We start from the raw sequence: 57671 nt of genomic DNA on the forward strand, positions 1-57671 counted from the left end.
AAGGCTAGGCGCTTGACAGCTAATCTTCCAAAAGCGAGCGTTCGAGCGTCTGCGGATCGGTGAGCCGGATCATTTTGTCCCGGATTTCGATCAACCCTTTGTCTTGCAAGTCCTGCAGCACTTTGGACACCGTTTCGCGGACGGCGCCGACCATGTCGGCCAGCTGCTGATGGGTGATTTTTACGGGAATCCGGCTGCCCCCGTACTCCTCGCTCAAATACAGCAGTCGTTTGATGATCCGCGTTCTGACGTTGAGGAAAGTCAGGTCGTAGATTTGCTGGTTCGCCCTGCGAAGCCGCTCCATCGTATAGTCCAGCAGATGGAACGCCAGATTGCGGTCTTGTTCGATCAGCGTTTGGAAATCGACCCGGCGCAGCGCGTAGAGACGCGTGGCCATCAAAGTCTCGGCCGTCGCCGAGCGGACCAGACCCGGCTTGAGCAGGGCCATTTCACCAAAATACTCGCCTTCCCGAAGGAACGCGAGCGTCACTTTCTTTGCCTTATCGAACGTATAGATGCTGACGGCGCCGGAGCCGATGAAATAAATTTCGTCGCCATCGTCGCCTTCGAGAAAGATGATCTCCCCTTTTCTCAGTTTTTTCACGAACATCAGGGGGACGATCCTCTCCAGCAGCGCCGGTTCGATTTCCCGGAAAAAAGGAATGGACATGCGCAGTTTCGCCGCGTCGATCGCCATCTCCATTCCTCCTCTAAATCGCTCATGGATTTGCGGGTTGCGCGCGTTCGATCCTCAAGGTGGGATGCCGCATCAGGTCGATGCGGCCGCCGGTGGCCCGCAGTTGAACGACGGGGCGGTTCGGGTTCGCCGGATTCGTCTCGATGACGGTTCCTTCCAGGTTGCCGGTCAGCTTTACGGCCGTTCCGACGGGATAAGGCTCGAATATTCGGAGGAAGGCGCGAACCACTCCATAGTCGTACGAGGTATCTATTTTCGACATTACGTAGTCAAATCCTTCTTCGGGCAGCCGCGGGGTTAACGAACGGTTCATGAAATCGTCGAATTCGCAGGCGACGGCGCAAATTTGGGAAGCTTCCCGAAAGGCCCGGCCGCGTATGCCTTGGGGGAATCCTCGTCCGTCGATCCTCTCGTGGTGCTGCAGGACGATTTGCAGCGCATTCGTCGGGATGCCGGGCACCTTGCGCAAAATATCGAAGCCGATCAAAGGATGGTTCATAACCAGCTTGTCCTCCAGGGGGACTGCCAATCCGATGTCGTGCAGCAGGCTCCCGATCGCTACCTCCCGGAGCAGCCGCTCCCCATATCCGAGCGCTTTTGCCGTCAGCATGGATAGGAAACACACGTTCAGGCTGTGAGCGATCAGCTCCTCCTGATCCATCGTCAGGTCGCCGGGGCCTAACTTGAAGTCTGGTTTCTCCGTGACGATGCCGGACAGATGCTCGGCCCAGTCGAACAGCGGTTTGGCGGGGAAAGTACCGTTCCGGCGGATGGCCTGGAAGCAGCGGTCCAGCAGTTCTCCGGTAACGGCGCGCAGGTTCCGTTTCCAATCCCTTCCGGCAGAGCCGGACCCGTTATCCGAAATTTCCACGTATATGTAGTTTAGTCCCAGACGTTTGATGCCTTCGATCATCCGGTCGTTCAATCGGATTCCTTGTTTGAGCAACAGGCGGCCGTCCCCCGAGTACAACCCTCTGCCCAACCGGTCTCCATCCTTCAATTCGTGAACGGGGACGAGCAGCATATTCATCACTCCACGGCCCGGCATCCCGGGCATTCTCTCGTTTCTGAGAATAGGGTAGCACAACGTTCCCCGCGGTTTCTGTAACCGAGGTTACAAAACGTGTCGAATGGTGGAGGCGAATGGTAGGAATGCGGGAAACGATCATCGTCAGCCGGCCGTTTTTGAAAAATAAATCAATCCGGGGATCGCGAGGACGGCCATTAGAAATATCCCTAAAACGATGTAGATGACCCTGACAAAGATAAAAAGGATTCCCATGAACTTGTCGCCGGCGATGATCGCTTTTTCAGGAAGAAAGCCCTCGAGGGCTTTCCATAAATGCGAAAACAATTCCTTCAAACTTTTCCAACCGCCGGAAGGATGGATGCCTTCCACCATCAACGTTAAACTTAGAAGGAAGACGAAAACAACCGCCAATAAGGCCACATAGCCTTGTCGTTCGAGTTTGCCGTTTAAGCTGCTGATAAACACGGCGGCTAAGGAAATCATGGCGGCAGCAGCTAGTGGCCATCGGAGCCGGGATTTCATCACTCCCTTTTCGAGCATTTCCCACAGTTTTCGCAGCATCGCCGACCCTCCTTTTCTTCAGTAAGATTGCAGGCTGTCGGACTTTTTTGCCGACTGAACCAAGCCGCTGGCCACCTGCCGGCCGGGTTAAGTGGGTGTCACCGGCTTAAGTCACAATTATCGCTCTTATCCGTAACGTTTCATGAAATCCAGCGATGGCCGCAGGTCCCTGGAGAAGAATAGACTGTGGAACGGGCTGGCGTAGAATGATTTCGCTCGATTGCTTCTGGTCCTAGGTTGCCCAATCGCGGGAGTTCTTGTCGGATGAATGGATCCCAACAAAAATACCTCCTGCGGAAGATTTGCTTAATCTTCGCAAGAGGTATCGAATATTCGTATGTAATGGCGTCCCGGAAGGGATTCGAACCCCCGACCGACGGCTTAGAAGGCCGTTGCTCTATCCAGCTGAGCTACCGGGACGCAGCTTGATTAGTGTACCATAAGCCGCCTGTCCCGCTCAAGTGGATATTGAGGGAAATACAAAATCAACCGTAAAGCAGCTTAGGCGAAATCTCGGCATGTGAATATTTACGTTAGGTACAGTTACACGTTTGTGACAAAAGAACTGTTAAACATCATCAATTTCGTCATTATGCCGAAAAAACGTCATATTTATTTACATAATAGTAACGCGGTCGTATTCTAATTTCTAATTTACCAATAGGAAGAGGGAGAGTACGACATGAAAAAAGGGCTATGGTTGTTGATGACTCTTGCATTCATCCTGGCGACAGCTTGCTCCAAATCCGGCACGACCGGCGAAAGCACGGCGGCGACCGCTTCAGCATCCTCAGATGCGCCGGCGTCTTCTCCTTCCGCAAGCGAATCCGCGGAGGCCCAAAAGCTGCCTCGCGTCGCGTTCGTGTACATCGGCGTTCCCGGCGACGGAGGCTGGACCTACCAGCACGACCAAGGGAGAATCATGCTGGAGAAGGAGCTCGGCATCAAGGCGACCGTTGTCGAGAACGTGCCGGAAGGCGCGGACGCGGAGAGAGTTTTCACCGAACTTGCGCAAAACCACGACATCGTCATCGGAACCAGCTTCGGATATATGGACCCGATGTACAACGTCGCCCAGAAATTCCCGAAAGTCAAATTCCTGCATGCGACGGGCTACAAAACGCTGCCGAACATGGCGACTTACATGGGCAGGGAATATCAAAGCGCGTATTTGGTCGGCATGGCCGCAGGCAAGATGACGAAGAACAACCGCATCGGCTATGTTGGGGCGTACCCGATCCCGGAAGTCATTTACACGATCAACGCTTTTACGCTGGGGGCCCAAAGCGTCAATCCGAACGTCGAGGTTGGCGTCGTGTGGTCCAACACCTGGTTCGATCCGACCGTCGAGCGGCAAGCCGCCCTGAGCCTGCTGGATAAAGGAGTAGACATTCTGGCCGCGTACCAGGACTCGCCGGCCGGACTTGAAGCGGCGGCTGAGAGGGGGAAATTCGGCATCGGCAACGATTCCGACATGAGCCGGTATGCCCCGGATTATTACATTTCGAACAACGTATTCAACTGGGGGCCATATTACGTAAGCGCGGTGAAGAGCCTGATGGACGGCACCTGGCAGACGGGCAGCTACTGGGGAACGATGAAGGACGGAATCGTCGACATCGCCCCGCTCGGGAAGAACGTTCCTCAAGACGTGAAAGATCTGGTGGAAGCCAAGCGCAAACAAATCATGGACGGAAGCTTTACTGTATTCAGCGGCAGGATCCTCGACCAGGAAGGCAAGGAGAGGCTGGGAGAAGGAGCGGTCATGAAGGACGAGGACATCCTGAACATGAACTGGTTCGTCAAAGGAATTACCGGAACGATACCGAAATAACCGATAGAGGAGGTGGCGGCCGTGTCTGCACCGATACGGGATCCGGCGCTGTGGCGGGAATGGCATCCCGTTGCCTTATCATCCAAATTGGGGACCCAGCCGCAGCAAGTGAAAGTATTGGGCGAGAACGTCGTCCTGTTCCGGACTCGCGACGGCGTTCGGGCGATGCGGGATTTGTGCATCCACCGCGGGGTACCGTTGTCGCTGGGCCGGGTGGAGAACGATCGGCTCCTCTGCGCTTACCACGGGTGGCAGTACGACGGCAGCGGGGCGTGCGTCTGCATCCCTGCTTTGCCGGCCGGACAGACGATTCCGCCGAAGGCCAGAACGCCCCGTTTCGAGTGCGTGGAGAGGATAGGCTTCATCTGGGTATGTCTGGGAGAGCCGAAGGAGCCGGAGCCTCCGTACGCGAAGTATGGAGAAGAAGGCTTGATTCCCCTGCGGATGGGACCGTACCCGGTGAACGCCTCGGCTCCGCGCGTCGTCGAAAATTTCCTTGACGTGTCCCATTTGATGTTCGTCCATGAAGGGCTATTGGGCGATAGCGCCTACTCCGAAATCAATGACTACGAAATGTCGGAAACGGACGGAGTGATCCGCTCGGGCGAGATCGCCGTATATCAACCGGATCCGGACGGGCGCGGCCAGGGCGTGACCAGCATCTACGTATACGAGATTTTCGGTCCGATGGCCGTCAGGCTCGTGAAACGCGCGTTAGGAACGGACGAAAAGTTCCATTTGTTCCTGTTCGTGCTGCCGGAATCGGAGACGGCTTGCACGGCGTTTATGCTGCAATTGAGGAACTACGGCGCGGACGTGCCGGACGAAGTGTTCGTCGAATTCCAGGACCGCTTGCTGGAACAGGATAAGGTCATCGTGGAGCACCAGAAGCCGGAGCTGCTCCCGCTCGATCTGCAGGCGGAGTTGCATCTGAAATGCGACAGAGTCAGCATCGCTTACCGCCGTAAGTTGAAGGAGTTGGGCGTTACGTTCGGAACGGAATGAACCGGACATGACTTGAATGTCGAAGGAGATGGTGGCCGTGGGTGCATCAGCAGGATTCGAGAGGGAGCCGCTTCACCGAATGTTGACGGAGCTGACGGCGGTTGCCCGCGGCAACCGCCCGGCAAGCTTGGTTGTCCGGGGCGGCATTCTCGTCAACGTCTGTTCGGGAGAACTGCTGGAAGGAATGTCGGTCGCGTTCGCCGGTTCGCGTATCGCTTACGTCGGCCGGGACGTCTCGCATGCGATCGGAGAAGGGACCCGGATCGTCGAGGCGGACGGGCGATACATCGCGCCCGGGTTGCTCGATGGACATTGCCATATCGAAAGCACGCAAATGACGGCGTCCTCCTTCGCCCGGGCCGTGCTTCCCCGAGGGACGACGGGCGGCTTCTTCGACCCGCACGAGATCGCCAACGTGCTCGGGCTCGAAGGAATCCGCTTGATGCTGGAGGAAGCCCGCACGACCCCGCTGGCCGCGTACCTGCAGGCCCCATCCTGCGTTCCGTCGGCCGGAGCGGAGTTCGAGACGGCCGGGGCTTCGCTGGGGCCGGCGGAAATCGAAGAGGCGCTGTCCTGGGGGCGGGACGTCATCGGACTCGGCGAAGTGATGAACTTTCCGGGCGTCGTGTACGGGGACGAACGTATGCTGGGAGAGATCGCAGCTGCGCTTCGCGCCGGCAAAATCGTGGACGGCCATTTCACGTGGCCCGCGTCGGATTGGCGTCTGCCTGTCTACGCGGCCGCGGGCGTCAGCGGCGATCACGAATGCGTAACGCCGGATGACGTCGCGGAGCGGGTGCGGCTCGGCATGTACGCCAAAATGCGCCAAGGCTCCGCGTGGCAGGATGTCGCCCGGACGATACGCGCGCATACGGAACGGGGAATCGATCCCCGCCGCATGATGCTCGTCACCGACGACCGAAGCGCGGAATCCCTGCTCGACGAAGGCCATATGGATTTCGTCGTGCGACTGGCCATCCGCCAGGGCGTCAAACCGGTGACCGCTTTCCAGATGGCGACTCTGAATACGGCGGAGCGGTTCGGCGTGGCGAGGGACGTCGGTTCCGTCACTCCGGGGACGTTCGGCGACGTCATTCTGCTGGACGGAGCGCTGGCCGACGTGAACGTGAGCATTACGATCGCCGCGGGACGGATCGTGGCGGAGAACGGTCGGATGACGGCGGATTGGCCGGCCTTCGCCTATCCCCCTGCCGCAAGGCACACCGTGCGAGTCGGAAAGGAACTCGGCGAAGGCGATTTCCGGATCCCGGCTCCTGTCGATTCCGGGATGCTGACGGCCCGGGCGATCGAACCGATCGAAAACCAGACCGAGACCCGGGAGCGTTTCGTTCAGGTGAAGGCGGAGAAGGGGGCGGTACGCCTAGATCCGTCGTCCGGGCTATGCAAGATCGCCGTTTTCGAACGCCACTTCGCCAGCGGCGGCAAGTCGGTCGCGCTGCTGGCGGGGGTCGGTTTCGACCGTCCGGCCGCCATCGCCATGACCGTCGCGCACGACAGCCATAACCTGCTGGTTGTCGGCAACGACGACGGGCTTATGTCGGCCGCGGCCAATTCCGTCATCTCTTGTCAGGGAGGCATTTCGGTGGTGGGCGCGGGAGAGCCCGTATTGTTCGAGCTCCCGGTAGCCGGCCTTATGTCCGATGCCGATCCGGAGTCGGTCGCGGAGCGGTCCCGTGCCGTCGGGCAGGCGCTGAAGGACGTCGGCTGCCGGCTGAATTCGGCGCTGATGACCCTGTCGCTGCTCGCGCTGGTCGTGATTCCGGAGCTGAGGCTGTCGGACAAAGGCTTGGTCCGCATTTCGCCCGACGGGATCCGGAGAGTGTCGCTGTTCCCGGATTTCGAGGAATAGCGGTTCCCGAAACTTTCAAAGATTTTGATCGGCCCCTCAGGCTTCCCGGCCTTTCGGGCCTTTTTTCATGGTCGCCGCTTGGTAAGACGTAGGAGCTGCTTTCATCGTCCGCGGAGGTCTGCCGAACTGAACCATGCAGCGCAATACGCGATTCCCGTTGTCGTAATCGCATTGGTCTGCGGCGGCCGGCGGCCCGGACCCGATGCGGCAGAACGCTAGAGACCCTTGGACCGCCGGAATCTTTTTCGTTGTCGTCACGTATTACCTCGGCTTTTACTCCTGCGTACTTCGGCAAGGCCGAAGCGTCGAGGCGGAAACGCGCGGTTCGGATGCATAAAATGGAAAAAAAGAACCCTTGCGCCGCAAGGGTTCTTCGTTCATACAACAAATTCGACGAACTCCGGGGAGCGCAGCGTCCCCGCACGCGTCCAGTTCCGGAACCGAACGCGGGCTTTGATGCTCGGCTGGACATAAACGAAATTCCGGTCCTCGCCGGTGACGATGCTCTTCGAAACGCCGTAGAATGCGTTTCTGTGCGCGGAAGGGACGGCCAATTCCATAACTCCGAGCGGTATGCCTTGATGCTGCAGGAGCCAACCGAACTGGTTTTTCCGATAACCGGCGATCGTCACGTCGGCGTACTGGTAATGGATGATTTTGATCCACGCCGGATCCCGTCGGCCGAAGTACCGGCTGTCCTTCTTCTTGGCCACCATTCCCTCGAGCCGCTTTTCGCAGATAGCTTCGAACATCGACACCCCCGAGCCTTCAACATGGATCACCCGGGAAAAATGATGGTTCTCGTCGAGAACCCGGGCAAGCAGCGCCTTTCTGTCCGTCAACGGCCGCCCGCGGAGATCTTCGCCTTTGTAGCGGAGGAGATCGAACGCAAAGAAGATCGCGGGCCGCCGAACGCGGGCTTGCATGATCGCCATCGGCTTACGGGTTAAAAAACGTTTCTGGATGAGTTCGAAGTCGATCGTTCCCGTGTCGGGGTTTACGCATGCGACCTCGCCGTCCAGAACGGCGTCGGAGTTATCTTCGATCGGGACGTTGTGCAGCTCCGGATACTGAGCCGTAACGTCCAGGCAGCTTCTGGTGAATAGCTGCGTTTTGCCGTTTTCGATGGAGACGATCATTCGGTGACCGTCGATTTTCGGTTCGAATAAGTACCGGTCATCGTCGAACGGCTTCTCTTGTTTTTCCAGCAGCATCGGGGGCAAGAACATCGGACATACCACCATTCTATAAACAATGATATACCGATTGTAGCACTCGGAATTTACCTTGTGACTCGGTAAGTTTTTGCATGGAAGGAAATGCGCGGGATCCGGAATCGAATATGAAGAGGTAAACGGTTTCCGAAATCGAAAGGGTCAAAACCCGCTTTTGGCGGGTTAGGTTCGAAGTGGAACGCAGCCTCGGACAATAAGAAAAGAAGCCTTGCTTATCAAGGCTTCACGGTTATGTTCTTATGGAGCGGGTGAAGGGAATCGAACCCTCGCCTCAAGCTTGGGAAGCTGGCGTTCTACCATTGAACTACACCCGCGCGTTCGTGTGGAGCAAGAGATATAATAGCACAGACGTACGTGGGAATCAACGGTCTCGTGATCTTGCTCAAAACAGGCTCTATTTTATCCGCCTCCACCATTCGCATCCCGCCAATCGCATTCCGGCCAACCGACTAACCGAACCTCGCCGATCGCCCCCTCACGCCAACTGCCCCCACACGAGCCGGATCGCATTCCCCTGCTCCCTTTTCCTTTTGCGGAAGACTTCGTGTTATAATGCGGGGGACCGAACCTGCGGCCGTTCGCCGCCCGGAAGGGGATTCGCGATGTCCGACCGCACCAATGACAACTTGGTGTTGTTTCCGAAAACGCTGGACTACTATCAAATCAAATTAACGAAAATGCTGGAGACGGAGCGTTACGGCGACGCCAAGGAGCTGCTCGCGTTTCTGCTTCTTTGCCGCGGGGATGCGGAACGCCACCATACGGAATGGCAAGCGCTTCTCGGATGGCTGGAAGCGGCTTTCCCTTATGCGGAGGCGACCGGCAATGCCGAATCCGCCTTCGATGGCGAGCCGGATGAGGAGGAGGAATTATCGGAATCCGATTGGGTTCGCAAACGGGTGGAGGATCGCTCGCACCAGGACGCCGAATATGTTCCCCGTCTGCTCAGAACCCTTCGGGAAGAGGGGGATCCCGAGCAGCAGATGCTGGTCATCGGCCAGCTTCTCCACGTGGTCCATCCGGATGTGGAGCCTGCTTTGCGGGAATGGCTCGCGGGACGGGAACGTCATCCTTCCGTGCAGTTCAAAGCCTTGCAGGCACTCCGCAAGCAAGGCGCATCCGGTTCCGCTGCGGTGATGAGGGAGGGGGAAATCCTGTCGCTCGATATCGGGGATACGCCGCTGGCGTTCTCGGAATTCCCGCAGGCCATTCTATCGGTCATCGAGCGGGTGCGGCAGGCGGCGGAAGTTTCCGATCCCACGCTGGCGTATTTCTCGGAAGAAATGTGGAAGGAATGCGTGCAAGCTGCCTACGGCACTCCGATCTACGCAACCATGACCGCGGACGACGACGGCTCATCGGACGTTTGGGCGGCGGCTCTCCACCAGTTTCTGCTGGAAAAGCTGCACGGGCAGACCGGGGATGAGGACGTCCGGGAGCACTACGGCATTACGGACGAGCTGCGCTTCCGATACGAACAGGCGCTCCGCTGGCTCCGCCATTACGGCGCGGAGCCTCCCTCCGTCCGGTGAAGGCGAAGGAATCCTCGCCTTGCGAAGGAACGGATGTTTGTATATAATGTAATAGTTTATGTCAAGGGGAGCCGTTCCAACGGCAAGAAGCAAAAGGTGAGAGTTTGACTTGGTCAAACTCCCGACAATAGTGGAGGGGAAAGTTACCATGAAAGCGAATTGGGAAAAAATAGAGAAAAACGTCGGCGTGCTCGACGTGGAAGTCGAAGCGGAGCAAGTCGCGGCCGCGTTGGACAAGGCGTTCAAGAAAGTCGTCGCCAAGGTCAACGTACCGGGATTCCGCAAAGGCAAAGTGCCGCGCACCATTTTCGAAGCGCGTTTCGGCGCGGAGAGCCTGTACCAGGACGCCATCGACATCCTGCTTCCGCAAGCCTATTCCGAAGCGGTCGAGCAGACGGGCATCGAGCCGGTTGACCGTCCGGAAGTGGACGTCGAGCAATTCGGCAAAGGCCAAACCTTTAAGTTCAAAGCCAAAGTCACGGTTAAACCCGAAGTCAAACTCGGCGAGTATAAGGGGATCGAAACTCCGGCCGTCGATAGCGAAGTAACCGACGAAGAGATCAACATGGAACTCGAGCGTCTCCAGCAGCGACATGCGGAGCTGGTCGTCATCGACGAAGGTCCCGCCCAAATGGGCGACACGGCCGTCATCGACTTCGAAGGCTTCCTGGACGGCGTGCCGTTCGAAGGCGGCAAAGGCGAGCGCTATTCGCTCGAACTCGGCTCCGGTTCGTTCATTCCCGGATTCGAAGAGCAAGTCGCCGGCCTTAACATCGCCGAAGAGAAGGACATTAATGTCACGTTCCCGGAGAATTACCATGCCGAGAACCTGGCCGGCAAGCCGGTCGTATTCAAGGTCAAGCTTCACGAGATCAAGCGCAAGAACCTTCCGGCCCTCGACGACGAGTTCGCGAAGGACGTCAGCGAATTCGATACGCTGGAGGAATACAAACAGGATTTGGCGGCAAAGCTGAAAGAACGCAAGGCCAAAGACGCGGAAATCGCCCGTGAGACGGCTGTGGTCGACAAAGCCGCCGAAGCCGCCGAAGTCGACGTTCCGGAAGTGATGATCGAGAACGAAATCGAGCAAATGATGAAGGATTTCGAGAGCCGCCTCCGCATGCAGGGCATGAACCTCGACCTGTACTACCAGTTCAGCGGGCAGAACAAAGAAGCGCTTAAAGAACAGATGAAAGCCGATGCTGCCAAACGCGTGCGCAACAATCTGGTTCTCGAAGCGATCGCGAAAGCCGAGAACTTGGAGATCGCCGAATCGGAGGTGGACGAGGAGCTCGAAAACCTGTCTAAGGTGTACAGCCGCCCGGTGGAAGAGCTTCGCAGCATTTTCTCTTCGAACGGCTACCTGGACACGCTGACTTCCGACCTGAAGGTCCGCAAAGCGGTGAAGTTCCTCGTCGAGCAGAGCAAAACGGCCTAAGGCCGACATAGGACAGACGGGATAAGGCACGTGTCGTTCGCGTGCCTTATTTTTCACCGGGGACGCAATAAACCGCTTCCCGATGGGCGGTTCGTCAACATGACATTCCGCTTTGAACGTGTTAGAATATTACCGATGATTCGAAGTCCACAATGAAAAGAGGTTGGTCGGAATGAGTTTGGTCCCAATGGTCGTCGAACAAACCAACCGCGGCGAGCGGTCGTATGACATTTACTCCAGGCTCCTCAAGGACCGGATAATTTTTCTCGGAAGCGCCATTGACGACGACGTCGCCAATCTCGTCATCGCCCAACTGCTTTTCCTGGCGGCGGAAGATCCGGAGAAAGACATCTCCTTGTATATCAATTCGCCCGGCGGTTCCGTGACGGCCGGCATGGGCATCTACGATACGATGCAGTTCATCAAGCCGGATGTTTCGACGATCTGCTGCGGCATGGCGGCCAGCATGGGCTCGCTCCTGCTGACCGCGGGCGCCAAGGGCAAACGGTTCGCTCTCCCGAACAGCGAGATCATGATCCACCAGCCCCTCGGCGGAGTGAGAGGCCAGGCATCCGATATCAAGATTCACGCGGATTGGATCGTCAAGACGAAGGAAAAGCTCAATCGCATCTACGTGGAACGTACGGGACAGCCGTACGAAAAAATCGAGCGCGACACGGATCGCGACAACTTCATGAGTGCGGAGGAAGCCGTGGAATACGGTCTCATCGACCGCGTGATATCCGCGCCCATCCCCGTTTAAAGGAGGGTTCCCATGTTTAAATTCAACGACGAGAAAGGCCAGCTCAAGTGCTCGTTCTGCGGCAAGTCGCAGGATCAGGTCCGGAAGCTGGTGGCCGGACCCGGCGTCTATATATGCGACGAATGCATCGAGCTCTGCACGGAGATCGTGGAGGAAGAGCTGGGTCACGAGGAAGAGCTGGATCTCAAGGACATTCCGAAACCGAAGGACATCCGCAACATTTTGGACCAATATGTCATCGGCCAGGATCAAGCGAAGAAGTCGCTGTCCGTTGCCGTATACAACCACTATAAGCGGATCAATTCCCAATCGGCCAAGCTGGAGGACGTCGAGCTGCAGAAAAGCAACATCATGCTGATCGGACCGACCGGTTCCGGCAAGACGCTGCTCGCGCAGACGATGGCCAAAATCCTCAACGTGCCTTTCGCGATCGCCGACGCGACGTCCTTGACCGAAGCCGGCTATGTCGGGGAAGACGTCGAGAACATTTTGCTGAAGCTGATTCAAGCCGCCGATTACGACGTAGAGAAAGCCGAGCGCGGCATCATCTACATCGACGAGATCGACAAGGTCGCCCGGAAATCCGAGAACCCGTCGATCACGCGCGACGTTTCCGGCGAAGGCGTGCAGCAGGCGCTGCTTAAAATCCTGGAAGGGACCGTCGCATCCGTGCCTCCGCAAGGAGGACGCAAGCATCCGCACCAGGAGTTCATCCAAATCGACACGACGAACATCCTGTTCATCTGCGGCGGAGCGTTCGACGGACTGGAACAGATCATCAAACGCCGGATCGGCAAGAAAGTGATCGGCTTCAGCTCGGCCCTCGAAGGCCAGAAGGAGCTGAAACCGGGCGAATACTTGTCGCTGGCGCAACCGGAAGACCTGCTGAAATTCGGTCTGATCCCGGAATTCGTCGGCCGTCTGCCGGTCATCTCGACGCTGGAGCCGCTGGACGAATCCGCGCTGGTCCGGATCCTGTCCGAGCCGAAGAACGCTCTCGTGAAGCAGTATCAGAAGCTGCTCGAGTTGGACAACGTGAAGCTCGAGTTCGAGGGCGGCGCCCTGGAGGAGATCGCCCGCGAAGCGATCAAGCGCAATACGGGCGCGCGGGGTCTACGGGCCATCATCGAAGGCATCATGCTGGACGTGATGTACGAAGTGCCGTCGAGGGACGACGTCGTCAATTGCGTCGTGACCGAGAAGGTCGTCAAAGAGAAGATGGTTCCCGAGCTCCACACGAAGAAAGGCAAGAAAAAAGAAGAAAGCGCGTAAGCTGCAGATAGAATCCACCTCGTCGAAAGACGAGGTGGATTGATATTCGGGGAGAGAAGCGGTTATGTACAAAAGGACAGACACCGTTCCCGTCCGGGTGGGGAACCTGACGATCGGCGGGAACAACCAGGTCATCCTGCAAAGCATGTGCACGACGAAGACGGCAGACGTCGCCGCCACCGTGGCGGAGATCAAACGGCTCGAGGAAGCCGGGTGCCAGCTGGTCCGCGTCACGGTCAACAACAAGGAAGCGGCGGAAGCGATCAAAGCGATCAAACGGGAAATTTCCATTCCTCTCGTCGCAGACATCCATTTCGACTACCGGCTTGCGCTCCTGGCGATCGAGAACGGCATCGACAAGGTGCGGATCAATCCCGGCAATATCGGCCGCCGCGAGAAGGTGGAAGCGGTCGTCAAAGCATGCAAAGAACGCGGCATTCCGATCCGGATCGGCGTCAACGCCGGGTCACTCGAGAACCATCTGCTGGAGAAATACGGCTATCCGACCCCGGAAGCGATGGTGGAGAGCGCGCTGTTCCATATCGGCATTTTGGAGGAGCTGGATTTTCACGATATCATCGTGTCCTTGAAGGCATCTGACGTGCCGATGGCGATCGCGGCCTACACGCAAGCGGCCGAAATTATTCGCTACCCCCTCCACCTGGGCATTACGGAAGCCGGAACGCTGTACTCCGGCACGATCAAAAGCTCGGCCGGTCTCGGCGTGCTGCTGAACGCCGGCATCGGGAACACGATGCGGATTTCCCTAAGCGCCGATCCCGTAGAGGAGATCAAGGCGGCGCGCGAGTTGCTGAAGGTGTTCGGTCTGATCACGGACGCGCCGACGCTCATCTCCTGCCCGACCTGCGGCCGACTGGACATCGACCTGTTCTCCGTGGCGAACGAGGTGGAAGAGTACTTGTCCAAGCTCAAGGTGCCGATTAAGGTCAGCGTGCTCGGATGCGCGGTGAACGGGCCGGGGGAAGCCCGGGAGGCGGACATTGGCATCGCCGGGGCCCGCGGGGAAGGGATGCTGTTCCGCTACGGCGAAATGATCCGTAAAGTGCCGGAGGCGGAGCTGGTATCCGAGCTGAAGAAGGAAATCGACCATATCGCGGCCGTGTACGGCGAGACGGGGGTTATTCCAGGGAGGAAGCATTGATGCCGGCGGGTTGGCGGGGCAAGCTGTTCTGGCTGCTCGGCGGACTGGCTTTGCTGCTGTTCCTCGCGGCTTGCGGCTCCGGATCCGGTACCGATTCCGAGGGGGCCGATTCCGGTAAGGGCGCGTTGCACGTTCATCAGGCCCCGAACGGAGACACCCGGGAAGAAACGGCTTCCTTGGACAAGCTTCCCGCGTTTCTGGACAACCGTCCCAACAAAATGCTGCTTGCCTACCAGGCTGCGGCGAAGCTCCGCGACACGCTGCAGTGGATCCCGTGCTATTGCGGCTGCGGGGAGAGCGCCGGGCATAAGAGCAACCTCAACTGCTTCATCCATGAGGTGAGGGAGGACGGCACCGTCGTCTGGGACGATCACGGAACCCGATGCGACGTCTGCCAGACGATTGCGCTTCAGGCCGCCCAGATGAAGAGCCAAGGGAAATCGGATTTGGAAATTCGCAAGTTCATCGACGCCTCTTACAAGAACGGCTACGCGAAACCGACGGTGACGCCGATGCCGGAGGTATAACAAATAAATGGTCCGACAATCATGGGTGCCGCGTTCGCGCGGCTCTTTTTCTTTGCTTGGGTGATTCGAACCGCAACCCGGCAACCCGGCAACCCGGCAACCCGGTGCTAAGAGCAAAAATGTAATTAATCTTTGATAAACAACGGTTTTTTTATCAACTAAGAACCCAAATACACTTAGTCTGACGAATAAAACGATTTTATGGATAAAAGACTCTAAGTGTATTTTGGACGTTAGTTATCGAAATTGGGGAGTATTTTCGATAACTAACGGTACTTTTACAGTTAGCGTTGAGTGTTTAATGCGAGTGGGGACATTATGGTCGATGACAATCGACTGAGCAGTGCGAATATGTGTTGACGTGAGACGGTTGGCGGAGGTTAAGCCGGTGAGACCGGCGATAAACGGAGGGCGAGCGGGGGGCCGAGGTTAAGCCGGTGAGACCGGCGATAAACGGAGGGCGAGTGGGGGGCGGAGGTTAAGCCGGTGAGACCGGCGATAAGGCGATGTGTGCGGAGGTTGGCGGAGTTGGCGGAGTCATGGGGTCAGTCCGGCCGCGGTTCGTGGATCAGGTACATCGTCACGTGAAGATGTATGGCCCCCTCCCTTCCGGGAACGGTCTGTATTAAACTCGGGAATCACGGCTGCATGTGGTCGACCGACCGCAGTCATGCAGCGCACCGTGCGCTGGGGGCTCCGCGTGGTGCGAAAAGCCGTTGGATATGAAGGAAAAAGGTACGAATCGCCTGCGGACCAATTGTTTCGGGAATTCGTTATGGAACATTATGGCGGGAAACTTCGTCAAGCGAATTGACTATATCTTCCGGGATTCGGGCAATACTATTCAGTATACCCCGGGTTCCGGATTTTTTGGTGATTCGGAAAGTATAAATTCAACGATCCTTTTCAGAATCGCCTCGGGTAAAACGTCTATCCGTCCGAATAGGACGGGAAGCCGGTTTACTTGGTTTTCACAATTTCCGGAATGTTGAATGCGGAGAGGAAGTGGGAAAATGAGCTTAAGCATGATCCTGATGCTGATTCAGGTGTTTTTCGCCGTCATTATCGGCATATATTTCTGGAACTTGCTGCGGAACCAGAAATCGAACCGGAGCGCGGTCGACCGAGAATCCCGCAAGGAGATGGACAAGCTGAGGAAGCTGCGTTCGATATCCCTGACGAAGCCGTTGGCGGAGAAAACCCGCCCCGCTTCGATGAACGATCTCGTCGGTCAGAAGGAAGGCATTCGCGCGCTCAAGGCGGCCCTGTGCAGCAGCAATCCCCAGCACGTGCTCGTCTACGGCCCGCCGGGCGTAGGCAAAACCGCGGCAGCGCGGGTCATCCTGGAGGAGGCGAAGAAAAATCCGCTGTCCCCCTTCCGCCATGACGCGAAGTTCACGGAGATCGATGCGACCACCGCCCGTTTCGACGAACGGGGGATCGCCGACCCGCTCATCGGATCGGTGCACGATCCGATTTATCAAGGCGCGGGCGCGATGGGCGTGGCGGGCATTCCCCAGCCGAAGCCCGGCGCCGTGACGAAAGCGCACGGGGGCATCCTGTTCATCGACGAGATCGGCGAGCTCCATCCGATCCAGATGAACAAGCTGCTCAAGGTGCTCGAGGACCGCAAGGTCTTCCTCGAAAGCGCCTACTACCACGCGGAAGATCCGAACATCCCGATGTACATCCACGACATATTCCAGAACGGGTTGCCGGCGGATTTCCGCTTGGTCGGCGCGACGACGCGGTCGCCGAGCGAGCTGTCGCCCGCGCTGCGCAGCCGGTGCATGGAGGTTTATTTCCGACCTCTGCTGCCGGACGAGATCGGCAGGATCGCCGAGAACGCGATCCACAAAATCGGGTTCCAGCCGATGCCCGAAGCCGTGGAGGTCGTCAAGCGGTACGCGACGAACGGCAGGGAAGCGGTCAACATCATCCAGCTGGCCGCCGGGCTCGCCTTGTCCGAGAACCGTACCGTCCTGTCCGCGGCGGACGTGGAATGGGTCGTGAACAGCAGCCAGCTCCCGCCGCGCCCGGACCGCAAAATCCCGTCCGAACCGCAAGTCGGGCTCGTCAACGGCCTGGCGGTTTACGGGCCGAGCATGGGCGCGCTGCTCGAAATCGAGGTCACGGCGATTCCGGCCTCCCCGGGCCGCGGACAATTCACGATCACCGGCGTCGTGGACGAAGAGGAGCTTGGAGGCGGTCAGCGGACGCTTCGCCGCAAAAGCATGGCCAAAGGCTCGGTGGACAACGTGCTGACCGTCCTCAGGCGCTGCGGGCTTCATCCGGAGAATTTCGACCTGCACATCAACTTCCCCGGCGGCACGCCCGTCGACGGCCCTTCCGCCGGCGTGGCGATGGCTGTGGCCATTGCTTCGGCGGTCACGAAGCGGCCGGTCGACAATAAGCTGGCCATGACGGGGGAGGTGAGCATTCATGGCCGGGTCAAACCGGTGGGCGGCGTCATCGCCAAGGTGGAGGCCGCTTTCCAATCCGGCGCCGAGACGGTGCTCATTCCCAAAGAGAACTGGCAGGCTATTTTCGAGGGGCTGGAGGGAGTCAAAGTCATCCCCGTGGAGCGGATGGAGGAGGTGTTCCTCCACGTATTCGGGGAACGCGTGATGAGGGAGGAGCGAGAAACGTCCGCACAGGACGCGGCTCTTGCCCCGGACGCGTTCGCGGCGGCACCGGCCGTCTCCGTGCTGCACGCCGGCCTGGCGGCGCCCGAGCCTTCGCCGGTTCCGATCGACAGCCCCGCCCCCAGGCGGGAGCCGCCTCTCTCTCCCGCGCCGGGACTGCCCGCGCAAGGTTAATCCGAACAGTCGCCGCAAACAAAGCGGTTGAAGCCGTCCCCTCGGACGGCTTTTTTACCGCCTCGAGGACGCGGTCAAGTGAGCGAATTGCTCGATTTATTTCGAGCAAGCCCCGCGGTAAGCCTCCGACTGGAGCGAATTGCTCGATTATTTCGAGCAACGACCTGCCGTAAGCCTCCGACTGGAGCGAATTGCTCGATTATTTCGAGCATCTCTCCGACTAAAGACCCCGCCCGATTAATCCCGCCCCGCATGGGGGGAACCTATTCGGGTGCGGTCTGGGGGGATGCCGTTTTGCGGGCCGCGGGTACATTTGGTACAATGACGGAAACAATTTCTTTCTTGGTCCCTCAGAATTTACGGCGACCTGCAATGCCTTTCTGAGCGATCTCGATCGAAACGACATTCCCAGTCTTCCAGCGTTTCCAAAGGAAACGCACATCGTGAGGATGCGCTTAAAGACGGCGCAATCGTTTTACTTGTCCAGATCCGTTTCTTAAGGAGGTGCCGGACATGGGTTCGGGCAAAACAAAAAGCCGTTCCATTCCTTTGCTGCCCCTGCGCGGGCTGCTCGTCTATCCCAGCATGGTGCTTCATCTGGACGTCGGACGGGAGAAGTCGGTTAAGGCTCTGGAACAAAGCATGGTAGACGACCACATGATTCTTCTCTGCTCCCAGTCGGAAGTGAACATCGAAGAGCCGACGCAAGAGGATATATACCGCATCGGTACGATCGCGAAGGTACGCCAGATGCTCAAGCTGCCGAACGGAACGATCCGCGTGCTCGTGGAAGGCGTCACCCGGGCGGAAATCGAGCAATACTTGCCGAACGACCAGTATTACGAAGTGCTGGCCGCGGATCTCCAGGAGACGGGCGGAGGCGATCCCGAACTCGATGCCCTCATGAGAGCCGTCCTGAGCCAGTTCGAGAATTACATCAACCTGTCGAAGAAAGTGACGCCGGAGACCCTGGCCGCCGTAGCGGACATCGATCAGCCCGGCCGGCTGGCCGACGTCATTACGAGCCATCTGTCGCTGAAAATCAAAGACAAGCAGGAGATATTGGAGACCGTGAACGTTCGCGCGCGTCTGGAACGGGTACTGGACATGCTCGGCAACGAGCGGGAAGTACTGGAGCTGGAGCGGAAAATCAGCCAGCGCGTCAAGAAGCAGATGGAAAAAACGCAGAAGGAGTACTACCTTCGGGAGCAAATGAAGGCGATCCAGAAGGAGCTCGGCGAGAAGGAAGGCCGCGCGGGCGAAGCCGAAGAGCTGCGCGGTCAGCTGGAGGAAGCCCGCCTGCCGGAGAAAATCGCCGCCAAGGTCGCGAAGGAAATCGACCGGCTGGAGAAGATGCCGGCGGCTTCCGCGGAGGGAGCCGTCATTCGCACTTACGTGGAATGGCTGCTCGCGCTTCCGTGGACGAAACAGACGGAAGACGATCTCGATATCGCCAAGGCCGAGCAAATCCTGGACGAAGAGCATTACGGGCTCGAGAAGCCGAAGGAGCGGGTGCTGGAGTACTTAGCCGTCCAGAAGCTCGTCAAGAAGCTGAAAGGCCCGATCCTCTGCTTCGTCGGGCCCCCCGGCGTCGGCAAAACGTCGCTCGCCCGCTCGATCGCCAAATCGCTCGGGCGCGAATTCGTCCGTATCTCTCTCGGCGGCGTGCGCGATGAAGCCGAAATCCGCGGCCATCGCCGCACCTACGTCGGCGCCATGCCCGGCCGGATCATCCAGGGCATGCGCAACGCGGGCACCCTGAACCCCGTCTTCCTGTTGGACGAAATCGACAAGATGGCGATGGATTTCCGCGGGGATCCCGCGTCTGCCCTGCTCGAGGTGCTCGATCCGGAGCAGAACGCCACGTTCAGCGACCATTACATCGAAATGCCGTTCGACCTGTCCAACGTACTGTTCGTCACGACGGCGAACGTCGTCCATAACATTCCCCGCCCGCTGCTCGACCGGATGGAACTGCTCACGGTTCCGGGGTATACGGAGCTGGAGAAGCAGGAAATCGCGCAGCGTCATCTTCTGCCGAAGCAGAAGCGGGAGCACGGCCTGGAGGAAGACCAGTTGGAGGTGCGGCCGGATGCCGTGCTGTCCCTGATCCGCGAATATACCCGGGAATCTGGCGTGCGGAACATGGAGCAGCAGCTGGCGTCCGTTTGCCGCAAAGCCGCCAAGGCGATTGTGGCCGATCCCGAGGCCGCGCCGATCGTGGTGGACGAAGACAAGCTCAAGGAATACCTCGGTCCCCCGAAATTCCGCTACGGCATGGCGGAACAGGAAGATCAGATCGGCGCCGTCACCGGACTCGCTTGGACGGAGGTGGGCGGCGACACGCTCGTGATCGAGGTCACCGTCATGCCGGGAAGCGGCAAGCTGACCCTCACGGGCAAACTCGGAGACGTCATGAAGGAGTCCGCGCAAGCGGCGTTCAGCTACACCCGCAGCCGAGTGAAGGAGCTCGGGATCGCGCCCGACTTCCATGAGAAGACCGACATCCATATCCATATCCCCGAAGGCGCGATTCCGAAGGACGGACCGTCAGCGGGGATCACGATGGCGACCGCGCTCATTTCCGCGCTCACGAACAGGCCCGTGTCGCGCGAAGTCGCGATGACGGGGGAGATCACGCTGCGGGGACGGGTTCTTCCGATCGGCGGTCTCAAGGAGAAGTCGCTCGCCGCGCACCGAGCCGGCATCCGCAAAGTGCTCATCCCCAAGGACAACGAGCGCGATCTGCGGGACGTGCCGGAAAGCGTGCGGGAGGATCTGACTTTCGTGCCGGTGTCCCACATGGACGAAGTGCTGGAACACGCCCTGACCGAGCCGATCCTGATCGCTTCGCCCGTCGGCAACGACCCGCTGGACACGGACCCGGAAGCGCCGATCCCGGCGGCCGTGGAGTCCGAAACCGAGGAGGGGCCGCCGCTCGGCACCCATTGACGCCAAACCGGAAGGACGTTCTTCCCATGAAAATCAAAACCAGCGAATTCGTGATCAGCGCGGCCGGCGAGAGCCAATTTCCGGAGGACGGTTTGCCGGAAGTGGCCCTCGCCGGCCGCTCCAACGTCGGCAAGTCCTCACTCATCAACAAGATGCTGCTGCGGCGGAATTTGGCCCGCACGAGCGCGCAGCCCGGCAAAACGCAGACGCTGAACTATTACCGGATCAACGACGCGCTGTACTTCGTCGATTTTCCCGGCTACGGCTACGCTCGGGTGTCCAAATCGCAGCGCGAAGCCTGGGGCAAGCTGGCGGAGCGTTACTTGCGGGACCGCAAGCCGCTTAAGCTCGTGCTGCAGCTGGTGGATTTGCGCCATCCCCCGTCGGCGGACGACCGCAACATGTTCGCCTGGCTTTCCCACTACGGGATCCCGATGTGCGTCGTCGCCACCAAAGCGGACAAAATATCCCGCAACCAGGTCCCGAAGCATGCCAAGATCATCCGGCAAGATTTGGGCATGCCCGGGCATTTCCCGCTCGTCGTTTTCTCGTCGGAAACGGGCCAAGGACGGGATGAATTATGGAGCATCATCGCGCAAGCGGCAGAAATACCGAGTGAGTCCCCCTCTGAACCCCCTAAAGTACCGCAGGAAACCGAGGATAACGGGTAAAAAGCCGGCGGGATTCCGGGAGGAATCGTTTTTTACGGGTTTTTTGCGGGAAAATCGCGGCCGGAAGGCGAGAAACGTCCGAAGGAATATCTTATAATAAGGATAGGTAAGTCAGGATCGCCAGATCCACAATCGGGCAACAAAATGGGAATTGAGGAGATTTTATGGCTCATAGGGTAGCCACGGAGTATGTCAATGCCATTCTGACGGTGCCGGAAACCGAAATGCCGAGACTTCTCGCCCTGTGCGGAGCCCAGCAGCTTCGCCTGCAGGTGTTCGTGCTGGATGGCGGCAATCAGGAGGTCGTCCTCGAGGACGACGCGGGCGGCGAATCCATCCGCTTGACCTTTGAGCGTTCCGAAGGAAATTTCCGGTGCCGGTTGACCTGCAGGGTCGTACGGCCCACGTTGACGAATGCTCTGCGCAAGATGGTCTCTGCCTTCAAGGGCGATGCCGTCGTCAACCGGATTTACGAAGGCTTCACCATGGTCTATCACTACGTGCAGGGCGCGGTCGTCCGGATCGCCGAATGCAGAGGTTCCATGGTCCGCACGGTGTTCGAATACCGGGATATGCTCGGCAGAATGGAGGCGCAGTTCCAGCTCTGTTCCGTCGAGGAAGAAATCGCAAGGCTGAGGCAGTCGGTCAACGACCTGCTGGACCGGCGCAACCGCGCATCCGATCCGGCCTGCGTCAGCGAAATCGATGAACGTCTGAAGTATCACAGCCGTCTGCTCTTCATTTTGGAAGCTTGAAGTAACGGCCGTCATGAATCCATTTCTCGCGGAGCCGCATGAAGCGGCTCTTTATTTTGTTGACCGGGGGCTTCCGCTCCAGACCCTTGCGTCACTTTTGGGGGATTGTTTCGTGGCACGAATCGTTCCGAAACCGCATAAGGTGGACTTGGGAAGCCCCTGGGGACGCGCGATTTCGAAAAATGGGGGAACCCCAAGCGCGGCGCGGGTTGGACGAGGATACATTTGCCCAAAAAAAGTTGTTGCATTTCAGGGCGATAGATGTTATTTTTATTTTCGTTGAAAACACAATAGGAACCAGGATTCACTCAGGAACGGAATGCGGTTGAGAGCAGATTCCCTCGAGAAGTGAATGACGTAGGTCCTAGCGGATGAAATCAGCTTCACATTTTATTCCTAGGAAGGGGGAACCGAAAGATGGAATACTCTACTTTCGGACGGCACGTTGCGGTGGACACATGGGGAGTAAACTTCGATACTTTGAACAACGCCGAACTTCTCCAATCGCACATGGTTGAGGCAGCCGAAGCTTGCGGCGCCACCGTTCTATCGGTTCAAGCCAAACAATTCGAGCCTCAAGGGGCAACGGTACTGGTTTTGCTCTCGGAGAGCCATCTCTCCATCCACACGTATCCTGAGAAAGGTTTTGCCGCGATCGATTGCTACACCTGCGGCGAAACGGTCGACCCCCAATTGGCGATCGACTATCTCGTGGGCGTTCTGAAGCCTGAGCGCACGTATTCGAAGAAGCTCGTTCGCGGCCTGGGCGAAATGAAAGTCGAAGAGCCGGTTCTGATCCAGCCCGAGCTCGTTTAACTGAAACATATGCGACGGAAGCCGCGAGGGAAATCCTCGTGGCTTTTTCAATCAATCGGAGTGCATGAGTTTCACGTCTTTTCATTTCTGAATGATCTTCGATAAAAACGACATTCCCTGTCCCTAGAGGACGACGAAGCAGCTTTTTATTTGTTTTGCAGGAATATGTTGCAAACAAGGCGTCGACAATAGGAATTGGCGGCTGTCCGTTTTCAAAAATTTTTCATAAATGAAGCGGAAGCGACTGTCGAACTGTGGTATAATGAGGCTTGACTTTAGGGTCCCACCCTTCGAGAAAGGCAGGTGAATGCTCATGCATCTGATTGCGGTCGGATTGAATTATCGAACCGCTCCCGTGGAAATCCGGGAACGTTTCGCGCTTGCGGAAGGCGATACCGTGAAGGCCCTTCAGACGCTGAAACGGACAACGGGCATTCTCGAAGGCGTCATCGTGGCGACCTGCAACCGGACGGAAATTTATGCGGTGGTGGATCGGCAGCATCTGTGCGGACACTACGTGCGGGCATTCATGGAGCAATGGTTCCGCATTCCAAGGCAGGAATTCAACCAGCATTTATATATGCACGAAGACGACCAGGCGGTGGAGCATCTGTTCCGCGTCGCCTGCGGGCTCGATTCGATGGTGCTCGGCGAAACGCAAATCCTGGGGCAAGTCCGGGACGCGTTCCTCCAGGCTCAAGAGAACGGGGCGACGGGAACGATTTTCAACCGCTTGTTCAAACAAGCCGTGACGCTGGCCAAACGGGCCCATTCGGAGACGTCCATCGGGGAAAACGCGGTCTCCGTCAGCTACGCGGCGGTGGAACTGGGGAAACGGATCTTCGGCCGCTTCGACGATAAGACGGTCATGATCGTCGGCGCGGGCAAAATGAGCGAGCTCACGGCCCGCAACTTGCATGCGAACGGCGCGCAGCGGGTATTCGTTGCGGGACGGACGCTCTCCCGCGCGGAGGAGCTGGCCGGCAAATTCAAGGGCAACGCTCTGACGATGGAAGAAGCTTTGAATCGGCTGGACGAAGCCGATATCGTCATCAGCAGCACCGGAGCGGAAGGTTTCGTGCTGGATAGGAGCTCGGTCGAAAGAGCGATGGCCCGGCGCAAGAAGCGGCCGCTCTTCCTGATCGACATCGCCGTGCCGCGCGACATCGATCCCGCCAGCGGCGACATTCCCAACGTGTTCCTGTACGATATCGACGATCTGGAAGGGATCGTCGAAGGGAATCTGGAGAAGCGGCGCAAGGAAGCGGCGGTCATTGAGTCGATGATCGCGGAGGAGCGGGAAGCTTACCGCGAATGGTATGCCACGCTGGGCGTGAGCCCGCTGATCCGCGCGCTTCAGGAGAAGGCGGCCGCCATCCACGAGAGCACGCTGGAAAGCATGCTCCGCAAGCTTCCCGAGCTCGACGAGCGGGAGCGGAAAGTCATCCGCAAGCTGACCAAGAGCATGTTGAATCAGATGATCCACGATCCGATTCTGCGCATCAAGGAGCTGGCGGCGGAGAAGAAAGGCGAAGAGGCGATGAATCTGTTCGTCCAATTGTTCGCCATGGAGAACGAAGTTTCGAGATTGAAGGAACAAGCCGGAACGGACCGCAAATCGCGGCAAACTTCCGAGCTTCAGGAGCCGACCGGCGCCGCCCGGGAACTGGAGACGCTGCTCACCCGGCTGGCGAGCGCGCTCCAATAGCAGCCGGGCCGCCATCGCGGACCTGGACGACCCGAAGCAGGGAGGCGCTGCCCCCGTGTTGACCCAAGACTGGCTGACCGATGCCGTGCTTTACGTATACGCCCTGAGCTTGCTTTTCTTCGCGTCCGACGCCGCTTCCGGCAGCCGGAGCGCCAGGAAGGCGGGAACAGGGCTGCTTGTTTTCGTCTGGGTGCTTCAGACCGTGTTTCTGCTGATTCAGCTGGCCCAACGGTTCTCGATGGCCGATCTGACCCCGAGGGATTTTCTCTTTTTCGTCTCCTGGCTTCTCGTTTCGGTGTCATTCATTGTGAACCGGTGGCTGAGGGCCGAGTTGCTCGTCCTGTTCGTGAACGTCGTCGGATTCGCGGTGCTGGCGCTGAACTTGCTTCAACGGCCGGGCCGGAGCTCCGTCCTGACCTCGTGGGAAGCGGCGAAAAGACTGCTCGTCGTCCACATCGGCCTTATCACCATTTCGTTCGCCGTCTTGACCGTCGCCGCCATACTGGGGGGCATGTACCTGTTCTTGCACGGCCGGCTGAAGCGGAAGCGCTGGTCTCCGGTCATGAGCCGGATGCCCAGCCTGGAGCTCATCGACCGGTATGCTTTCCGGGCGGGTCTCATCGGGGTTCCGCTGCTGTTCCTGTCCTTGTCGACCGGAACGGCGGCGCTGCTCCTGGACGGGAGGGCGAGTTTCCTGCTGGACGGCAAGGTTCTGCTGTCCTTTGCCTCGGGCGTTTTGTATGCCGTCTACTTGGTCCGGAGGACGGCGTCGGGAGACGACGGCAAGAAGGTAGCCCGCTGGAATCTGCTCGGTTATGCGTTGCTGATAGCCGCCTTCTTCGGCTATTCGTTATCCACATTTCACCGCTGGACATAGCGAGGGGAGAGAGGCGGCCGCATGGCGGCATGGTATCCGTTATTGCTCGATATCGAAGGAAAGCGATGCGTCGTCTTCGGAGGAGGGCCGGTTGCCGAACGCAAAATCGGCGGCTTGCTGGACGCGGGAGCCCGGGTGCGGGTCGTCAGTCCGCAGTTGACGTCCGGCTTAAGACGGCTGGCAGACGAGAGGCGTTTGGAATGGCTGCCGAAGACAGCCGAGGCTTCGGATCTCGAAGGGGCCGTCTTGGCTTTCGCTGCTTCGGGAGACCCGGGAGCGAACCGGCGGATCGCGGAAGAGGCGAAGAGGGCCGGGATTCCGGTCAACGTGGCCGACGAAGGGGAAACCGGGGATTTCATCTGTCCGGCCGTCCTGCGGAGGGGCAGATTCGTCTTGGCGGCGAGCGCCTCGGGGGCCGGTCCGGCGCTCGCTTCCCGCGTCATCCGGGAACTGTCGGAGCGTTACGGACCGGAATACGGCGAGTATGCCGAAGCATTGCGAAGGATCAGGGCGGTCGTAAAATCGTACGTGAAGGATCCGGGAGAGAGGCGCCGCCTGCTGGCCGCAGCGGCGGACGAGGCCGCCTTGCGGGAAGGGTTGGCGGAGGAAGCGTCCGGGCCGGCTGACCCCGCGCGGCTGATCGAGCGGCTGAGAGAGCTGGCCGGGCGGACCGGGGAAGACAGAGACAATAGGTGAGGAGCATACACCATGCGTAAAATCATCGTGGGAACCCGGCAAAGCGCCCTGGCGCTGACTCAGACGGGACAAACCGTCGAGCGGCTGAAGGAAATCGCGGAAGCGGCCGGCTTCGCTTATACGTTCGAGTTGAAACCGATCGTGACGCGCGGCGACCGCATTCTGGACGTTACGCTGTCGAAGGTCGGCGGCAAAGGCTTGTTCGTCAAGGAAATCGAGCAGGCACTGCTGGACGGGGACATCGATATGGCGGTACATAGCATGAAGGACATGCCGTTCGAGCTGCCGGAGGGACTCGCCATCGGCGCGGTTCCGCAGCGGGAAGATCCGCGGGATTGCTTCATCGGCAGAACGGTCCGCTCCGTGGACGAGCTGCCGGCGGGCGCCAGGGTCGGCACGAGCAGCCTGCGGCGGAAGGCGCAGCTCCAAGCTCTCAGGCCGGATTTGGCGATCGAGTCGATCCGCGGAAATATCGACACCCGGATCCGCAAGCTGCAGGAGGAAGGGCTGGACGCGATCCTCCTTGCGGCGGCCGGCTTGCACCGGATGGGGTGGCAAGACCGGATCTCGTCTTACTTGCCGGCCGAGCAGTGTTTGCCGGCGGTCGGGCAAGGGGCGCTCGCGATCGAATGCCGGGCGGACGATGCCGAAGTGCTCGGCTTGCTGGCCCGGATCCATGATCCGGTTACCGGCCGCACCGTGTCGGCGGAGCGCCGGCTGCTCGGCTTGCTGAACGGAGGCTGCCAGGTGCCGATCGGCGCTTACGCGGTAACGGCAGGCGGGGCAGAAGACGGAGAGATCGTGCTGACGGGGATGGTGGCGTCGCCGGACGGATCCCGGATCCTGAAGGAGACGGCAACGGGAACGGACCCGTCCCAAGTCGGCCTTATGGTCGCGGAAGCTCTGCGGGCGCGCGGAGCCGACGCCATTCTGGCGGAAGCGGGGGAAGAGGCGAAATGAGCGCAGGAAAAGTATATTTGGTCGGCGCGGGACCCGGCGACCCGAAATTGATCACGCTGCGCGGCCTGGAGGCGCTGAAGCGCGCCGACTGCGTCGTATACGACCGGCTGGCGGGCCCGCAGCTGTTGAACAGGGCCCGTCCCGATGCCGAATTCATTTACGTCGGCAAGCTGCCGGATCGGCATACGATGAAGCAGGAAGAGATCAACCGGCTGCTCGTCGATCTGGCCCTGCAAGGCAAGACCGTAATCCGCCTCAAAGGCGGCGATCCAACCGTGTTCGGCCGTGTCGGGGAAGAGGCCGAGCTGCTGCGGAAAAACGGCGTTCCCTACGAAATCATTCCGGGCATTACATCCGCGATCGCCGTGCCGGCTTATGCGGGCATTCCCGTCACGCATCGCGAGCTGGCCTCATCCTTTTCCGTCATCACCGGCCACGAAAGCCCGGATAAGCTGGACCTTTCCATCCATTGGGACAAGGTGACCAACGCGACGGGAACGCTCGTCTTCTTGATGGGCGTCGCCAAAATCGGTTATATCGCGGAGCAGTTGCAGAGATACGGGCGTCCGCCCGAAACGCCCGTCGCGCTTGTCCGTTGGGGAACGAGGGCGGAACAGCGGACGCTCACCGGCACGCTTGCCGACATCGAAGAACGGGTCAAAGCCGCCGGTTTCGAGCCGCCCGCCGTCATCATAGTCGGAGATGTGGTGCGCCAGCGGGAAACGCTGGCGTGGATCGAGCGGAAGCCGCTCTTCGGCAAACGCGTGCTCGTCACCCGCGCCCGTTCCCAAGCGAGCGAGCTGGCCGACAAGATCGACGAGCTCGGCGGGGAGCCTTACGAGTTTCCCGTCATCGAAACCCGGCTGCCGACGGAGGAAGCCGCCGTCCAAGCGGTGAGGGACGCGATTCGCGCGGCGGAAACGTACGATTGGGTCATTCTGACCAGCGAGAACGGAGTGGCATTCTTCTTCCGGTGGCTGGACCTTTGCGATTCGGATATCCGCAAATTCCACCGGGCGCGGTTCGCGGCCATCGGGCCCAAAACGGCGGAGGCGCTCGCCTTGCGCGGCGTCCGGGCGGACGTCGTGGCGGAACAATTCCGGGCCGAGGGCTTGCTGGAGTCGCTCGCCGGAGAAGTCAAACCCGGACAGACGGCATTGCTGCCCAGAGGCGACCTCGCCCGGGAGACGCTCCCCGCGGAGCTTGGGCGCCAAGGCGTGAAGACGGTGGAAATCGATGTCTACGAGACCGTACTCGCGCACGGCCGCGATCCTTTTCTGCTGGAAATGCTGGAAAACGGAGAGATCCATGCCGTTACGTTCACGAGTTCCTCCACCGTCGTGAACCTGCTGGATGCCCTCCGCCGACTGGGTGCGGAGGACCCGGCGGCGCTGCTCCGGAGCGCCGAGATCGCGTGCATCGGACCGATTACGGCGCGCACGGCGGAGGAGAACGGATTGCTCGTCACGGTAACGGCCGAAACGGCTACGATCGACGGTTTGGTGAAAGCCCTATGCGACTCGACAACGAAGAGAGGGAATGAACGGAGATGACTTACCCGAAGACGAGACACCGCAGGCTGCGCGTTTCGGCCGCTCTCCGGAGCTTGGTGAGGGAGACGGCTCTAAGCGCCGACGATTTCATCGCGCCGATCTTCATTGCCGAAGGCGAAGGGATCCGGCAAGAAATCTCGTCGATGCCCGGCGTATACAACTGGTCGCTCGATACGATGGATGAAGAGCTGTCCGAGCTCTCCCGGCTCGGAATCCGGGCCGTATTGGTGTTCGGGGTGCCGGACGCGGGCGGAAAGGACGCGCTCGGCACATGCGCCTACGACGAACGGGGAATCGTCCAGGAAGCGATCCGCCGCATCAAAGCCGGTTATCCGGACATGCTCGTCGTTGCGGATACCTGCCTGTGCGAGTTCACCGACCACGGCCATTGCGGCGTCGTGCACGACCAGGGGGGCGTCGCCGTCGTCGACAACGACGAGTCGCTGGAGCTGCTGGTGAAGACCGCCGTCTCCCAAGCCAGGGCAGGCGCGGATATCATCGCGCCGTCGAACATGATGGACGGCTTCGTGGCCGCGATCCGAGCGGGGCTGGACGAAGCCGGGTTCGGGCACGTTCCGATCATGTCGTATTCGGTCAAATACTCGTCGGCTTATTACGGGCCTTTCCGCGAGGCTGCCCAATCCGCTCCGAAGTTCGGCGACCGGAAGACGTACCAGATGGATCCGGCCAACGCGCGGGAAGCGCTTCGCGAAGCGCGTTCCGACGCGGAAGAGGGGGCCGATTTCCTGATGGTGAAGCCCGGCCTCGCCTACCTGGACATCGTCCGGGCGCTTAGGGAACGGTTCGATCTGCCGCTTGTCGTCTACAATGTCAGCGCGGAGTATTCGATGGTCAAGGCGGCCGCCTTGCAAGGGTGGATCGACGAGCGGGCGATCGTGCTCGAGACGCTGCTAGGCATGAAACGCGCCGGGGCCGATCTGATCATCACCTACCATGCCAAGGATGCGGTCCGCTGGCTCAACGGGAAATAAAGAACCAAGCTCCGCGGTTATCCGCGGAGCTTGGCCAAGTTGAGGCGGTATTCGTTGATGCCGAACTGCAGCACGCCCCGGTTCTCCAGCTCCCGGAGCACATCGGAGAGTACGGCTTTCGAGACGCCGGCCAGCTGGGCGAGTTCGTCGTAATTGAGCGCCATGTGCATCGAGATGATTTGCCCGTCCCGTTTGCCGTTGCGGCCGGCCATCGTGATCAGGTTTTTGAGCACACGGGTCCTGCCGTCCAGGAAGGTCAAGTCGTTCACTTGCTCGTTCGTCTGCCTCAGTCTTCGGCACAGCTCGGACAGGATGCCGCGCGTGATGTCGAAGTGGGTTTGCAGCAGGTCCATGAACGCTTGGGAAGACAGCTCCAGCACGGAAGTCGGTTCCAGCGTCTGGGCCGAAGCGGAACGCGGCCGCCCGTCGAGCAGGGACAGCTCACCGAAGCTCTCGCCCGCGTTGACGACCGACAGCACTTTCTCTTCCCCGGCTTGGCTGCGCGTAAACAGCTTGATGGAGCCCGAGAGCACGACGTAGAACGTCAGGCCGAGGTCTTTCTCTTGGAACAGGACGGTCCCGGCGGGGAACGTTCTTCGGTGGGCGATCCTTACGATATTATCAAGCTGTTCGTCATTGAGATTATCGAATAGCGATACCTTTTTGAGCCATTGGATCATGACCGGCTTTCCTCCCCGTAGTTCCTCTTGAACAGTGTAACACAGCCTTTTCCAATCCAGATAGTAGGATGTGACGAACTTGAACGAAAATCGTCGAACACGCTCCGATGCAAAATCCAAGGAAGCGTTCGAACGCGCCAAACGCGTCATTCCCGGCGGCGTGAACAGCCCCGTGCGCGCCTTCAAGTCGGTCGGCCTGACGCCGGTCGTCATCGAGAGGGGCCAAGGCAGCCGGATCACGGATATCGACGGCCAGACGTATATCGATTACGTCCTGAGCTGGGGACCGTTGATCGCGGGACATGCCCATCCGGAGGTCGTCGAGGCGATCAAGCGCACGGCCGAGAAAGGCACGAGCTTCGGCGCTCCGACCGAGCTGGAAACGCTGATGGCGGAACTCGTATGCGAACGGGTGCCTTCCGTCGAAGTCGTCCGGATGGTGAACTCCGGCACCGAGGCGACGATGAGCGCGCTGCGCCTGGCCCGCGGGTACACGGACCGGAGCAAAATCCTGAAATTCGAAGGGTCATACCACGGACATGCGGACAGCCTGCTGATCAAAGCGGGTTCCGGCGTCGCCACGCTGGGCCTGCCGGACAGCCCGGGCGTACCCGAAGGAATTGCCGCGCATACGATTGCCGTGCCGTATAACGACTTGGAGTCCGTGAAGCTGGCGTTCGAGCGGTTCGGGGAAGAAATCGCCGCGGTGATCGTCGAGCCGGTCGCGGGCAATATGGGCGTCGTTCCGCCGCTTCCCGGTTTTCTGCAGGGTTTGAGGGAGATCACGTCGCGGTACGGAAGCCTGCTCATTTTCGATGAAGTCATGACCGGGTTCCGGGTTCACTTCAACTGCGCGCAAGGGCTGTACGGGATCACGCCCGATTTGACCTGCTTGGCCAAAGTGATCGGCGGAGGACTTCCGGTCGGCGCGTACGGCGGAAGACGGGACATCATGGAGCGGATGGCGCCCGCAGGCCCGATCTACCAGGCCGGCACGCTGTCGGGGAATCCGCTGGCGATGGCGGCCGGCTATACGACGCTGAAGCTCATGACCGAAGATCGATACGAGTTGCTGGAGCGGCTCTCGAAGCGCCTGCATGAGGGACTCGAGGCCAACGCGCGGGAGCTTGGCATTCCGATGACGATCAACCGCGTCGGCTCCATGGTGTGTCCGTTCTTTACCGACAAACGCGTCGTCAACTACGAGGACGCAAGGAGTTCGGACACGGAGCGGTTCAAGAACGTGTTCCGCCATCTTCTCGACCTCGGGGTGAACATCGCGCCTTCCGCTTTCGAGGGGTGGTTCGTTTCGACGGCTCATACCGAACGCGATATCGACACGACGATCGAGGCGCACCGAGAGGCGCTTCGCCGGTCGTAAACCGGCATCCCCAGGCAACCCCTTCCGTTCCCGGTCAACGGCGCAGCCGTTTTACTTGGGAAAGAAGGGGTTGTTTGCTTTTTGTCCCGGGGGCAGGCATGCCCGACTTTCGGCGGCATATAGATAAGGAAGAAGCTGCCCAGGACCCGTAACGATCGGGCCCATGCCGAAAGGAGGATGGAGGAAGTGACGGACCCGTTTAACGGATTGAGGTTCGACATTTACGAGCGGGTGCATTTGCCCGATGATGTGGCCGCCATCGAGGAATTGGAGGAAGTCGAGCTCGTTCCCCACATGCAGGCGAAGACCCATAAGGACCATGTGCTGCTCAAAGGGCATTTGCTGTTGTCCGGCTTTTACCGGGCGAAGGAGCAGACCCGGGGAGTCACGAAATTGGAGCATTGGATTCCGGTGGAGATTTCCCTTCCGCCGAATCGCGTATCGCGGGTGGAGGATCTGGCGGTCGAAATCGACAATTTCGACGTGGATTTGCTGTCCACCCGGTCGCTGAACGTCACGGGAGTACTCGCGCTGCGGGGGCTGGCCGAACAACAGCAGGAGCCGGTGTGGAGGGACGACAGCTTCACGGTGGTCCACCAGGCACCGGCCGAGGCGGGTTTGGCCGGCACTCCGGCTCAGGCTGAGCCGGAGAATCCTCCTTCCGAAACGACGCAGGAGGTTCCGGCCCCCGCCCCAGGGGCTCCGGTCTTCGGTTCGCCGGACGACTGGCGGAAAGGACAAGAGGGTCCGGGTGACGGGCCGGCGGTGGAATTCGGGACGCCGCCCCCATTCGAGCAGGTGCCGCCCGTCCATCTAGCCGTTCCTCCGCAGACGATGCCGTACTATGCGGTGCCCGAGGGCCGGGATAACGGCGTTTGGCCATTCGCGCCCTTCGCGAAACCGGAGCCGGAAGCCGAAACCGTGCAGATCGAGTCCGGGCCGGGTTCTCCGGAAGCGGATTGGAAGTCCGACGTGGGTTGGGGAGACGTGTCTTCCAGGAAAACGGAACTCGATTTCGCGCTCCCGGAATACCCGGCCCCATGGAACGGCAAGGTGGAGATCGCGCAGGATCCGGCAGGCGAGTATAAGACGGAGCCGTGGGCGGAGGCGGAGGATCGAAGGGAACATAAGGAAGCGAAGCCGGAGTTCGGGGCGGCGGTAATACCGGAGCTCGGAACGGTCGAGAAACCGGAGTATTGGGCGGCGGTGGATCCGGAGTTCGGAACGGGCGATAAACCGGAATTCAAACCGGAATTCAAACCGGAAGAGAAGCCGGCGTTCAAGCCGGAAGAGAAACAAGAGCTCAAGGTGGCGTACGGAGCCAAGCCGTGGGAGTCTCCTGTACGAGCTCCTTCCGGAGTCGGCTTGTTGTCCGTTCTGGGTGACAAGGGGGCTGCCCGCGAAGCGGAGCTGCAAGCTTTGCGTGCGGCACAGGCGGAAGCGAACGACGCGAACGCGAAGCTATCCCGCGAGAGCACGGGCGACGAGCTGGAATGGACGAAGCTCTTCCTCGGCAAAGGTTCGGAGGCCCAGCAGTTCAGCAAGGTCAGGATGTGCATCGTCCAGCGGGAGGATACGCTCGATTCCATCGCCGCCCGCTACAATGTGCAAGTCCGGGAGCTTCAGTTGCGGAACCGGTTGATCGATCCGTATTTGTCCGAAGGGCAAGTGTTGTATATTCCTTAATGACCGGACGCCGTCCCTATCGGGGCGGTTTTCGTTTTTTTACATTCATGCCGGGATACGGGCCGGCTCGTTAACGATTCAGTTGAACGGGGATGACGACTTTCTGCGGCGAATAGGCGCCCTCGAACTGTTGAAGCAGCAGTTGAACGGCCGAATGGGCCATCCGCTTCTCGTCTTGCCCTACCCAGGGAATGCCGGGGATATGGGGATCGTCGAAGGAAAGCAGCTTGATGTTTCGGTCCGGAAGCTTGCCGCTTTGAATCGCCCGGAAGGTCAAATCCGCCATCTCGGCCGTAAGCGTGACTGCCGCCGTGATATTCGGATTGTTTTCCAAAAATTCCAGGAGGTAAGAGTACGTATTCTCGTTGCGGAGAACTTGGATGGGAACATGGCACCATTGGTTTTTGTCGATCGGAATGCCACGGTCGATATAGGCTTTCTCGAATCCGGCCGTCCGGTCTTGAATGGCGGTATTCGTATTGTCGGGCGAGATCAGGGCGATTTGCCGGTGCCCCTCATCGAGCAATATGGACACGGCATCGTAGACTCCGCCGAAATTATCGGACGTGACCTGGTAGGTCTCGATATTTCTCAGATAACGATCGATGAAGACGAAAGGGAATTTCTCCAGCGAAAGGCGGAGGAGCGACTCGTTGTACGTTTCGTCTTCCGTCGGAAACACGATGATTCCCTTGACTTCGGAGCAATCGGTCAATTCCTGGATGGCGCGGGATTCCTCGGCCGAAGATTCGCGCGTCAGATGGAGGACAAGCTGGTATCCGGCTTCCTTGACGAAGTACTCCATATGGTCCACGAGCTGTTGGATCACTTTCGTCTTCAGCGTCGGAATGATGAATCCGATGTATTTGCCGGCGGCCGAACGGGTGGCGGGCAGGGCTGCCGCGGCTGCCGGGACGGCTTCGAACGGACGGTCTGCGACGAACGTTCCTTTCCCTTGAATGCGGATGACGATCCCTTCGTCCGCGAGCGCGGCGAGAGCGTTCTTCACGGTGATCTTGCTGACGTTGTAAGCTTCCATCAGTTCCTGCTCGGACGGGACGCGGTCTTTGGGCCGGAGTTCCCCTGACAAAATCCCGTCGCGGATCGATTGCTGAATTTGTTTATATAAAGGCGTTTTGGACAAAATACTCTCACCCCAGTTCGCCTTATAAAAAGACGAATATATTATTAATTGGATCTATTATACCAATAAATATATTGATGTGAAGCAAATAGAATAAAAAACATAATTAAAAATGAATTATAACCAATTGAGTATATTTTTCTGGAGATCCGGGTGCTATAATGCAATCTGTAAAGCGTTTTCACTCACCGACAGGAGGTCTTGCAAAATGAGAAAAAGCCTTGCCGTTTTATCCGTCCTGGCGCTCGCGACGTCCCTTCTCGCGGGTTGCGGCAGCAAATCCGGAAACGAATCGTCGAAAGACAACGCCGCTTCGCCTTCGGCCAGCCAGCAGGCGTCATCGTCTTCGGCAGCAGCAGGCGGGGAGAAAGTTACGCTGACCGTCACGCACTTCATGGTAGAGAAACCGAAGGTAGACACCTTTAAGAAGTTGACCGACCGCTTTACCGAGCTCCACCCGAACGTAAGTTTCGACATCCAGGTCATGCCGGTGGACAAGTACAACGACAACATCAAGATGAAGGTCGCCGCCGCCGACGAGCCGGACATCATTTTCGGCCGTCCGCAAGGCATGGTGGATATGACCAAGGCAGGCGCTTTCCTTGATATCACGAACGAACCGTTCATAAAACGCGTAGACCCGGCCTATATTCCCAACGTTTCCTATGACGGCAAAGTGTACGGCTTGCCGGTGGACCTGATGACCAACGGCATCATTTACAACAAGGACCTGTTCAAGCAGGCCGGCGTAGAAGTGCCGAAGACGTATTCCGAATTGGTCAAAGCCGCCGAGACGCTGCAATCGAAGGGCATTACCCCGTTCGCGGCATCGTGGAAAGACGGCGCCTCTTACATGAGCTTCATGTGGCCGGATATGTGGGGCGGCATGCTCGTGAAGAACCCGGACTATGCGGGGGCGATCATGGCGGGCCAGAAGAAGTTCTCGGACATTCCCGATTACAAAGGCTTCTTGGAGCGCGTGAACCAACTGAGCGCCATGACGAACAAAGACGCCAAGGACATCGACTACGACCGCGCTTTGCAATACTTCGCTCAAGGCAAAGCGGCGATGATCATCATGGGCAGCTTCGCGATCGGCACCATTCGCTCCTACAATCCCGACGGCAATTTCGGCGTCTTCATGTACCCGTCTTACGATAATGCGAACGACAACTACTTGACGTATTCGACCGACGACACGTGGATGATCGGAGCCCAGTCCAAACACGTCGACGAAGCGAAGCAGTTCTTCGAGTTCATGGCTTCCGACGAAGGAGCGCAAATCTGGGCGGACGGCGTTCAAACGATCAGCACGATCTCCAAGGACATCAAGCCGAAGCAGCAGGACCCGATGGCTTCGGACTTCCAGGCGATCTTCCAGACCGGCAAGACCGTCAACAACCAAGTCAAACCGCTGTGGTACGGCCAATACGACGATAGCTGGCAGAAGGTCATGACGTACTTCCTGGTGTCGGATCCCAAGACGAGAAGCGTTGACGATACCTTGAAGAAACTCGACGATGAATTCGCGCGGATCAACAAAATGAAATAAAGGGGAGGCCGTTCCCTCGGATGACCGGTTCGTCCGGCCATGAGGGGACGGCCGATCCGGCATCGGGGGTGAGTGGATGAGAAAAAAACATAAGGCGGAACTGATCAAATTTACCTTTTTGCTCCCCGCGCTGCTGTTTTTCACGGTGGTCGTGATCGTACCGTTTTTCCGGGGAATCAACATCGCTTTCACGAACTGGAACGGCATCGACGCCACTTACGATTACGTGGGCCTGCACAACCTTTTCCTGATGTTTCAGGACAGCGAAATCGTAACGCCGCTCAAGAACACGCTGTTTTACGCGATCGTCACGACGTTCTTCGTGAACGTATTCGGCTTGCTTCTGGCGGTTGCGCTCAACGAGAAATTCAGAGGCGTCAATTTGCTCAAAAGCTTTATCTTCATGCCCATGGTTATCAGCTTGGTGCTGGCGTCCATCATTTGGCGTTATTTATTCAGCGACATTTATCCGGTCCTCTTCCATACCGACGGAGGTCTGCTGGGCAACCCATCCACCGTCATGATCGGTTTGTGCGTGATCGCGATCTGGAAGGAAACGGGCCTTGCCATGGTCATATACTACGCCGGGCTGCAGACCATTCCCAAAGATATGTACGAAGCGGCCGAAATCGACGGCGCGAAAAGGGTTCAGCGATTTTTCAAAATCACCGTGCCGCTGCTGATCCCTGCCTTCACGTATTGCATCCCTTTATGGCTCGGGACGGGGCTTAGACAATTCGACTATTCGATGGTGGCAACGAAGGGCGGACCGGGCAGGGCGTCCGAGACGATGGCCATGTACGTTTACAATTACGAATTTCCCTACTTCAAGGCCGGATACGGGCAAATGGCGGCGCTCGTCCTGTTTTTCATGATCTTGCTCATCACCGTGTTCATTACCCGCGCTTTGCGTAAAGGAGAGGTCGAATATTGAATACGTCCGTTTCCAGCAACCGAAAATGGAGCCGAACGATCCGAATCGCCTTTCTCTACGCGGTTGCGCTTGTTTTCCTGTTTCCGTTCTACGTCGCCATCGTCTATTCGATCAAAACGCCGGTGGAAACCGCGGAAAACCCGCTCGGTTTTCCGATGCATGTTTCCTGGGGGAACTATGCCGACGCGATCGTGGCGTCCAACTTTTTTCAAGCGCTGCGCAACAGCATGATTGCCACGGCGGGAACCGTCGTGCTCACGATCCTCGTGTGCTCCATGGCCGCCTATGTCATCTCCAGAAACAGCAATCGGTTTTACAACTTCTTCTACTTCTTGTTCATGTCTTCGATCATGCTCCCGTTTCAGGTGCTCATGTTCCCGCTGTACAAAACGTGGGTGGACTTGCACTTCCTGAACACGCTTCACGGGCTGGTCGTTTCTCTGACCGGCGTGCAGATCGGGTATTTCTGTTTTCTTTACGTCGGGTTTATCAAAACCGTTCCGCGGGAATTGGAAGAGTCCGCTTTGATCGACGGTGCCTCCCAGTACCGCACGTTCTTTACGATCATTTTCCCGCTGCTGAAGCCCATCAACACCACCATCCTGGTGCTGAGCGCGCTCGGCGCTTGGAACGATTTCGTCGTTTCGATGGTGATCGTGCAGAAGAAAGCCGTATCGACGTTGCCGCTGGTGCAGTTTCAATTTTTCGGCGAGTATACCTCGCAAGTCAACATGGCATTCGCGGCCATCATCCTATCGATGATCCCGATCATGATTTTCTATTTCGCGGTTCAGCGATATATCATCAGCGGGGTGACGGCGGGAGCCGTCAAAGGATAAATCATCTACACACGATACTCGAATGCGAGGAATAGGCCTATGAAGCGACACACGACAGAGATCGGCGCCGGACGGGCGGCCCCCGTAGTTTTGCAGCGGGCCGATCCGTGGGTATACCGCCACACGGACGGGTTCTACTATTTCACGGCTTCGGTTCCGGAATACGACCGGATCGAGCTCAGGCGATCCGCGACGATTCAAGGACTCGCGGACGCAGTCCCGACGGCCGTCTGGAGAAAGCACGAGAGCGGACGGATGAGTTCTCATATATGGGCGCCTGAAATCCATTATATCGACGGCAAGTGGTACGTTTATTTCGCGGCTGCACCTTCAGGCGACACCGTAAAAGGAATGTTCGACCACCGCATGTTCGTGCTGGAGAACGAAGCCGAAGATCCGTTCCAGGGGACGTGGGTCGAGAAAGGCCAAATCGCGACCGCGAGGGACTCTTTTTCGCTGGACGCCACGACGTTCGAGCATGGAGGCGTCCGCTATCTGGTTTGGGCGCAGCACGATCCGGACGTACCGGGCCACTCTAACCTATATCTGGCGCCGATGCGAAACCCGTGGACGTTGACAGGACCGCAGCTGATGCTGACCAAGCCGGAACTCCACTGGGAAACGCGCGGCTTCCTCGTCAACGAAGGACCTGCGGTCCTGCGGAAAAACGGGCGGATTTTCATCAGCTATTCGGCAAGCGCGACGGATCACAACTACTGCATGGGGCTGTTGGCCGCGGATGAGCATAGCGATCTCATGAATGCGGACGCCTGGACCAAATGGCCGCAACCCATATTCGAAACCGATGAAGAGAACGGTTTGTACGGGCCGGGGCACAACTGCTTCACGGTCTCGGAAGACGGGGCCGCGGAGGTATTCGTGTTCCATGCCAGGAATTATAAAGAAATCGAGGGAGACCCGCTTTATGACCCGAACCGGCACATGTACGCGAAAACGCTGGCTTGGGACAACGACGGCAATCCCGTCTTCCGGTAGCCGCGGCTTCCCCTGCTCTTCGTCCTTTCCGTATTGACTCGCCTTTTCATGGCGGGTAGAATAGGATAGAAAGACGAAGAAAGGGAAAAGTTCGCGGTTTACCCCTACAGAGAGCGGAACCGCCGGATCGTCCGGCGCTGGGAGGTTGCGCAGGAAGGCGCCACGGACGGTCACCCTGGAGTTTCCCGTATGAGATCCGGGCTTCCTTGCCTTGGAGGTAAGACGGGACGGCTTGCGGCCGTTATCCTGCGACAAGTGCCGTGCGGTTGCCCATGCAGCCCGCGGAACGAAGGTGGTACCACGGAAGCTCAACCTTTCGTCCTTTGCGACGGGAGGTTTTTTGTTTTGTTACCGGGGTCCCGAAAAGGAATCGGAATTCGATTCAGAGCTTCACTTCACTTTTCGGGTAGAAACATAAGGAGGTTGTCCAACCATGTCCGAAACGCCTGAACGGCTGCAGACCGAAATGCCGACGACGTACGATCCGAAGGTCGCGGAGCAGAAATGGTACGAAGCCTGGATCCGGAACGGTTACTTCCAAGCCGGCCGGCGTCAAGGCGCCCCCAAATATTCCATCGTCATCCCCCCTCCGAACGTGACGGGCGTGCTGCACATCGGGCACGCGCTCGATTTTACGCTGCAGGATATTCTGATCCGTTTCAAACGGATGCAGGGGTTCGATGCGCTCTGGCTGCCGGGCACCGATCATGCGGGGATCTCCACGCAAACGAAGGTGGAGCAGAAGCTCCGAGAGGAAGGCAAAACGCGTTACGATCTGGGACGCGAAGCTTTCTTGGAGAAAGTGTGGGAGTGGAAAGAACAGTATGCCGGTACCATCCGGAGCCAGTGGGCCAAAATGGGGCTGAGCCTCGACTATTCCCGCGAGCGTTTTACGCTGGATGAGGGCTTGTCCCAAGCCGTGCGCGAGGTGTTCGTCCGGCTCTACGAGAAAGGCCTGATTTACCGCGGCAAGCGGATCATCAACTGGGATCCGGCCGCCAGGACCGCGCTCTCCGACATCGAAGTCGAGTACAAAGAGGTGAACGGCCACCTCTATCATCTGAAATATCCGCTCGCGGAAGGCGGGGGCTACTTGACCGTGGCGACCACCCGGCCGGAAACGATGCTGGGCGACACGGCCGTTGCGGTGCATCCGGAGGATCCCCGCTACAAGCATTTGATCGGCAAGAAGCTTCTCCTTCCGATCGTGAATCGAGAAATTCCGATCATCGCGGACGAATACGTCGATCAAGAATTCGGCAGCGGCGCGGTGAAGATCACGCCGGCCCACGATCCGAACGATTTCGAGGTCGGCATGCGCCACGACCTGCCGCAAATCACCGTCATGGACGAAAGCGGCAAGATGAACGCCGAAGCCGGTCCCTACCAGGGCATGGACCGCGCCGAATGCCGCAAGGCGATCGTCAAGGACCTGCAGGAGCAGGGCGTGCTTATCAAAATCGACGACCACGTGCACCAGGTGGGCCACAGCGAGCGCTCCGGCGCCGTCGTCGAGCCTTATTTGTCGACGCAATGGTTCGTGTCGATGAAGCCGCTGGCCGAGAAAGCGATCGAGAAGCAGAAATCCGGCCAAGGCGTGAACTTCGTGCCCGATCGGTTCGAGAAAATCTACTTGCATTGGATCGAAAACGTCCGCGATTGGTGCATTTCCCGCCAGCTGTGGTGGGGACACCGGATTCCGGCGTGGTACTGCGACTCCTGCGGAGGCATGCACGTCTCGCGCGAAGATATGCAAGCCTGTCCGGCGTGCGGCAGCTCTTCGCTCCGGCAGGACGAGGACGTGCTGGACACGTGGTTCAGCTCCGGCCTGTGGCCGTTCTCCACGATGGGCTGGCCGGACGAAGCGTCCGGGGACCTGAAGAAGTATTACCCGACGGACGTGCTCGTTACCGGCTACGACATCATCTATTTCTGGGTCGCCCGGATGATCTTTACCGCCCTCGAATTCACGGACAAGAATCCGTTCCGGGACGTGCTGATCCACGGTCTCGTCCGCGACGCGGAAGGCCGCAAAATGTCGAAGTCGCTCGGCAACGGCGTCGATCCGCTCGACGTCATCGCCGAATACGGCACCGACGCGATGCGTTTCATGCTCTCGACGGGCAGCACGCCGGGACAGGATCTGCGCTACCGGACGGAGAAAGTCGAACAGGCGCGCAATTTCGCCAACAAGATCTGGAACGCGTCCCGCTTCGCTCTGATGAACTTGGAAGGCTTCCGGGCGGAAGACATCGACCTGTCCGGACCGCTGTCCACGGCGGACCGCTGGATCCTTCACCGGTTCGGCGAAACGGCGCGCGACATTACCCGGTTGATGGAAGGGTACGAATTCGGCGAGACGGGCCGTTTGCTGTACAACTTCATCTGGGACGATCTGTGCGACTGGTACATCGAGTTCGCCAAGCTGACGCTGTACGGCGAAGACCCCGCGGCGAAGCGGAGCACCCAGTCCGTGCTCGCGTACGTGCTGGACCGTACGCTGCGCCTGCTGCACCCGTTCATGCCGTTCCTGACCGAAGAAATCTGGCAGCATCTCCCGCACGAAGCGGGCGAGACGATCACGCTCGCAACTTGGCCGAGCGACGAGGCTTCCTTCGAAGCCGAAGACGCCGTTCGGGAAATGAATCTGCTCATGGATACGATCCGAGCCGTACGGAACATCCGCGCCGAGGTGAACGTGTCGCCCGGCAAGAAGGTCGAGCTGCTCGTGAAGCCGACCGGAACCGCCGAGGACAATATCCTGCGCCGCAACGAGGCGTACGTGCGCCGCTTCTGCAATACGTCGGCGTTTACGCTGGATAGCGGCCTGACGCCGCCCGATAAGGCGATGACCGCGATCGTGACCGGGGCGGAGCTGTATTTGCCAATCGCCGGGCTGATCGACATCGGCCAGGAAATCGCCCGTCTGGAGAAGGAGCTCGCGAACCTGAACGCCGAAGTGGAGCGGGTCGAGAAGAAGCTGAACAACGAAGGCTATTTGGCCAAAGCGCCCGCCCACGTCGTCGAGCAGGAGCGCGCCAAAGGACAGGATTATCAGCAGAAGCGGGACAAAGTGCTGGCCCGGATCGCCGAGCTGCGCGGATGACGGGGGGATGACCGAATGAAGGACGAAGGCCAGGCGCAAGCGTTCCGATCGGCTGCCGAAGCGGTGGACTGGATCACCGGACTCATGCCCGTGATCGGGATCCGGCCCGGATTGGAACGGATGACCCTGCTCATGGAACGGTTCGGCAACCCCCACCTGCGGCTGAAATTCATTCATGTCGCGGGCACGAACGGCAAGGGCTCCGTATGCGCCTATTTGACCCATGCGCTTCGCCAATGCGGGTATGACGTGGGGACATTCACGTCCCCTTACTTGACTTCTTACTCCAACCGGCTTCAATACAATGAGCGGGATATCCCCGAGGATACGCTGCTGCAGCTTGCCAATCGGATCAAACCGGAAGCCGACGCGCTGGCGGGGACCGAGTGGGGGCCGCCGACGATGTTCGAGGTGACGACGGCCCTCGCCCTTCTCTACTACGGCACGGTCGCTTATCCGGACTATGTAGTATGGGAGACGGGAATGGGCGGACGCCTCGACGTGACCAATATCGTCACGCCGGTCGTCAGCGTCATCACGAACGTCGGGCACGACCACATGGATATGCTGGGGCCGACGCTGGCCGATATTGCCCGGGAAAAGGCCGGCATCATCAAGCCGGGGGTACCGGTCGTCACGACGGAATTGAACCCGGAGACGCTGGCCATTTTCCGGGAGAAGGCGAAGTCCTGCCGTTCGACGATGTATTCGCTTGGCGAGCACTTCCATTGCGAGACGGTGTCGGCGGCAGAGGATGAGCAGACGTTCGCGTTCTCCGGACCGTTTCGCGACATTCCGTCGCTCACTATCTCGCTGAACGGCATCCACCAACAGAAGAACGCGGCGGCCGCCGTCATGACGCTGGAGGTTTTGAGGCAGTATTATGCTCTGATCGTGGAAGACGGCGATTTGGCGGAAGGTTTGCGCAAGGCCGCCTGGCCGGGGCGCCTCGAAATGGTTTCGCGGGAGCCCCGGATCCTGCTGGATGGGGCGCATAATCCGGAAGGCATGGAGGCGCTTGCCGCGGCGCTTCGGGACATCTACCGCTTCGACCGCCTGAACGTGATGATCGCCATGATGCCGAATAAGAATCACGAACATTCCTTGCGGCATATACTACCAATGGTGGATTTGCTCGTCATTACGGAACCCGATTTCCATAAAAAAATGAAGGCCGATGACCTTGCCGACGTCGCCAGGCGTCTGCGGGGAAATACCGGCCGCCCGGCTGAGATCGTGGCGGAGCCGGATTGGCGCAAGGCTCTCTCGCTGCTGACCGGAACGGAGGACGCCTCGTCCCCCGGTACCCTTCATGTCGTCACCGGCACGCTGTACCTGATCGCCGATGTCCGCTCCTGGCTGCTTCATGGAACGAAATCTGAAAAAGGCTGGTGAAACGTCGTTGCGAACAGCTGAACGTGTACATTTTATCGGCATCGGGGGCTATGGCATGAGCGCCATCGCCCGCGTCATGCTGGAGATGGGCTATCAAGTTTCCGGCTCCGATGTCGCTTCCCAGGAGCTGACGGACAAACTGGCCGCCAAAGGGGCTCGGATCTATATCGGCCATGAACCGGAACACGTGCGGGGCGCCGATCTGGTCGTCTATTCCACGGCCTTGCCCAAAGACAACGTCGAACGGCAGGCGGCCGAACAACTCAACATTCCGACCCTTCATCGTTCGCAAATGCTGGCCAGGCTGCTGAACGCCCGCATCGGCGTCACGGTGGCGGGGGCGCACGGCAAAACGACGACCTCGTCCATGATCGCCCTGGTAATGGAAACGTGCGGGCTTGATCCGACCTATATCATCGGCGGGGAAATCGTGAACGTCGGCACGAACGCCAAAGCCGGCAAAGGCGATTACGTCGTGGCGGAGGCGGACGAAAGCGACGGCTCTTTTCTCCAATACGTTCCGGCCGTCGCCGTCGTGACGAATATCGAAGCCGACCACCTCGAGAACTACGACGGCGACTTCGGCAAGCTGAAGGACGCTTACGTCTCCTACCTGCGCAACGTCCGCGAAGGCGGCGTCGCCGTGGTGGGCACGGACGACGAGAACGTCCGATCGATCTTGCCGCGGGTCCGGGAAACGCGGATCGTCACGTTCGGAATCGAAGCCGAAGCCGAATACATGGCGTCCGATATCCGGCTGGGCGACCGTTGCGTCTCCTTCAACGTCCGCAGGGGCCCCGAGACGCTCGGAGAGGTTTCCTTGTCGGTGCCGGGGCGCCATAACGTCTATAATGCGCTGGCCACGGTGATCGTCTGTCTCGAAGCCGGCGTTCCGTTCGCGCGCATCGCCGAAGCGATCCGGGAGTTTCGCGGCGCCAAGCGGCGGTTCCAGGTGCTCGGAGAAGTGAAGGACATGCTGGTCATCGATGATTACGCGCACCATCCGACGGAAATCCAGGCGACGATCCAGGCGGCCAAAGCGACCGGCAAGCGGATCATCGCCGTTTTCCAGCCCCAGCGGTACACGCGGACCTATTTCCTGCTCGACGCGTTCAGCCGCGCGTTCGCGGATGCCGACGAGGTGATCATCACCGATATTTATTCCCCGGCCGGCGAGCAGCGCATCGAAGGCGTGACGTCGCAGAAGCTCGTGGAATTGATCGCGAGCAACAGCAACCCGAACGTATCCTACGTTCCGACGAAGGAAGAAGTGCTTGCCCGCCTCGCGGATCGGGTGAAGCCCGGCGATCTCGTCCTGACGATGGGAGCGGGCGACATTTGGAAAGCGGCCGAAGGCCTTGCGCGATTGCTTCGGGAACGCGATCCGGTCTGATTTTGTAACCTGGATCACAAAAAAAGAAAATTGTTGCCCGAGCCCCCGCCAAAGCGGGGGTTTTCGTATTTTCAAGCGGACCCAAGGATGGTATGTTATTCCTGTTACTTGATTCATATTTCCTGTCAGGGGTGTTTGTAACGATGACGAAGATGAAACGATACGCCCGCGCGCTTGCGTTCGCGATAGCCTGCTTGCTGGCGATTCCGGCATGGGCGCATGCCGCGGCTTTAACCGTGACCGTGGACGGCAAAACCGTGAAATGGCCGAAGGCCCCGGTCAAGTCCGGTACCACCGTGCTGGTGGACGCCAAAACGCTGCTTCCTCTGCTCGGGGTTTCCTACAGCTACGACAAGACGAAGAAGAAGCTGACGGCCAAAGCGGAAGGAAATACGCTTATTCTCACGGCCGGATCGAAATCGGCGCTTCTGAACGGCGAGAAAATCGCGCTCAGCGCGGCGCCTGCCGCCACGAGCGGCGGAATCGACATTCCGGGGGACGCGGCGGCCAGGTCGTTCGGAGGAGAGGCGGTATGGGCGACTTCTGCCAAGTACGACATCATGGGCAAAAAGAAATGGACCGCCGTCGTGTCCGGGCAGGTGCTGCCGATCGTCCGCAAGCTGGTGGACTACCAGGAGAAAGAAGACAAGGAAGGGATCCAGTCCCTCCTGAATTTGGAAGAAGAAGGCGTGTCCGAGTGGTACGAGGCGGAGATGCTCTCCTACGATGCCTATGAACGCGACTTGAATCTCAAGTCCGCTAAGGTAACCACGGTCGGTCCGGATTACGCGATCGTCGAAGGCGTCCTTGGCGACAGCCTGCTGGAAGGGCCGTACGAACTGGATAAGGATCTGACCATGCAATACATGCTGGAGAAGGTAGAGGGCAAATGGATCTTCTCCTATATCGCCGCGTTGAAAGTCGATTATTTGATCCCCGACGAACCGGAGGGGGCGGCGGAATACAGGGACGGGGTGAACGAGTTCGTGGAAGGGCTCACGGACGCTTTGAATCGAGAGGATGCCGAAGCCTACGCTTCGCTCATGGACCCGTCCATCGCCGAGTCGGAGAAGAGCCGGATCCAGGATTTCTTCGACGAACAAGAGCAGGAGACGGAAGCCTACGACGTGCAAATCGTGCACCTTGGCGATGACGGGGCCGTTTATATCGTCCTGTACGAAACGGTGACCAGCTTGGCGGATCCCGACGAAGACCCGTGGGATTCGCAAACCGTCTACATGCTGATGCCGCAAGAAGACGGCAAGCTGCGATCGGCGGATGCATACAATCTTGTTTTCGAGCAGGTATAACGGTTCATAAAAGTCTCTCCTTTCTCATAGTCTAGTTACTAGACATGAGCGCAAGGGAGAGACTTTATCCATGCAGCAGAAAGCGAGAATGACGTTCCGTTTCGAACCGGCCAAGCCGTCCAAGCCTGCTGCGTCCCCTTCGGAAGCGGTCCCGGATAAGCGCGTCTTGGGCACCGAAGAAACCCGTACCGCAACGGGATGTTCCGATTTCGACGTTGACGGGCCGCTGCTGGACGATCCGGCCGCGCTGGAAGAGATCATTCGGCGGGCCGAACCCGCTCCGTTCCGGACTCGACCTCCGCAGACGGACGCGCGGGAACCGGGGTTCCCGGCCAAACCGGAACATTCCAAGAATCCGGAGTTCGGGAAGCAACCGGAGTTCGGAAAGATACCGGAGTACGGGAAGACGCTGGAGTTCGGGATGAATTCCGAGTTCGCTAAGAATGCGGAGTTCGTGAAAAATCCGGAGTTCGGGAAGATACCGGAGTCTGCGAATCATCCGGAGATACGGACAAAACGGGATCCCCTCCTCGCTGAAACGCAGGGAGAGGAGGATATAGAGGCCGGCGGGTGGCCGATTCTGGATGAATCGCTTTATCGAGGCCATAAGTCGGCTGGCAAATTCGCGGGAGGAGAGGGCCCGTCCTGGTGGAAGGTGTTCGCGTCGGTGGCCGGGGCGATCGGCACCGGCGCGCTGTTCGGCTATCTCGTGCTGACTCTGTTCACGGGCGAAACTCCTTTTCCGGCATCCGCTTCCCAGGGGTCGGACCAACCCGCCCAAGCGCAAGCGGAATCCGCGGCAGCGTCTTCGCCGTCCGTACCGCCCTCATCTCCGCAAGGTTCCTCTACGGCACGGGAATGGCCCGCCGAGACGTATTACGTCCTCCAATACGGCGTATTCCAGTCGGAGGAAGGAGCGGCCGCCGCTTTGGAAGAGCTCAAGGGCAAGGGATACCCGGGCTTCGAGGACCGCTCGGACGGCTTCCGGGTATACGCCGGCGTCGCGGGCACGAAGGAAGAAGCCGAGCTTCTCGCGTCCCAGATGCAGGGAGTGGAGATATTCGTCAAGCCTTTGGCGGTCGACTCGTGGGTGCCGGCCGTGTCCGAGGGGGCCGAGCAACTTGGCGCGTTCATCGGTCTCAGCCACGAGTTGACCCGGGAGCTTGCGAGCTTGTCCGTCTTCGCCCTGCAGGACGAAAACCCTCAGCCGATCGACGCCGACAAATTGGCCAAGCTGCGAGAGATCCACGGAAAATGGCTGGAAGCCGCCGGCCGCCTGGACGGGAAGGCTCAGGAGAAAGGGAAAGCGATCGTTCAGGCATTAAACGCCGCGATCGTCTCCGTCGAGGATTACGGCCGCAATCATTCCCGGTTCCATCTGTGGCGCGTTCAGGCGGACGCGATGCAAGCCGTCGCGGCCGACCGCTCGCTCCGGACTTCGGCCGCTTCGGGCCAGGGCGGCTGATCGGAGGAGGTCCATCCGGAATGAGCGAATTTTAACAATCCCGGCGCGCCAAGGCCTACCAAGACGGACAGCTCCTTCGGGGGCTGTCTTTTCGCATGCTGGGGAAAATTACAACATTGTGGGACTTGTCCGCGGGACGTATAATGAAGAAATGGGTGTCAAAAAATGGTGGGAGACGGGGAATCATGAAGAAAAACGGCTGGATTCTTCTTTTGTTCGCGATCTTGGGACTGCTTGCCGGCACGCTGGTCGCGAGGTGGCTGAAGGACGTTCCGGGTCTTACCTTCCTGACTCGCCCTTTGCCCGTTACCTTGTCGCCCGAGGCGGATCTTGCGGTAATCCGCTTCGATTTGAATCTGCACGTCGAATTTACCTTGCTGAGCATTGCCGGACTCGCCGTCGCTATCTGGCTGTACCGCAAAATGTAACCCGGAAAGGAAGAACGGCATGACCTTCACGGATCAAGGTCCGACCCTCATTCTCGCATCATCGTCTCCCCGCAGGCAAGAGTTGGTGCGTCATCTCGGGCTTCCCGTGCTTGTGCGCCCGAGCGATGCCGACGAATGGACGCCCGCGGAATGGCCGCCCGCCCGGATCGTCGAGGAGCTGGCGGAGCGGAAAGCCCGAACCGTGTGGGATTCCGCGCGGGGGACGCTGGATATGCCGGCCGTCGTGATCGGCAGCGATACGATCGTCGCGGTCGACGGGGACGTTCTCGGCAAGCCGAAGGACGAAGAAGATGCCGCCCGGATGCTGTCGCGGCTGGCCGGCCGGTCCCACGAGGTATTCACGGGCGTGTGCTGCATCGGACTGCAGGACGGCAAGACGGTCACGGGCCACCGGCGGACCGTCGTCCGCATGCGAGAATTGACTGCGGAACAGATTCTGCGCTACATAGCATCGGGAGAACCCCTCGATAAGGCCGGCGCATACGGCATCCAAGGGCTTGGCGCCGTCTTGGTCGACTCCCTGGAAGGCTGCTACTTCAACGTCGTGGGTCTGCCTTTGTCGTTATTGGCCGACCAACTGGAATCTTTCGGCGTCCTCCTGCCTTGACGGACGCGGGACGCGGCTGCCGCATCATGTCCAAGCCAATTCCGCGGCCGACGCGGGCAGACGAAAGAAGGAAGATGATGTTGGAAACACGCGCTTATCGGCTGAGAGACCTGCCCGAGGAAGAAAGGCCGAGGGAGAGGATGATCCGGCTCGGGGCGGAAGCGCTGAGCCACGCCGAGCTTCTCGCGATCCTGCTCCGGACCGGAACACGCAAGGAATCCGCGGTGCATCTCGCCCAGCGCGTGCTGCACGATTGCGGAGGGCTTCGCCGTTTCGCCGAGCGCAACTGGGACGAACTGACCCACATTTCCGGGATCGGTCCGGCCAAAGCGCTGGAGCTTCAGGCTTGTCTCGAGCTGGGCCGGCGCGTGGCCCGGTCGCGGCTGCCGGAAGCGGCGGCGATCGCGAGTCCGCAGGACGCGGCCGATTTGCTCATGGAAGAGCTGCGCCGCTTGCGGGAGGAGCATTTCGTGGTGCTGTTCCTGAACACCAAAAACCGGGTGATCGGGCGGCAGACTTTATCCATCGGCAGCTTGAACGCCTCGATCGTGCATCCGCGGGAAGTGTTCCGTGCCGCCATCCGGCGCAGCAGCGCCTCCATCCTGTGCGCGCACAACCACCCGAGCGGGGATCCGACCCCAAGCTCCGAGGACGTGCAGCTGACGCGCAGGCTGGCGCAGGCCGGAGAAGTGGTCGGCATCGAGCTGCTGGATCATATTGTCATCGGGGATAACCGCTTTATCAGTTTGAAGGAGTTAGGTTGCTTGTAATATAATAATAAGGATTGTCTAAAGCAGGAGGTACCGCATATGTTCGGAGGATTCACGCGCGATCTGGGGATCGACCTCGGCACCGCAAATACGCTCGTTTTTGTCAAAGGAAGGGGAATAGTCGTCAGGGAACCGTCCGTCGTCGCCCTGCGTACCGATACCAAAAGAATCGAAGCCGTCGGCGCCGACGCCAAGAAAATGATCGGCCGCACGCCCGGCAACATTGTCGCGATCCGTCCGATGAAGGACGGGGTCATCGCCGACTTCGAAACGACGGCGACGATGATCAAGTACTTCATGCACCGCGCGCAGAAAAAACGGCTGTTCGGCGGCCATCCCAACGTCATGGTATGCGTTCCTTCCGGCATAACCGCCGTCGAGAAGCGCGCCGTCGAGGATGCGACGAAGCAGGCGGGAGCGCGTGACGCCCAAACGATCGAAGAACCGTTCGCCGCCGCGATCGGAGCCGATCTCCCCGTATGGGAACCGACGGGCAGCATGGTCGTCGACATCGGCGGAGGCACGACGGAAGTGGCCGTGATCTCGCTTGGCGGGATCGTAACGAGCCGTTCGATCCGGATCGCCGGAGATGAAATGGACGAAGCCATCATGTCCTACATCAAACGGCTGTATAACCTGATGATCGGGGAGCGGACCTCGGAGCAGCTCAAGATGGAAATCGGCTCTGCGATGCCGCTGGACAAGCTGGAGTCCATGGAGATCCGGGGCCGCGACCTCGTGACGGGACTGCCCAAAACGCTCGCGATTACGTCCGACGAAGTCAGCGAAGCGCTGTCCGATACCGTGAATGCGATCGTGGACGCGGTGAAAGTGACGCTCGAGAAGTGTCCGCCCGAGCTCTCGGCCGATATCATGGACCGCGGCATCGTGCTGACCGGCGGCGGGGCGCTGTTGCGCAACCTGGACAAAATGCTCGCCCGCGAGACGGGCATGCCCGTCATCGTCGCCGAAAACCCGTTGGACTGCGTGGCGATCGGAACAGGCCGGGCGCTCGATAATTTCCATCTGTTCAAAAACAAAAGCGGCGGGCGTTCCGGACGTTAAGGCAAGCTATCACGCGAGGCATGGGATGGGGAAGCAGGTGAGCCGATATCTTTAGGTTGATGCGCAACAAACGGCTGTTCATCCTGATGATCGGACTGATCGTTTTCATAGCCGTCATGGGATTCACCCTCGGGCGGACCCGGCTGACCTGGCCGGAGAAGTTCTTGAATGACGCTGTTGGGACGGTGCAGGGGGCATTGTACCGGCCGGTCGGGGCGGTCGTCGATTTCTTCGGCGACCTCGGCCGGCTTTCCGACGTCTATAAGGAAAACCAGCAGCTGAGGCAGACGGTTGCCCAGTACGCTCAAGACCAGGCCACATACAACTTCATAGAAGCGGAGAACGAGCGGCTCAAGGAAGAGCTGAACTTCACCGAGAGGCAGAAGCAATTATACAAATACCGTTATTTGATCGCGCAAGTTGTCGGCAGCAGCAGCAATCCGCTCGATAGGACGATCAAGATCAATTTGGGGGCCCGCGACGGGATCAAGCCCCAGATGGCCGTGACGACGACCGACGGGCTCGTGGGCCTCGTCAGCCGCGTGTCCGAGTTCACTTCGACCGTGGAACCGATCACCGAGCTCGATCCCGAATCCCCGCAAGGGGTTCAAATCGCCGCCACCATTTTCGGCAAGGAGAAGGATTCGTTCGGAATCATCGATTCATACGACGCCAAATCCGGCATGCTCCAGATGGTCAAAATCGACGAAAACGACAAGATGGCCGTCGGCGACAAGGTGATCACGTCCGGCCTCGGCAACGTATTCCCGCGCGGAATCGTGATCGGGACGGTCGTGAACCGGCAGGACGGCGACTTCGGCTTGACGCAGAAGGCGATGGTCGAACCGGCGGCGAAATTCGACCATTTGCAGGAAGTGTTCGTCGTGGCCGTTCCGGATGTGAACGGTCCTTGAACATGAGAATGAACCGCGTCGTCCTGGCCGGCATCCTGCTCGTCCTGATCGAGAACGGCGTCTTGCCATGGCTCATACCGTCCGCATGGAGCGGCCGGCTGATGCCCCATTTGACTTTCGTCCTGGCCGTTTACGTCGCCGGTTACGCGGGCCGCCACAGGGCTTTCCTGTTCGGGCTCGGTTTCGGATTGCTCGGCGACGTGCTCTATTACGGCAGCCTCATCGGCCCCTACGCTTTCGGGATGGGGCTCATCGGGTACGCGGCGGGGCTGCTGCTCGAACGGAAACCGCTCACGCTCGCGGCGGCCATGGGCGTCACCGCCATGGGAAGCGCCGCGCTCGGCACGATCGTGTACATGATCTATCGGTTGTTCCGGCTCACCCCTTGGTCCTACGGATTCTCGTTTTATTGGTATATCGCTCCGAGCCTGCTCCTGGAAGTTCTCATCGCCCTTGCCCTTTACTTGCCCGTTCGCCGTTTCTTGCTGAAGCCCTCAAGTTCCTCCTCGGAGGAATCGGCGGGTTAATGCGGATTTGCGGCCCCGCGGCAGGAATTCAGCTGTGCGTGGCAGAATTCTCATAGTGTCAAGGGAGGAACGACTACGTGGCCGGCAAATCTCTCATTACGATCAAAGGCGTCAAGGAAGGCTTGGTCTTCCTGTTGGACGACCAATGCGCCTTCGATCAGCTCCTGGAAGACCTGAACGCCAAGCTGGACAAGCATGAACAGCAATTCACCGGGCCGATTGTTCACGTGTTCCTGAGGCTCGGCTCCCGCCGGCTCGGGGAAGAGGATAAGGAAAAACTCCGCTCGGCTTTGAAACGGCAGGGCAACCTGCTCGTGCAGTCCATCGATAGCGACCCTCTGCCGGCGGACCCGGATGACGCGGCCAAACCGGTTCTCCATACGATGACCGGAATCGTCCGTTCGGGACAAACGGTCGAACGCGAAGGACATCTGCTCCTGCTGGGCGACGTCAATCCCGGCGGAACGCTGCGCTGCACGGGGGACATCTACGTGCTCGGCGCGCTTCGGGGAACCGCCCACGCCGGTTCGGACGGAGACGGAAGCGCGATCATCGCGGCTTCCCTCATGAAGCCGACGCAACTGCGGATCGCAGACGTCATCAGCCGGCCGCCGGACGAGTGGCTCTCGTCCGAACCTTGGATGGAATACGCGTTCTTGCGGGAAGGCGCGATGGCGATCGACAAACTGTCGAGCCTCGGGCGTCATCGCAAGGAAGTCATGCAGTTCAAAGGAGTGTAGGAACATGGGAGAAGCGATTGTGGTGACGTCCGGCAAGGGAGGCGTCGGCAAAACCACGACGTCGGCCAATTTGGGAACGGCGCTCGCGCTGATGGGGAAAAAGGTTTGCATGGTCGACACCGACATCGGATTGCGCAATCTGGACGTGGTCATGGGACTGGAAAACCGCATCATCTACGACTTGATCGACGTCGCCGAAGGCCGCTGCCGGGTGAACCAGGCGCTGGTCAAGGACAAGCGGTTCGACGAGCTGTACATGCTTCCCGCCGCTCAGACGAAGGACAAGAACGACATCTCGCCGGAGCAGGTCCGTCAAATCATAGAGAGCCTGAAGCCGGATTTCGACTACATCATCATCGATTGCCCGGCCGGAATCGAGCAAGGATTCCGGAACGCGGTCGCCGGCGCGGACCAGGCGATCGTCGTGACGACGCCCGAGAATGCCGCCGTCCGCGATGCGGACCGGGTGATCGGGCTGCTGGAGAAATCGAAGATGGCTTCCCCGAAGCTGATCATCAACCGGATCCGTCCGAACCTGCTGAAGAGCGGCGACATGCTGGAGATCGACGACATTTGCCAAGTGCTCGCCATCGATCTCCTCGGCATCGTGCCGGATGACGAGCTCGTCATCAAGGCGGCGAACTCCGGCGAGCCGACGGTCATGAACCCGTCCTCGCGCGCCGCCATCGCCTACCGGAACATCGCCCGCCGGATCCTCGGCGAGACCGTGCCGCTTCTCCAATTGGACGAGAAAGCCGGCATGTTCCGCCGGGTCAAGAAGTTTTTGGGAATGAGTTGATCGGCTTTGTTGAATAAACTGAAAAAAATGGATTGGATGATGCTCCTGATCCTGGGCGTGTTGATGTGCTTCAGCACGCTGCTCGTCCGGAGCGCGACGCACGGCAACCCGCTGTACCCGCATTTCGACATCAAGACGCTTGTTTTCTACGCGATTGGATTTGTCGTGGTCATGCTGATGACCTTGTTCGATTACCGCCTGCTGTTGAAAACGTGGTACGTTTGGTACGGAATCGGACTTCTGCTGCTGGTGCTCGTCTTCAAGTTCGCGCCGATCCGCAACGGGGCGCGCAGCTGGTTCGAATTCGGCCAGTTCTCCGTACAACCGGCCGAGATCATGAAGCTGTTCCTTATCCTGGCGATCGCGGCGATCATGGGACGACGGCAGGGCGACCCGCTGCGGATGAGAAGCGACGTTTCGCTTGTGGCCCTCGCGGCGTTCGTTCCGTTCGCCCTCGTCATGATCCAGCCCGATTTGGGGAACGCCGTCATTTACATTTTCATCACGCTCGGCATGTTATGGATCGGCAATGTCCGATATTCGTACGTTTTGATAGGCTTAACCGCCGTCGTCGGCGGCTTGCTGCTGTTCGTCACCTTGTTCAACACGTACAACAAGGAAATCCACGACTATTTGGAGTCCAAGGACAAGGTCCATTGGTACCAGAGGATCAACACGTATATCCATCCGGAGGAAGCCTCGGCGGACGAGAGCCGGCAGTCGCGATACGCCAAGATTGCCATCGGCTCCGGCGGGCTGACCGGGGACGGGTTCATGAAAGGGGAATCCAAAAACCGGAAGTTCATTCCGTACCCCTATTCCGACTCGATTTTCGTCGTCATCGGCGAGGAATTCGGCTTCCAAGGGGCTGCGATTCTCCTGCTGCTGTATTTCCTCTTCATTTACCGGATGATCATTATCGCCTATCAATGCTATGATTTGAAAGGCTCCTTCATCATCATCGGCATCGCCACCATGATGGTGTTCCAGGTCTTCCAGAACATCGGGATGATGATCGGCATCATGCCGATTACGGGCATCACGCTGCCCTTCATCAGCTACGGGGGGACGTCGCTCATCCTCAACATGGCCTCGATCGGTCTTATTTTCAGCATCCGGGCCCATCAGGAGAAATACGAAGTGGAAACGTGAGGCGTCGCGCATAAGCGCGGCGTTTTTTGGTCGGATGCTCTTCTGGAAAGCGGAGAGCGGTGGAAGGGACTTAACTCGCTCGAAATCGCGTGGGAGAGCCGGAATTGAGGTACAAAGGGACTTAACTCGCTCGAAATCGCGTGGAAGAGCCGGAGTTGAGGTACAAAGGGACTTAACTCGCTCGAAATCGCGTGGGAGAGGCGGAGTTGAGGTACAAAGGGACTTAACTCGCTCGAAATCGCGTGGAAGAGCCGGAATTGAGGTACAAAGGGACTTAACTCGCTCGAAATCGCGTGGGAGAGCCGGAGTTGAGGTACAAAGGGACTTAACTCGCTCGAAATCGCGCGGGAGAGCCGGAGTTGAGGTACAAAGGGACTTAACTCGCTCGAAATCGCGTGGAAGAGCCGGAATTGAGGTACAAAGGGACTTAACTCGCTCGAAATCGCGTGGGAGAGCCGAAGTTGAGGTACAAAGGGACTTAACTCGCTCGAAATCGCGTGGAAGAGCCGGAGTTGAGGTACAAAGGGACTTAACTCGCTCGAAATCGCGTGGGAGAGCCGGAGTTGAGGTACAAAGGGACTTAACTCGCTCGAAATCGCGTGGAAGAGCCGGAGTTGAGGTACAAAGGGACTTAACTCGCTCGAAATCGCGTGGGAGAGCCGGAGTTGAGGTACAAGCGCATGGACACGGATTTCTGTCCTATTCCCCGGTTGTCCGCCATAGGCTGATAGTAACCAATGCGGACAAGGAGGGCTTGGCATGGAGATCCGCGACAACGTCCGCCGCAGAAGGCGGGAACGCATGGCGCAGCTGCTTGGACAGCGTCCGTACGGCGAAAGCGGAGAAGGAAACGGGAATTTGGCGGGAGCTTTCGAATCGCAGGGGTTTTCAGATCCGTTCGAGATGCGAAAAAGCAGGGGCTCACCGGAACCCTTCGATCAAGCTGTCTTCCCGAACGCTTCGGACGCAACCGTCCAATCGAACGAGTCGCGCGGCTGGGGCAGCTCTCGTGCATCGAATTCATCGTACTTCACGAATACTCCACACCATTCGAATAAAGCATTAGGATCGAGCAACTCCTGGAAACCATCGAACGCATCCCATCCATCGAACGGATTCCATCCATCGAACGCATCCCATCCATCGAACGCATCCCATCCATCGAACGCATCCCTTCCAACAAACGCATCCTTCGCTTCCAACGCAACCAGCCCGCCGAATGCACCGCACGCTTCCCATCACTCGAACCAAACGGGCGATACCGGCGATTTGTTCCCTCCCGTGCCGGAGAGACCGGGCGGATCGCACGAGTCCGGCCCCGACCCGGACCCCGAGAAATGGTGGAAAGAGCAGCAGAAGCGGCGGGACCGGTCCGCGCCCTCATGGAGAGGCGCCGGCGGCCTCGCTCCTGCCTCCGCGCCCCCGTCCCCGCCCGGATCCGGCGACCGCTCCCTCTCCCGGCTGGCAACCGGCTTTGCGGTCCGTCTCGCGGCTTCCGCGTTCCTGTTCGCGGCAGCCTGGATCTGGTTCCATTCCGAGCTCCCGGGAAGCCGGGAAGCCCGGTCCTGGACGGTCGACGCGGTCACCCGGGACATGGATTTCCAAGCCGTGGAAGCCTGGTACGAGCAAACCTTCGGAGGCTCTCCCTCTTTCCTGCCGATGTTCCGAAGCAAGGGGGAAACGAAAGCCGTATTCGGCGGATGGAAGCGCAGCGAAGCGGTGCTGCCGACGGAGGGCCGGCTCATCCGGACGTTCGCCGAAGACGGCACCGGCATCCGTATCGCGGCCGCCGGAGGAAGCGCGGTGAAAGCCGTGTACGCCGGCCGGGTTCTGCAGGTGGCCTCCGAAGACAACGGCAAGTCGACCGTTCTCGTCCAGCACGCCGGCCGGATCGTCACGATCTACGGGAACGTCGAGCATCCGTCGGTTCAGCCGAACGATTGGGTGGAGGCGGGCGGGCGGATCGGCACCGTTCCCGCCCCGATCGATAAAGGCGGGGAGAGCTTGCTGTATTTCGCTGTGAAGCAGAACGGCAAAACCGTGGACCCCGCGGAAGTGGTGCCGTTTGATTAAATGGAGAGGCATCGAGTTCCGGCTGCATCCCTTGTTCGTGCTGGTCATGCTGGCATCGGTGGCGACCGGGCGTTTTTTGGAGCTGGCCGTGCTGTTCCTGATCGTGCTGATCCATGAATTGGGACACGTCGCGGTCGGGATCGGATTCGGCTGGACGTTTAAGGAAGTGAAGCTGCTGCCGTTCGGAGGCGTGGCCGAGGTGGAGGAGGCCGGGGCGCTGCCGGCCCGCGAAGAAGCGTGGGTGGCGATCGCCGGCCCGCTTCAGAACGTGTGGCTCGGGGCGGCCGGATGGTTGGCGGGACAAGCCGGCTGGGTAGATGCGGCGTGGGCGCATGAATTCGTGAGGGCCAACCTGCTCGTCTGCTGCTTCAACCTGCTCCCCATTCTGCCTCTCGACGGGGGCAAACTGCTCCAGGCATGGATCAGCTTGTACGTTCCGTTCCACCGCACGCTCGTCTGGTGCGCCAGAATCAGTCTCGCGTTCAGCGCGGCGATCGTCGCGGCGTCGTTCGTCCCGCTGTTGTACGGGGATTTGCTTCAGTTGAACCTGCTGGCGATCGGGCTTTTTTTGTGTTACTCCAATTGGCACCACCTGCGGAGCGTGCCGTATCTGTTCCTCCGATTCCTGATGCATCGCGCGAGCCGGTCCGAGCGCCATTTCGACACGGGCGTTCTCGCCCGTCCGATCGTCATCTCCGAGAGCCGTCCGGTCTCCGCGGCTTTGCGGCTCTTCATGAAGGAGGGCTACCATCTCGTGTATGTCATGAAAAGGGGAAGAATCGCCAAAGTCGTGCCGGAAGGCGCCGTCATCGAAGGGATATTGAGCCGCCTTACGCCGGGGAATGCGGATTTCCGCTTTTTCATGTAAAATGGAACGGAGAAGTCGTTGGCATCGTGAACGGAGGGCGGCATGAAGCAGCTGTTTGTCCATAGCGCGCGGAACCTCACCCAGCTGGCGCTGCTGGAGGA

Annotated in this window: 51 protein-coding genes and 2 tRNA genes (1 of these 53 cut by a window edge); 43 read left to right on the plus strand and 10 right to left on the minus strand. The window is 59.2% G+C overall.

What is annotated here, in order from left to right:
* Positions 1 to 19: 19 nt before the first annotated feature.
* The 4 genes from GE107_RS17435 to GE107_RS17450 form a co-directional block, all read right to left on the minus strand.
* Positions 20 to 697: a Crp/Fnr family transcriptional regulator gene (locus tag GE107_RS17435; protein WP_219641263.1), complete on the minus strand. Its 678-nt coding sequence runs from the start codon at positions 695 to 697 to the stop codon at positions 20 to 22.
* Between the two features lie 22 nt (positions 698 to 719).
* Positions 720 to 1745, minus strand: a complete 1026-nt coding sequence (locus tag GE107_RS17440) for an HD-GYP domain-containing protein (protein WP_219641264.1) — start codon at positions 1743 to 1745, stop codon at positions 720 to 722.
* A 123-nt stretch (positions 1746 to 1868) separates the two neighbouring features.
* A complete protein-coding gene (locus tag GE107_RS17445; protein ID WP_219641265.1) occupies positions 1869 to 2288 on the minus strand; it encodes a hypothetical protein in 420 nt (139 codons plus the stop codon).
* Positions 2289 to 2631: 343 nt separating this feature from the next.
* A tRNA-Arg gene (locus GE107_RS17450) sits at positions 2632 to 2708 on the minus strand.
* 262 nt (positions 2709 to 2970) lie between these two features.
* Between GE107_RS17450 and GE107_RS17455 the strand changes: the two genes are divergently transcribed.
* From GE107_RS17455 to GE107_RS17465, 3 genes are all read left to right on the plus strand, one after another.
* Positions 2971 to 4122 (plus strand): BMP family ABC transporter substrate-binding protein, encoded by a 1152-nt coding sequence (locus GE107_RS17455; RefSeq protein WP_219641266.1) that lies wholly within the window; start codon positions 2971 to 2973, stop codon positions 4120 to 4122.
* 21 nt (positions 4123 to 4143) lie between these two features.
* Positions 4144 to 5127: an aromatic ring-hydroxylating dioxygenase subunit alpha gene (locus GE107_RS17460; RefSeq protein WP_370636446.1), complete on the plus strand. Its 984-nt coding sequence runs from the start codon at positions 4144 to 4146 to the stop codon at positions 5125 to 5127.
* 79 nt (positions 5128 to 5206) lie between these two features.
* Entirely contained in the window at positions 5207 to 6997 is a 1791-nt protein-coding gene (locus GE107_RS17465) for an adenine deaminase (RefSeq protein WP_255570587.1), read from the plus strand.
* A 36-nt stretch (positions 6998 to 7033) separates the two neighbouring features.
* Here the strand turns inward: GE107_RS17465 and GE107_RS17470 are convergent, their stop codons facing one another.
* The 3 genes from GE107_RS17470 to GE107_RS17480 all read right to left on the minus strand — a co-directional run bounded on the left by GE107_RS17470 (position 7034) and on the right by GE107_RS17480 (position 8546).
* On the minus strand, positions 7034 to 7255 hold the full coding sequence (locus GE107_RS17470) for a hypothetical protein (protein ID WP_219641267.1): 222 nt from the start codon (positions 7253 to 7255) through the stop codon (positions 7034 to 7036).
* A gap of 119 nt (positions 7256 to 7374) precedes the next feature.
* Positions 7375 to 8226, minus strand: coding sequence for an ATP-dependent DNA ligase (locus GE107_RS17475; RefSeq protein ID WP_219641268.1), 852 nt, complete (start codon positions 8224 to 8226; stop codon positions 7375 to 7377).
* A 246-nt stretch (positions 8227 to 8472) separates the two neighbouring features.
* Positions 8473 to 8546, minus strand: a tRNA-Gly gene (locus GE107_RS17480).
* Positions 8547 to 8834: 288 nt separating this feature from the next.
* On the opposite strand from GE107_RS17480, the gene GE107_RS17485 reads away from it, so the two are divergent.
* The 17 genes from GE107_RS17485 to hemB all read left to right on the plus strand — a co-directional run bounded on the left by GE107_RS17485 (position 8835) and on the right by hemB (position 29725).
* Positions 8835 to 9764, plus strand: a complete 930-nt coding sequence (locus GE107_RS17485) for a HEAT repeat domain-containing protein (protein ID WP_219641269.1) — start codon at positions 8835 to 8837, stop codon at positions 9762 to 9764.
* A gap of 148 nt (positions 9765 to 9912) precedes the next feature.
* Entirely contained in the window at positions 9913 to 11202 is a 1290-nt protein-coding gene (gene tig / locus GE107_RS17490) for a trigger factor (RefSeq protein WP_219641270.1), read from the plus strand.
* Between the two features lie 172 nt (positions 11203 to 11374).
* Positions 11375 to 11965, plus strand: a complete 591-nt coding sequence (gene clpP, locus GE107_RS17495; protein WP_219641271.1) for an ATP-dependent Clp endopeptidase proteolytic subunit ClpP — start codon at positions 11375 to 11377, stop codon at positions 11963 to 11965.
* A 12-nt stretch (positions 11966 to 11977) separates the two neighbouring features.
* Positions 11978 to 13237 (plus strand): ATP-dependent protease ATP-binding subunit ClpX, encoded by a 1260-nt coding sequence (gene clpX / locus GE107_RS17500; protein ID WP_219641272.1) that lies wholly within the window; start codon positions 11978 to 11980, stop codon positions 13235 to 13237.
* 64 nt (positions 13238 to 13301) lie between these two features.
* Positions 13302 to 14399, plus strand: coding sequence for a flavodoxin-dependent (E)-4-hydroxy-3-methylbut-2-enyl-diphosphate synthase (gene ispG / locus GE107_RS17505; protein ID WP_219641273.1), 1098 nt, complete (start codon positions 13302 to 13304; stop codon positions 14397 to 14399).
* Positions 14399 to 14926 (plus strand): PCYCGC domain-containing protein, encoded by a 528-nt coding sequence (locus tag GE107_RS17510; RefSeq protein WP_219641274.1) that lies wholly within the window; start codon positions 14399 to 14401, stop codon positions 14924 to 14926. Before ispG ends, GE107_RS17510 begins: the two co-directional genes overlap by 1 nt.
* A gap of 1013 nt (positions 14927 to 15939) precedes the next feature.
* On the plus strand, positions 15940 to 17745 hold the full coding sequence (lonB, locus tag GE107_RS17515) for an ATP-dependent protease LonB (RefSeq protein WP_219641275.1): 1806 nt from the start codon (positions 15940 to 15942) through the stop codon (positions 17743 to 17745).
* A gap of 513 nt (positions 17746 to 18258) precedes the next feature.
* Entirely contained in the window at positions 18259 to 20697 is a 2439-nt protein-coding gene (lon, locus tag GE107_RS17520) for an endopeptidase La (RefSeq protein WP_219641276.1), read from the plus strand.
* 26 nt (positions 20698 to 20723) lie between these two features.
* Positions 20724 to 21368: a ribosome biogenesis GTP-binding protein YihA/YsxC gene (gene yihA, locus GE107_RS17525; protein WP_219641277.1), complete on the plus strand. Its 645-nt coding sequence runs from the start codon at positions 20724 to 20726 to the stop codon at positions 21366 to 21368.
* A 164-nt stretch (positions 21369 to 21532) separates the two neighbouring features.
* Positions 21533 to 22123: a non-ribosomal peptide synthetase module gene (locus tag GE107_RS17530; RefSeq protein ID WP_219641278.1), complete on the plus strand. Its 591-nt coding sequence runs from the start codon at positions 21533 to 21535 to the stop codon at positions 22121 to 22123.
* 417 nt (positions 22124 to 22540) lie between these two features.
* Entirely contained in the window at positions 22541 to 22939 is a 399-nt protein-coding gene (speD, locus tag GE107_RS17535) for an adenosylmethionine decarboxylase (protein WP_219641279.1), read from the plus strand.
* Positions 22940 to 23252: 313 nt separating this feature from the next.
* Positions 23253 to 24647 carry a glutamyl-tRNA reductase gene (hemA, locus tag GE107_RS17540; protein ID WP_219641280.1) on the plus strand — a complete coding sequence of 465 codons (1395 nt, stop codon included), beginning with the start codon at positions 23253 to 23255 and terminating at the stop codon, positions 24645 to 24647.
* Positions 24648 to 24702: 55 nt separating this feature from the next.
* Complete coding sequence (locus tag GE107_RS17545) at positions 24703 to 25524, plus strand: cytochrome C assembly family protein (RefSeq protein WP_219641281.1); 822 nt, start codon at positions 24703 to 24705, stop codon at positions 25522 to 25524.
* A gap of 21 nt (positions 25525 to 25545) precedes the next feature.
* Positions 25546 to 26220: a precorrin-2 dehydrogenase/sirohydrochlorin ferrochelatase family protein gene (locus GE107_RS17550; RefSeq protein WP_219641282.1), complete on the plus strand. Its 675-nt coding sequence runs from the start codon at positions 25546 to 25548 to the stop codon at positions 26218 to 26220.
* Positions 26221 to 26232: 12 nt separating this feature from the next.
* Positions 26233 to 27180 carry a hydroxymethylbilane synthase gene (gene hemC, locus GE107_RS17555; protein ID WP_219641283.1) on the plus strand — a complete coding sequence of 316 codons (948 nt, stop codon included), beginning with the start codon at positions 26233 to 26235 and terminating at the stop codon, positions 27178 to 27180.
* The gene (cobA, locus tag GE107_RS17560; RefSeq protein ID WP_219641284.1) at positions 27177 to 28733 is read left to right on the plus strand and encodes a uroporphyrinogen-III C-methyltransferase; all 1557 of its coding nucleotides are present in this window, start codon (positions 27177 to 27179) and stop codon (positions 28731 to 28733) included. The genes hemC and cobA overlap by 4 nt, the downstream gene beginning before the upstream one ends.
* Positions 28730 to 29725, plus strand: coding sequence for a porphobilinogen synthase (hemB, locus tag GE107_RS17565; RefSeq protein ID WP_219641285.1), 996 nt, complete (start codon positions 28730 to 28732; stop codon positions 29723 to 29725). Before cobA ends, hemB begins: the two co-directional genes overlap by 4 nt.
* Positions 29726 to 29742: 17 nt before the next feature.
* Here hemB and GE107_RS17570 read toward each other — a convergent pair whose 3' ends face one another.
* Positions 29743 to 30405 carry a Crp/Fnr family transcriptional regulator gene (locus GE107_RS17570; protein ID WP_219641286.1) on the minus strand — a complete coding sequence of 221 codons (663 nt, stop codon included), beginning with the start codon at positions 30403 to 30405 and terminating at the stop codon, positions 29743 to 29745.
* A gap of 79 nt (positions 30406 to 30484) precedes the next feature.
* Here GE107_RS17570 and hemL point away from each other — a divergent pair, with 79 nt between their 5' ends.
* Complete coding sequence (gene hemL, locus GE107_RS17575) at positions 30485 to 31786, plus strand: glutamate-1-semialdehyde 2,1-aminomutase (RefSeq protein ID WP_219641287.1); 1302 nt, start codon at positions 30485 to 30487, stop codon at positions 31784 to 31786.
* A gap of 186 nt (positions 31787 to 31972) precedes the next feature.
* Complete coding sequence (locus GE107_RS26660) at positions 31973 to 33472, plus strand: LysM peptidoglycan-binding domain-containing protein (protein ID WP_370636447.1); 1500 nt, start codon at positions 31973 to 31975, stop codon at positions 33470 to 33472.
* A 70-nt stretch (positions 33473 to 33542) separates the two neighbouring features.
* Here GE107_RS26660 and GE107_RS17585 read toward each other — a convergent pair whose 3' ends face one another.
* Complete coding sequence (locus GE107_RS17585) at positions 33543 to 34616, minus strand: GntR family transcriptional regulator (RefSeq protein WP_219641288.1); 1074 nt, start codon at positions 34614 to 34616, stop codon at positions 33543 to 33545.
* Between the two features lie 208 nt (positions 34617 to 34824).
* Between GE107_RS17585 and GE107_RS17590 the strand changes: the two genes are divergently transcribed.
* The 18 genes from GE107_RS17590 to GE107_RS17675 all read left to right on the plus strand — a co-directional run bounded on the left by GE107_RS17590 (position 34825) and on the right by GE107_RS17675 (position 54629).
* Entirely contained in the window at positions 34825 to 36168 is a 1344-nt protein-coding gene (locus tag GE107_RS17590; protein ID WP_219641289.1) for an ABC transporter substrate-binding protein, read from the plus strand.
* Positions 36169 to 36244: 76 nt separating this feature from the next.
* On the plus strand, positions 36245 to 37102 hold the full coding sequence (locus GE107_RS17595; protein ID WP_219641290.1) for a carbohydrate ABC transporter permease: 858 nt from the start codon (positions 36245 to 36247) through the stop codon (positions 37100 to 37102).
* On the plus strand, positions 37099 to 37941 hold the full coding sequence (locus GE107_RS17600) for a carbohydrate ABC transporter permease (protein WP_255570571.1): 843 nt from the start codon (positions 37099 to 37101) through the stop codon (positions 37939 to 37941). The genes GE107_RS17595 and GE107_RS17600 overlap by 4 nt, the downstream gene beginning before the upstream one ends.
* 39 nt (positions 37942 to 37980) lie before the next feature.
* Complete coding sequence (locus GE107_RS17605) at positions 37981 to 38937, plus strand: glycoside hydrolase family 43 protein (protein WP_219641291.1); 957 nt, start codon at positions 37981 to 37983, stop codon at positions 38935 to 38937.
* A gap of 433 nt (positions 38938 to 39370) precedes the next feature.
* Positions 39371 to 42043 carry a valine--tRNA ligase gene (locus GE107_RS17610; protein ID WP_219641292.1) on the plus strand — a complete coding sequence of 891 codons (2673 nt, stop codon included), beginning with the start codon at positions 39371 to 39373 and terminating at the stop codon, positions 42041 to 42043.
* Positions 42044 to 42058: 15 nt separating this feature from the next.
* Positions 42059 to 43438: a bifunctional folylpolyglutamate synthase/dihydrofolate synthase gene (locus GE107_RS17615; RefSeq protein WP_219641293.1), complete on the plus strand. Its 1380-nt coding sequence runs from the start codon at positions 42059 to 42061 to the stop codon at positions 43436 to 43438.
* 55 nt (positions 43439 to 43493) lie between these two features.
* Positions 43494 to 44831 (plus strand): UDP-N-acetylmuramate--L-alanine ligase, encoded by a 1338-nt coding sequence (murC, locus tag GE107_RS17620; protein WP_370636448.1) that lies wholly within the window; start codon positions 43494 to 43496, stop codon positions 44829 to 44831.
* 143 nt (positions 44832 to 44974) lie between these two features.
* Positions 44975 to 46141: a stalk domain-containing protein gene (locus GE107_RS17625; RefSeq protein WP_219641295.1), complete on the plus strand. Its 1167-nt coding sequence runs from the start codon at positions 44975 to 44977 to the stop codon at positions 46139 to 46141.
* Between the two features lie 70 nt (positions 46142 to 46211).
* Complete coding sequence (locus tag GE107_RS17630; protein WP_219641296.1) at positions 46212 to 47606, plus strand: SPOR domain-containing protein; 1395 nt, start codon at positions 46212 to 46214, stop codon at positions 47604 to 47606.
* A gap of 185 nt (positions 47607 to 47791) precedes the next feature.
* Complete coding sequence (locus GE107_RS17635; RefSeq protein WP_219641297.1) at positions 47792 to 48034, plus strand: DUF4321 domain-containing protein; 243 nt, start codon at positions 47792 to 47794, stop codon at positions 48032 to 48034.
* Positions 48035 to 48053: 19 nt separating this feature from the next.
* Entirely contained in the window at positions 48054 to 48662 is a 609-nt protein-coding gene (locus tag GE107_RS17640; RefSeq protein WP_219641298.1) for a Maf family protein, read from the plus strand.
* Positions 48663 to 48739: 77 nt separating this feature from the next.
* A complete protein-coding gene (radC, locus tag GE107_RS17645) occupies positions 48740 to 49432 on the plus strand; it encodes a RadC family protein (protein WP_219641299.1) in 693 nt (230 codons plus the stop codon).
* Positions 49433 to 49471: 39 nt separating this feature from the next.
* On the plus strand, positions 49472 to 50497 hold the full coding sequence (locus GE107_RS17650) for a rod shape-determining protein (RefSeq protein ID WP_219641300.1): 1026 nt from the start codon (positions 49472 to 49474) through the stop codon (positions 50495 to 50497).
* A 59-nt stretch (positions 50498 to 50556) separates the two neighbouring features.
* Positions 50557 to 51411, plus strand: coding sequence for a rod shape-determining protein MreC (gene mreC, locus GE107_RS17655; RefSeq protein WP_219641301.1), 855 nt, complete (start codon positions 50557 to 50559; stop codon positions 51409 to 51411).
* Between the two features lie 2 nt (positions 51412 to 51413).
* Positions 51414 to 51938, plus strand: coding sequence for a rod shape-determining protein MreD (gene mreD, locus GE107_RS17660; RefSeq protein ID WP_255570591.1), 525 nt, complete (start codon positions 51414 to 51416; stop codon positions 51936 to 51938).
* Positions 51939 to 52015: 77 nt separating this feature from the next.
* The gene (locus GE107_RS17665; protein ID WP_219641303.1) at positions 52016 to 52678 is read left to right on the plus strand and encodes a septum site-determining protein MinC; all 663 of its coding nucleotides are present in this window, start codon (positions 52016 to 52018) and stop codon (positions 52676 to 52678) included.
* Between the two features lie 4 nt (positions 52679 to 52682).
* Positions 52683 to 53477 carry a septum site-determining protein MinD gene (gene minD / locus GE107_RS17670; protein WP_219641304.1) on the plus strand — a complete coding sequence of 265 codons (795 nt, stop codon included), beginning with the start codon at positions 52683 to 52685 and terminating at the stop codon, positions 53475 to 53477.
* 6 nt (positions 53478 to 53483) lie between these two features.
* Complete coding sequence (locus tag GE107_RS17675; protein ID WP_219641305.1) at positions 53484 to 54629, plus strand: FtsW/RodA/SpoVE family cell cycle protein; 1146 nt, start codon at positions 53484 to 53486, stop codon at positions 54627 to 54629.
* Between the two features lie 938 nt (positions 54630 to 55567).
* Here GE107_RS17675 and GE107_RS17680 read toward each other — a convergent pair.
* On the minus strand, positions 55568 to 55831 hold the full coding sequence (locus GE107_RS17680; RefSeq protein ID WP_219641306.1) for a hypothetical protein: 264 nt from the start codon (positions 55829 to 55831) through the stop codon (positions 55568 to 55570).
* A 79-nt stretch (positions 55832 to 55910) separates the two neighbouring features.
* Here GE107_RS17680 and GE107_RS27225 point away from each other — a divergent pair, with 79 nt between their 5' ends.
* The 3 genes in view from GE107_RS27225 to GE107_RS17695 are tightly spaced (at most 42 nt apart) and all read left to right on the plus strand, a layout consistent with a single transcriptional unit that may run on beyond the window.
* Entirely contained in the window at positions 55911 to 56702 is a 792-nt protein-coding gene (locus GE107_RS27225) for a peptidoglycan DD-metalloendopeptidase family protein (protein ID WP_219641307.1), read from the plus strand.
* Complete coding sequence (locus GE107_RS17690; RefSeq protein WP_255570572.1) at positions 56695 to 57570, plus strand: site-2 protease family protein; 876 nt, start codon at positions 56695 to 56697, stop codon at positions 57568 to 57570. Before GE107_RS27225 ends, GE107_RS17690 begins: the two co-directional genes overlap by 8 nt.
* Positions 57571 to 57612: 42 nt before the next feature.
* A protein-coding gene (locus GE107_RS17695) for an Rne/Rng family ribonuclease (RefSeq protein WP_219641308.1) crosses the window boundary here: on the plus strand, positions 57613 to 57671 show its 5' portion. It continues 1177 nt past the right edge of the window; the window shows 59 of its 1236 coding nt (coding positions 1-59); it begins with the start codon at positions 57613 to 57615; its stop codon lies off the right edge, out of view.

The organism is Cohnella sp. CFH 77786 (genome assembly GCF_019400745.1).
Taxonomy (GTDB): Bacteria; Bacillota; Bacilli; order Paenibacillales; family Paenibacillaceae; genus Cohnella.

Coding starts and splice junctions, on each gene's coding strand:
- GE107_RS17435 (WP_219641263.1), bottom strand. CDS start 697: ATGGCGATCGACGCGGCGAAACTGCGCATGTCCATTCCTTTTTTCCGG.
- GE107_RS17440 (WP_219641264.1), bottom strand. CDS start 1,745: ATGCCGGGCCGTGGAGTGATGAATATGCTGCTCGTCCCCGTTCACGAA.
- GE107_RS17445 (WP_219641265.1), bottom strand. CDS start 2,288: ATGCTGCGAAAACTGTGGGAAATGCTCGAAAAGGGAGTGATGAAATCC.
- GE107_RS17455 (WP_219641266.1), top strand. CDS start 2,971: ATGAAAAAAGGGCTATGGTTGTTGATGACTCTTGCATTCATCCTGGCG.
- GE107_RS17465 (WP_255570587.1), top strand. CDS start 5,207: ATGTTGACGGAGCTGACGGCGGTTGCCCGCGGCAACCGCCCGGCAAGC.
- GE107_RS17475 (WP_219641268.1), bottom strand. CDS start 8,226: ATGTTCTTGCCCCCGATGCTGCTGGAAAAACAAGAGAAGCCGTTCGAC.
- GE107_RS17485 (WP_219641269.1), top strand. CDS start 8,835: ATGTCCGACCGCACCAATGACAACTTGGTGTTGTTTCCGAAAACGCTG.
- tig (WP_219641270.1), top strand. CDS start 9,913: ATGAAAGCGAATTGGGAAAAAATAGAGAAAAACGTCGGCGTGCTCGAC.
- clpP (WP_219641271.1), top strand. CDS start 11,375: ATGAGTTTGGTCCCAATGGTCGTCGAACAAACCAACCGCGGCGAGCGG.
- clpX (WP_219641272.1), top strand. CDS start 11,978: ATGTTTAAATTCAACGACGAGAAAGGCCAGCTCAAGTGCTCGTTCTGC.
- ispG (WP_219641273.1), top strand. CDS start 13,302: ATGTACAAAAGGACAGACACCGTTCCCGTCCGGGTGGGGAACCTGACG.
- GE107_RS17510 (WP_219641274.1), top strand. CDS start 14,399: ATGCCGGCGGGTTGGCGGGGCAAGCTGTTCTGGCTGCTCGGCGGACTG.
- lonB (WP_219641275.1), top strand. CDS start 15,940: ATGAGCTTAAGCATGATCCTGATGCTGATTCAGGTGTTTTTCGCCGTC.
- lon (WP_219641276.1), top strand. CDS start 18,259: ATGGGTTCGGGCAAAACAAAAAGCCGTTCCATTCCTTTGCTGCCCCTG.
- yihA (WP_219641277.1), top strand. CDS start 20,724: ATGAAAATCAAAACCAGCGAATTCGTGATCAGCGCGGCCGGCGAGAGC.
- GE107_RS17530 (WP_219641278.1), top strand. CDS start 21,533: ATGGCTCATAGGGTAGCCACGGAGTATGTCAATGCCATTCTGACGGTG.
- speD (WP_219641279.1), top strand. CDS start 22,541: ATGGAATACTCTACTTTCGGACGGCACGTTGCGGTGGACACATGGGGA.
- hemA (WP_219641280.1), top strand. CDS start 23,253: ATGCATCTGATTGCGGTCGGATTGAATTATCGAACCGCTCCCGTGGAA.
- GE107_RS17550 (WP_219641282.1), top strand. CDS start 25,546: ATGGCGGCATGGTATCCGTTATTGCTCGATATCGAAGGAAAGCGATGC.
- hemC (WP_219641283.1), top strand. CDS start 26,233: ATGCGTAAAATCATCGTGGGAACCCGGCAAAGCGCCCTGGCGCTGACT.
- cobA (WP_219641284.1), top strand. CDS start 27,177: ATGAGCGCAGGAAAAGTATATTTGGTCGGCGCGGGACCCGGCGACCCG.
- hemB (WP_219641285.1), top strand. CDS start 28,730: ATGACTTACCCGAAGACGAGACACCGCAGGCTGCGCGTTTCGGCCGCT.
- GE107_RS17570 (WP_219641286.1), bottom strand. CDS start 30,405: ATGATCCAATGGCTCAAAAAGGTATCGCTATTCGATAATCTCAATGAC.
- GE107_RS17590 (WP_219641289.1), top strand. CDS start 34,825: ATGAGAAAAAGCCTTGCCGTTTTATCCGTCCTGGCGCTCGCGACGTCC.
- GE107_RS17595 (WP_219641290.1), top strand. CDS start 36,245: ATGAGAAAAAAACATAAGGCGGAACTGATCAAATTTACCTTTTTGCTC.
- GE107_RS17605 (WP_219641291.1), top strand. CDS start 37,981: ATGAAGCGACACACGACAGAGATCGGCGCCGGACGGGCGGCCCCCGTA.
- GE107_RS17610 (WP_219641292.1), top strand. CDS start 39,371: ATGTCCGAAACGCCTGAACGGCTGCAGACCGAAATGCCGACGACGTAC.
- GE107_RS17615 (WP_219641293.1), top strand. CDS start 42,059: ATGAAGGACGAAGGCCAGGCGCAAGCGTTCCGATCGGCTGCCGAAGCG.
- murC (WP_370636448.1), top strand. CDS start 43,494: ATGAGCGCCATCGCCCGCGTCATGCTGGAGATGGGCTATCAAGTTTCC.
- GE107_RS17625 (WP_219641295.1), top strand. CDS start 44,975: ATGACGAAGATGAAACGATACGCCCGCGCGCTTGCGTTCGCGATAGCC.
- GE107_RS17630 (WP_219641296.1), top strand. CDS start 46,212: ATGCAGCAGAAAGCGAGAATGACGTTCCGTTTCGAACCGGCCAAGCCG.
- GE107_RS17635 (WP_219641297.1), top strand. CDS start 47,792: ATGAAGAAAAACGGCTGGATTCTTCTTTTGTTCGCGATCTTGGGACTG.
- GE107_RS17640 (WP_219641298.1), top strand. CDS start 48,054: ATGACCTTCACGGATCAAGGTCCGACCCTCATTCTCGCATCATCGTCT.
- radC (WP_219641299.1), top strand. CDS start 48,740: ATGTTGGAAACACGCGCTTATCGGCTGAGAGACCTGCCCGAGGAAGAA.
- GE107_RS17650 (WP_219641300.1), top strand. CDS start 49,472: ATGTTCGGAGGATTCACGCGCGATCTGGGGATCGACCTCGGCACCGCA.
- mreC (WP_219641301.1), top strand. CDS start 50,557: ATGCGCAACAAACGGCTGTTCATCCTGATGATCGGACTGATCGTTTTC.
- mreD (WP_255570591.1), top strand. CDS start 51,414: ATGAGAATGAACCGCGTCGTCCTGGCCGGCATCCTGCTCGTCCTGATC.
- minD (WP_219641304.1), top strand. CDS start 52,683: ATGGGAGAAGCGATTGTGGTGACGTCCGGCAAGGGAGGCGTCGGCAAA.